At 52.2% G+C, this 57,671-nt stretch carries 52 protein-coding genes and 3 tRNA genes (1 of these 55 only partly in view); 15 read left to right on the top strand and 40 right to left on the bottom strand.

All coding sequences use genetic code 11. The features are described from left to right. Positions 1–594, bottom strand: partial view of an autotransporter assembly complex protein TamA gene (gene tamA / locus EH228_RS09240; protein WP_152321452.1) — the start only. It extends 1,122 nt beyond the left edge of the window; only the first 594 of its 1,716 coding nucleotides appear in the window; it begins with the start codon at positions 592–594; its stop codon lies beyond the left edge, outside the window. A 559-nt stretch (positions 595–1,153) separates the two neighbouring features. Between tamA and paeA the strand changes: the two genes are divergently transcribed. Next, on the top strand, positions 1,154–2,500 hold the full coding sequence (gene paeA, locus EH228_RS09245) for a polyamine export protein PaeA (protein ID WP_152321392.1): 1,347 nt from the start codon (positions 1,154–1,156) through the stop codon (positions 2,498–2,500). Positions 2,501–2,635: 135 nt separating this feature from the next. Here the strand turns inward: paeA and EH228_RS09250 are convergent, their stop codons facing one another. Next, positions 2,636–2,842: a DUF1107 domain-containing protein gene (locus tag EH228_RS09250; protein WP_152321393.1), complete on the bottom strand. Its 207-nt coding sequence runs from the start codon at positions 2,840–2,842 to the stop codon at positions 2,636–2,638. Positions 2,843–3,414: 572 nt separating this feature from the next. Next, positions 3,415–4,155: a 3'(2'),5'-bisphosphate nucleotidase CysQ gene (gene cysQ / locus EH228_RS09255; protein WP_152321394.1), complete on the bottom strand. Its 741-nt coding sequence runs from the start codon at positions 4,153–4,155 to the stop codon at positions 3,415–3,417. A gap of 386 nt (positions 4,156–4,541) precedes the next feature. On the opposite strand from cysQ, the gene EH228_RS09260 reads away from it, so the two are divergent. Beyond that, positions 4,542–6,482 carry a bifunctional 2',3'-cyclic-nucleotide 2'-phosphodiesterase/3'-nucleotidase gene (locus EH228_RS09260; RefSeq protein ID WP_152321395.1) on the top strand — a complete coding sequence of 647 codons (1,941 nt, stop codon included), beginning with the start codon at positions 4,542–4,544 and terminating at the stop codon, positions 6,480–6,482. 382 nt (positions 6,483–6,864) lie between these two features. Here the strand turns inward: EH228_RS09260 and EH228_RS09265 are convergent, their stop codons facing one another. After that, positions 6,865–7,164 (bottom strand): hypothetical protein, encoded by a 300-nt coding sequence (locus EH228_RS09265; protein ID WP_152321396.1) that lies wholly within the window; start codon positions 7,162–7,164, stop codon positions 6,865–6,867. Between the two features lie 320 nt (positions 7,165–7,484). Beyond that, positions 7,485–8,105: a BamJ family beta-barrel-assembly machinery protein gene (gene fklB / locus EH228_RS09270; protein WP_152321397.1), complete on the bottom strand. Its 621-nt coding sequence runs from the start codon at positions 8,103–8,105 to the stop codon at positions 7,485–7,487. A gap of 301 nt (positions 8,106–8,406) precedes the next feature. On the opposite strand from fklB, the gene EH228_RS09275 reads away from it, so the two are divergent. Next, positions 8,407–9,021: a LysM-like peptidoglycan-binding domain-containing protein gene (locus tag EH228_RS09275; protein ID WP_152321398.1), complete on the top strand. Its 615-nt coding sequence runs from the start codon at positions 8,407–8,409 to the stop codon at positions 9,019–9,021. 77 nt (positions 9,022–9,098) lie between these two features. Here the strand turns inward: EH228_RS09275 and rplI are convergent, their stop codons facing one another. The 4 genes from rplI to rpsF are packed head-to-tail and all read right to left on the bottom strand — an operon-like array spanning position 9,099 to position 10,543. Then, the gene (gene rplI, locus EH228_RS09280) at positions 9,099–9,551 is read right to left on the bottom strand and encodes a 50S ribosomal protein L9 (protein WP_152321399.1); all 453 of its coding nucleotides are present in this window, start codon (positions 9,549–9,551) and stop codon (positions 9,099–9,101) included. Positions 9,552–9,591: 40 nt separating this feature from the next. Beyond that, on the bottom strand, positions 9,592–9,819 hold the full coding sequence (gene rpsR, locus EH228_RS09285; RefSeq protein WP_152321400.1) for a 30S ribosomal protein S18: 228 nt from the start codon (positions 9,817–9,819) through the stop codon (positions 9,592–9,594). A 4-nt stretch (positions 9,820–9,823) separates the two neighbouring features. Further along, positions 9,824–10,141 (bottom strand): primosomal replication protein N, encoded by a 318-nt coding sequence (priB, locus tag EH228_RS09290; RefSeq protein WP_152321401.1) that lies wholly within the window; start codon positions 10,139–10,141, stop codon positions 9,824–9,826. Positions 10,142–10,147: 6 nt separating this feature from the next. Beyond that, positions 10,148–10,543, bottom strand: a complete 396-nt coding sequence (gene rpsF, locus EH228_RS09295; protein ID WP_152321402.1) for a 30S ribosomal protein S6 — start codon at positions 10,541–10,543, stop codon at positions 10,148–10,150. A 72-nt stretch (positions 10,544–10,615) separates the two neighbouring features. On the opposite strand from rpsF, the gene EH228_RS20195 reads away from it, so the two are divergent. After that, positions 10,616–10,777, top strand: coding sequence for a hypothetical protein (locus EH228_RS20195; protein ID WP_193323308.1), 162 nt, complete (start codon positions 10,616–10,618; stop codon positions 10,775–10,777). A 358-nt stretch (positions 10,778–11,135) separates the two neighbouring features. Continuing rightward, positions 11,136–11,462, top strand: a complete 327-nt coding sequence (gene bsmA / locus EH228_RS09300) for a biofilm peroxide resistance protein BsmA (RefSeq protein ID WP_152321453.1) — start codon at positions 11,136–11,138, stop codon at positions 11,460–11,462. A 158-nt stretch (positions 11,463–11,620) separates the two neighbouring features. Here the strand turns inward: bsmA and rlmB are convergent, their stop codons facing one another. From rlmB to orn, 23 genes are all read right to left on the bottom strand, one after another. Next, positions 11,621–12,355 (bottom strand): 23S rRNA (guanosine(2251)-2'-O)-methyltransferase RlmB, encoded by a 735-nt coding sequence (rlmB, locus tag EH228_RS09305; protein ID WP_152321403.1) that lies wholly within the window; start codon positions 12,353–12,355, stop codon positions 11,621–11,623. Positions 12,356–12,386: 31 nt separating this feature from the next. Continuing rightward, positions 12,387–14,834 (bottom strand): ribonuclease R, encoded by a 2,448-nt coding sequence (gene rnr / locus EH228_RS09310; protein ID WP_152321404.1) that lies wholly within the window; start codon positions 14,832–14,834, stop codon positions 12,387–12,389. 335 nt (positions 14,835–15,169) lie between these two features. Beyond that, entirely contained in the window at positions 15,170–16,468 is a 1,299-nt protein-coding gene (locus tag EH228_RS09315) for an adenylosuccinate synthase (protein ID WP_152321405.1), read from the bottom strand. Between the two features lie 132 nt (positions 16,469–16,600). Beyond that, complete coding sequence (locus EH228_RS09320) at positions 16,601–16,801, bottom strand: DUF2065 domain-containing protein (RefSeq protein WP_152321406.1); 201 nt, start codon at positions 16,799–16,801, stop codon at positions 16,601–16,603. Between the two features lie 93 nt (positions 16,802–16,894). After that, entirely contained in the window at positions 16,895–18,241 is a 1,347-nt protein-coding gene (locus EH228_RS09325; protein WP_193323309.1) for an alginate export family protein, read from the bottom strand. Further along, positions 18,241–20,517, bottom strand: a complete 2,277-nt coding sequence (locus EH228_RS09330) for a phosphotransferase family protein (RefSeq protein WP_152321408.1) — start codon at positions 20,515–20,517, stop codon at positions 18,241–18,243. Before EH228_RS09330 ends, EH228_RS09325 begins: the two co-directional genes overlap by 1 nt. Positions 20,518–20,531: 14 nt before the next feature. Next, entirely contained in the window at positions 20,532–22,355 is a 1,824-nt protein-coding gene (locus EH228_RS09335) for an ABC transporter ATP-binding protein (protein ID WP_152321409.1), read from the bottom strand. After that, the gene (locus tag EH228_RS09340) at positions 22,352–23,527 is read right to left on the bottom strand and encodes a glycosyltransferase family 4 protein (RefSeq protein ID WP_152321410.1); all 1,176 of its coding nucleotides are present in this window, start codon (positions 23,525–23,527) and stop codon (positions 22,352–22,354) included. Before EH228_RS09340 ends, EH228_RS09335 begins: the two co-directional genes overlap by 4 nt. Positions 23,528–23,560: 33 nt before the next feature. Beyond that, the gene (locus EH228_RS09345; protein ID WP_152321411.1) at positions 23,561–24,766 is read right to left on the bottom strand and encodes a glycosyltransferase family 4 protein; all 1,206 of its coding nucleotides are present in this window, start codon (positions 24,764–24,766) and stop codon (positions 23,561–23,563) included. Beyond that, positions 24,757–25,962, bottom strand: coding sequence for a glycosyltransferase family protein (locus EH228_RS09350; RefSeq protein ID WP_204902655.1), 1,206 nt, complete (start codon positions 25,960–25,962; stop codon positions 24,757–24,759). Before EH228_RS09350 ends, EH228_RS09345 begins: the two co-directional genes overlap by 10 nt. A gap of 338 nt (positions 25,963–26,300) precedes the next feature. Continuing rightward, entirely contained in the window at positions 26,301–27,311 is a 1,011-nt protein-coding gene (hflC, locus tag EH228_RS09355; RefSeq protein WP_152321412.1) for a protease modulator HflC, read from the bottom strand. A gap of 3 nt (positions 27,312–27,314) precedes the next feature. Next, positions 27,315–28,571 (bottom strand): FtsH protease activity modulator HflK, encoded by a 1,257-nt coding sequence (hflK, locus tag EH228_RS09360; RefSeq protein WP_152321413.1) that lies wholly within the window; start codon positions 28,569–28,571, stop codon positions 27,315–27,317. Between the two features lie 67 nt (positions 28,572–28,638). Beyond that, positions 28,639–29,919: a ribosome rescue GTPase HflX gene (hflX, locus tag EH228_RS09365; RefSeq protein ID WP_152321414.1), complete on the bottom strand. Its 1,281-nt coding sequence runs from the start codon at positions 29,917–29,919 to the stop codon at positions 28,639–28,641. Positions 29,920–30,116: 197 nt separating this feature from the next. Continuing rightward, the gene (gene hfq / locus EH228_RS09370) at positions 30,117–30,428 is read right to left on the bottom strand and encodes an RNA chaperone Hfq (protein WP_152321415.1); all 312 of its coding nucleotides are present in this window, start codon (positions 30,426–30,428) and stop codon (positions 30,117–30,119) included. A 101-nt stretch (positions 30,429–30,529) separates the two neighbouring features. After that, the gene (gene miaA / locus EH228_RS09375) at positions 30,530–31,480 is read right to left on the bottom strand and encodes a tRNA (adenosine(37)-N6)-dimethylallyltransferase MiaA (RefSeq protein ID WP_152321416.1); all 951 of its coding nucleotides are present in this window, start codon (positions 31,478–31,480) and stop codon (positions 30,530–30,532) included. Continuing rightward, positions 31,473–33,380 carry a DNA mismatch repair endonuclease MutL gene (mutL, locus tag EH228_RS09380; protein ID WP_152321417.1) on the bottom strand — a complete coding sequence of 636 codons (1,908 nt, stop codon included), beginning with the start codon at positions 33,378–33,380 and terminating at the stop codon, positions 31,473–31,475. Before mutL ends, miaA begins: the two co-directional genes overlap by 8 nt. A 116-nt stretch (positions 33,381–33,496) precedes the next feature. Next, positions 33,497–35,155: an N-acetylmuramoyl-L-alanine amidase AmiB gene (gene amiB / locus EH228_RS09385; RefSeq protein WP_152321418.1), complete on the bottom strand. Its 1,659-nt coding sequence runs from the start codon at positions 35,153–35,155 to the stop codon at positions 33,497–33,499. Next, positions 35,155–35,631, bottom strand: a complete 477-nt coding sequence (gene tsaE / locus EH228_RS09390; protein ID WP_152321419.1) for a tRNA (adenosine(37)-N6)-threonylcarbamoyltransferase complex ATPase subunit type 1 TsaE — start codon at positions 35,629–35,631, stop codon at positions 35,155–35,157. The genes amiB and tsaE overlap by 1 nt, the downstream gene beginning before the upstream one ends. Further along, positions 35,628–37,133, bottom strand: coding sequence for a bifunctional ADP-dependent NAD(P)H-hydrate dehydratase/NAD(P)H-hydrate epimerase (nnr, locus tag EH228_RS09395; RefSeq protein ID WP_152321420.1), 1,506 nt, complete (start codon positions 37,131–37,133; stop codon positions 35,628–35,630). The genes tsaE and nnr overlap by 4 nt, the downstream gene beginning before the upstream one ends. Before the next feature lie 648 nt (positions 37,134–37,781). Beyond that, a tRNA-Gly gene (locus tag EH228_RS09400) sits at positions 37,782–37,857 on the bottom strand. A 33-nt stretch (positions 37,858–37,890) separates the two neighbouring features. After that, positions 37,891–37,966: transfer RNA gene (locus EH228_RS09405), tRNA-Gly, on the bottom strand. A 33-nt stretch (positions 37,967–37,999) separates the two neighbouring features. After that, positions 38,000–38,075: transfer RNA gene (locus EH228_RS09410), tRNA-Gly, on the bottom strand. Between the two features lie 206 nt (positions 38,076–38,281). Next, complete coding sequence (gene orn / locus EH228_RS09415) at positions 38,282–38,827, bottom strand: oligoribonuclease (protein ID WP_152321421.1); 546 nt, start codon at positions 38,825–38,827, stop codon at positions 38,282–38,284. A gap of 96 nt (positions 38,828–38,923) precedes the next feature. On the opposite strand from orn, the gene rsgA reads away from it, so the two are divergent. The 3 genes from rsgA (at position 38,924) to mscM (ending at position 44,338) form a co-directional block, all read left to right on the top strand. After that, entirely contained in the window at positions 38,924–39,985 is a 1,062-nt protein-coding gene (rsgA, locus tag EH228_RS09420) for a small ribosomal subunit biogenesis GTPase RsgA (RefSeq protein ID WP_152321422.1), read from the top strand. Between the two features lie 108 nt (positions 39,986–40,093). After that, positions 40,094–40,993, top strand: a complete 900-nt coding sequence (gene asd / locus EH228_RS09425) for an archaetidylserine decarboxylase (protein ID WP_152321423.1) — start codon at positions 40,094–40,096, stop codon at positions 40,991–40,993. A gap of 9 nt (positions 40,994–41,002) precedes the next feature. Further along, positions 41,003–44,338 carry a miniconductance mechanosensitive channel MscM gene (gene mscM / locus EH228_RS09430; protein ID WP_152321424.1) on the top strand — a complete coding sequence of 1,112 codons (3,336 nt, stop codon included), beginning with the start codon at positions 41,003–41,005 and terminating at the stop codon, positions 44,336–44,338. Positions 44,339–44,385: 47 nt separating this feature from the next. On the opposite strand, the gene epmA is transcribed toward mscM, so the two are convergent. Then, complete coding sequence (gene epmA / locus EH228_RS09435) at positions 44,386–45,363, bottom strand: elongation factor P--(R)-beta-lysine ligase (protein WP_152321425.1); 978 nt, start codon at positions 45,361–45,363, stop codon at positions 44,386–44,388. Positions 45,364–45,619: 256 nt separating this feature from the next. Between epmA and frdA the strand changes: the two genes are divergently transcribed. From frdA to frdD, 4 genes are read left to right on the top strand one after another with little or no spacing between them, the layout of a single operon-like run. Further along, positions 45,620–47,404, top strand: coding sequence for a fumarate reductase (quinol) flavoprotein subunit (frdA, locus tag EH228_RS09440; RefSeq protein WP_152321426.1), 1,785 nt, complete (start codon positions 45,620–45,622; stop codon positions 47,402–47,404). Next, positions 47,397–48,131 (top strand): succinate dehydrogenase/fumarate reductase iron-sulfur subunit, encoded by a 735-nt coding sequence (locus tag EH228_RS09445; protein WP_152321427.1) that lies wholly within the window; start codon positions 47,397–47,399, stop codon positions 48,129–48,131. Before frdA ends, EH228_RS09445 begins: the two co-directional genes overlap by 8 nt. Positions 48,132–48,141: 10 nt before the next feature. After that, entirely contained in the window at positions 48,142–48,546 is a 405-nt protein-coding gene (gene frdC, locus EH228_RS09450) for a fumarate reductase subunit FrdC (RefSeq protein WP_152321428.1), read from the top strand. Next, on the top strand, positions 48,543–48,896 hold the full coding sequence (gene frdD, locus EH228_RS09455; RefSeq protein WP_152321429.1) for a fumarate reductase subunit FrdD: 354 nt from the start codon (positions 48,543–48,545) through the stop codon (positions 48,894–48,896). Before frdC ends, frdD begins: the two co-directional genes overlap by 4 nt. A gap of 135 nt (positions 48,897–49,031) precedes the next feature. Here frdD and EH228_RS09460 read toward each other — a convergent pair whose 3' ends face one another. The 3 genes from EH228_RS09460 to efp all read right to left on the bottom strand — a co-directional run bounded on the left by EH228_RS09460 (position 49,032) and on the right by efp (position 50,032). Further along, entirely contained in the window at positions 49,032–49,166 is a 135-nt protein-coding gene (locus EH228_RS09460; RefSeq protein WP_152321430.1) for an entericidin A/B family lipoprotein, read from the bottom strand. A gap of 108 nt (positions 49,167–49,274) precedes the next feature. Then, positions 49,275–49,406: an entericidin A/B family lipoprotein gene (locus tag EH228_RS09465; RefSeq protein WP_152321431.1), complete on the bottom strand. Its 132-nt coding sequence runs from the start codon at positions 49,404–49,406 to the stop codon at positions 49,275–49,277. A 59-nt stretch (positions 49,407–49,465) separates the two neighbouring features. Beyond that, positions 49,466–50,032, bottom strand: coding sequence for an elongation factor P (gene efp / locus EH228_RS09470; RefSeq protein WP_152321432.1), 567 nt, complete (start codon positions 50,030–50,032; stop codon positions 49,466–49,468). Positions 50,033–50,073: 41 nt separating this feature from the next. On the opposite strand from efp, the gene epmB reads away from it, so the two are divergent. Next, positions 50,074–51,102 (top strand): EF-P beta-lysylation protein EpmB, encoded by a 1,029-nt coding sequence (gene epmB, locus EH228_RS09475; RefSeq protein WP_152321433.1) that lies wholly within the window; start codon positions 50,074–50,076, stop codon positions 51,100–51,102. An 88-nt stretch (positions 51,103–51,190) separates the two neighbouring features. Here epmB and EH228_RS09480 read toward each other — a convergent pair whose 3' ends face one another. The 4 genes from EH228_RS09480 to EH228_RS09495 form a co-directional block, all read right to left on the bottom strand. Then, complete coding sequence (locus tag EH228_RS09480) at positions 51,191–51,541, bottom strand: DUF4156 domain-containing protein (RefSeq protein ID WP_152321434.1); 351 nt, start codon at positions 51,539–51,541, stop codon at positions 51,191–51,193. Positions 51,542–51,737: 196 nt separating this feature from the next. Continuing rightward, positions 51,738–53,384, bottom strand: coding sequence for a chaperonin GroEL (gene groL / locus EH228_RS09485; protein WP_152321435.1), 1,647 nt, complete (start codon positions 53,382–53,384; stop codon positions 51,738–51,740). Positions 53,385–53,430: 46 nt separating this feature from the next. After that, on the bottom strand, positions 53,431–53,724 hold the full coding sequence (locus tag EH228_RS09490) for a co-chaperone GroES (protein ID WP_152321436.1): 294 nt from the start codon (positions 53,722–53,724) through the stop codon (positions 53,431–53,433). A gap of 212 nt (positions 53,725–53,936) precedes the next feature. After that, complete coding sequence (locus EH228_RS09495; RefSeq protein WP_240116263.1) at positions 53,937–54,401, bottom strand: FxsA family protein; 465 nt, start codon at positions 54,399–54,401, stop codon at positions 53,937–53,939. Between the two features lie 370 nt (positions 54,402–54,771). On the opposite strand from EH228_RS09495, the gene aspA reads away from it, so the two are divergent. Further along, a complete protein-coding gene (aspA, locus tag EH228_RS09500; RefSeq protein ID WP_152321438.1) occupies positions 54,772–56,205 on the top strand; it encodes an aspartate ammonia-lyase in 1,434 nt (477 codons plus the stop codon). 115 nt (positions 56,206–56,320) lie between these two features. Beyond that, the gene (locus EH228_RS09505; protein WP_152321439.1) at positions 56,321–57,616 is read left to right on the top strand and encodes an anaerobic C4-dicarboxylate transporter; all 1,296 of its coding nucleotides are present in this window, start codon (positions 56,321–56,323) and stop codon (positions 57,614–57,616) included. The last annotated feature ends 55 nt before the right edge of the window (positions 57,617–57,671 follow it).

A 57,671-nucleotide genomic window follows, 5' to 3' on the forward strand; every position in this document is an offset into this window, starting at 1 on the left:
TTCTTCGCGGATCTGCGAGCCTTCAAAACTGACCTCGCCAAAGCGGTAGCGATCACCACTGTTGTAGTCAATATCCCAGAAAGCTTCCCGCCGGGGGACGGAAACCCCCAGTTGGCTTTTGGTGAAGTCAGCATCGAAATAACCTTTCCGCAGCGCCATATTGTTCAGCGAGCTTTTAAAGCTATCGTAGTCGCCATGATTCAGCACGTTGCCAATTTTATCCCGGCCTGCGCGCCGTAGTGCCAGATAATCCGCATCTTTACTGGCTCCACCACGGAAAACCACGGTTTCACCGACCAGCTTGACAGGTTCCCCCGGCGTGACTTTCGCCAGCAGAACCGGGCGCTTTCCCCCCTCAGGGGGGGGCCGTAGCTCAAAAGTGATCGTCGGTTCGTAATAGCCCAACGCTTTCAGGCCTTCTTTAATCGCCTCACGCACTCGCGCCCGGAACCGACCATCCGCAGAAACCTCATCGCTGGAAATAGTGGAAAGCCGGGCACGAACATTACTTTGTAATTCCCCAGATAAACCTGTCACCTGTAAACGCACTGTCGCGGCCTGGACGACAGGTACGACGGCGATCAGACACAACATGCAATACACATGAATTCGTGGCACGCTAACTCCTGATTTTGTGGCCGGCCCTGATTCCAAATGGGCACAACGTCTTCTGTTATTTTCTCAAAGAAACCGGGCCAGATCTGGCCAGGATTTCGCTGACTTGACGTTTTTTTACTGCTAAAGCCAAATTTTTGACATATTGTGTGCAAAGAACGGACACGATACAACATAGGATCGTTATCGGATGCGATGCTAAAGCCACAGTTTTCTCACTGTCAGATGAATCTTATGCAGTCAGGCAGCATTCCGATAACGAAATGACCCATACGCAAGCGCTGTAATTGTAAGCGATCGCCACCGCAGCTATAATCCACTACTCAGACAAGCCGCCTACTGGCTTGTTGGTATTCTGCCCCGGCTACTCAGCCGGACTGACGCAGACATTTTTGGCACGGATAGCCCAGCCTCACTGAACGGGACATGATTACGCAGATCCTTACACGCTGCCCAGGCCAAAAATGACAGGTGATTAACCCAGGGCCACGGCGTTTTTACCCAAAAGCGACTGAGTGAGCCATTTTATGGATGTTTTATGTTAGACAGTTTGCTTGTCATCTTATTGCTGATCGCGATCAGCGCATTTTTTTCACTTTCAGAAATCTCTCTGGCGGCTGCACGCAAAATCAAGCTCAAGTTACTGGCGGACGAAGGAAATATTAATGCTCAGCGCGTACTGGATATGCAGGAATCCCCGGGCATGTTTTTCACCGTGGTACAAATTGGCCTCAACGCGGTAGCTATCCTCGGCGGTATTGTAGGTGATTCCGCTTTTTCACCGATTTTTCAAGAATTATTCACCGGTAGAGTCAGCGCAGAATTGGTAGAAAAACTGAGCTTTATTTGTTCATTCACCCTGGTGACCAGTCTGTTTATTCTGTTCGCGGATCTCTTTCCGAAGCGTCTGGGGATGATCGCCCCGGAGAACGTCGCGCTGAAAACCATCAATCCAATGCGATTCTGCCTGACGATTTTCCGTCCGTTGGTCTGGTTCTTTAACGGCGGCGCCAATATCATGTTCCGCCTGTTGAAAATCCCGCTAGTACGCAAGGATGATATCACTTCCGATGATATTTATGCGGTATTTGAAGCCGGTGCATTGGCTGGCGTGCTGCGTAAACAGGAACATGAACTGATTGAAAATGTGTTCGAGCTGGAATCGCGTACCGTGCCTTCTTCCATGACCTCACGTGAGAACGTGGTGTGGTTTGATCTGCATGAAGACGAGGCCAGCCTGAAAGAAAAAATTGCCAACCACCCGCACTCCAAATTCCTGGTCTGTAACGCGGATATTGACCATATTGTTGGCTATGTCGATTCCAAAGAGCTGTTGCTGCGGGTACTGGGGCATCAGAGTATGGCGCTGAACAGTGGCGTGCAGATCCGGGCAGCGTTGATAGTCCCTGATACGCTAACGCTGTCAGAGGCATTAGAAAGTTTCAAAACCGCCGGTGAAGACTTTGCGGTGATCATGAACGAATACGCCCTGGTGGTAGGCATCATTACCCTCAACGACGTCATGACCACCTTGATGGGAGATTTGGTCGGTCAGGGTATGGAAGAGCAGATCGTCGCGCGTGACGAAAACTCATGGCTGGTAGAAGGCGGTACGCCAATTGATGACGTGATGCGCGTACTGCATATCGACGAGTTCCCGCAGTCCGACAATTACGAAACCATCGGCGGTTTTATGATGTTCATGCTGCGTAAAATCCCCAAACGTACCGATTTCGTTAAGTTCCATGGCTACAAGTTCGAGGTAGTGGATATTGACAGCTATCGTATCGATCAATTGCTGGTCACCCGTATTGATGCCCGCCCGACAACAGCGGGGACAGTACCGGCCCGGGCAGAGGAAGACGCCGAGAAAGAGCATTCTTAAGCACTGTCAGCCCCCGTCACTCACACCATGAACGGGGGTGTAACTCAGCGGTTATGGGAAGGCGTCCTGATGAGCCGCTGACGCTCCCCGAACAAACATTAGCAAAAAGGCGCGGTATCCCGCGCCTTCGTTTTATCAGTTAAATTCACTCTGTAGACGCAACACCTGGCGGTTGACTTCTGACATCACGCTATAGTGCTGTTTATCTTTAACACGCGGGGTCAGGATCTTACCCTGATCAAATTCGAATGCGCCTACATCCTTGATATATATCCTACCGCGAAACAGGGTTTTCACGTATTTGGCTACCTGAAAGGGGTTGTATCGCTGGAATATTTTCATTCTGTTTCTACTCCTGAAAAATGATACGCGCTACGCCGTGTCCAAGCTCGGTACGGATCTTTGCAGCGCAAAGTGCATTTACTATAAACCAATATCGAATTCACAACGTCTGGAATTGAATTTTTTTACTGTTTTTACAGATCATGACAGTACGCTCTATCAGCTTAAGATGGTTTAACAGTATAAACCTTCATGATTTAAAAAATTGTGCCGTTTGTTGCAAATGTGTTACCCGTGAAGCAACAGTGAGATCATCAGTGATAATGATGACAGGAATATGACCAACCGGTCCTTTACCGTTTGAAGGAGGCGACAAGCCGGGCGTGCATTTTTTATCCTGTTACCACCGCTGACTACCGCTACACATAAGTTTGTGGCGGACTGCGGGTTCCAACCGTGGAAATCGATGGCAGGGGGAACGACTTTGACAACAGGAACAGAACGGGAGCAATAGGCAGGGACTGCAACAGGCAGGCGACATCGCTATTCATACCTCAGCGTAATGATGCCGCCTTTACCGACGAAGTGAACCGGATGTCAGAAAGACGAATGTATTCGCCTACAAGGGGTGGTCAGAAAATGGAAACGCGAAAACCAGGATTAAGGAAAGATTCGCGTGGCGCATAGTCCAGCGTCTTTCCCTGCCAGTCATGAACATGTGCGCCTGCCGCAATGGCCACCGCATGGCCCGCGCCCGTATCCCAAATATTGGTCGGTCCAAAACGTGGATAAAGCTGCGCTTTGCCCTCCGCGACCAGGCAGAACTTCAGTGAGGAGCCAATTGCTGTAGTCTGGTGCTCACCCAGTTGGCTGAGATAATCCTCCAGCTCGCTATCCGCATGCGAACGGCTGACGACCACTAACGGAGGTCGGGCCTCGCGCACTCGAATTAGTTCTTTATGCCCGCCCTCTTCTTTCCAGGCTTTACCATCCGCAGCGGAATACATCACACCCAGCACCGGGGCATATACCACCCCCAGCACCGGCTTGCCATTGTCGATCAACGCAATGTTAACGGTGAACTCGCCGTTACGCTTGATAAACTCTTTGGTGCCATCCAGCGGGTCAACTAACCAGTAACGTCGCCAGTGCCGACGGACCTCCCAGGCTGGCGGATCTTCTTCCGACAACACCGGGATATCTGGATCAAGTGCAGACAGCCCCTGCACAATCACCTTGTGCGCGGCAATATCCGCCGCGGTCACGGGTGAATCATCTGCTTTATGCGAGACATCAAGCGGTGCCTGTCCATCATACACTTTCATGATGGCATCGCCCGCTTCCCGTGCCAGCTGGCAAATTTTATCTAGCATTTTTCACCTCTTGATTCGCATTTTTATCCGGATACCGCCGTTCAGGCAAGCGGGCTTAGCCAGTTGGTTCCGCCCGGCAAAAACCATTATTGGTAATAGTAGCTGATCGCGACAAGTCTTCCTCAAACAGGCAGCCTGATGTTTCAGAGTAAAAACTAACAGTTAACCTTAATTATCAATAGCATAATACATTCCCTGGCTCCAAGTCTGCTTTTTTTGACACGCTATCGCTGAATAGTACGCATGGCGGACTGGCTGAACCTCCGAAAGTCGTTATAAGTGGTGAATGTTTGTATCAGATCACATATATGTGAGACATAAGGTAACAGCCTCATCAATATCTGAGATGTTATGGATCTTTGGCTGCTGATTTTATGGAGAAAATGATGATTAAGCCTTTTGTAACACTGACAGCTCTGCTGATCGGTCCCGCGTTGCACGCCGCTACCGTTGATTTCCGTTTGCTGGAAACCAGCGATCTGCACAGTAATATGATGGACTTTGACTATTACAAAGATACCCCGGTCGAGAAATTCGGTCTGGTGCGTACTGCCACCCTGATTGCAGCCGCCCGTAAAGAAGCCAGCAACAGCGTATTAGTGGATAACGGTGATATTATTCAGGGTAGTCCATTAGGCGATTACATCGCGGCAAAAGGCCTTCAGCACGGCGAGGTGCATCCGGTCTACAAAGCGATGAATACGCTGGATTATACCGTGGGTAACCTCGGTAATCATGAATTCAACTACGGGCTGGACTATCTGCATAAAGCCATCAATGGCGCTCGTTTCCCCTACATCAATGCCAATATCATCGACCGTAAAACAGGCCGACCAATGTTTACGCCTTACCTGATTAAAGCCATCCAGGTCACTGACCGTGAAGGGAAAATACATCGCTTAAACGTTGGCTATATCGGTTTCGTTCCCCCACAGATTATGCTATGGGATAAAAAGAACCTCAGCGGAAAAATCACCGTTGATGACATCACCGCAACCGCCCGTAAATGGGTACCGGAAATGCGCAAACAGGGTGCCGATCTGGTCGTTGCCATTCCGCACTCCGGCCTGTCAGGCGATCCTTATCGCGCAATGGCCGAGAACTCGGTGTATTACCTCAGCCAGGTTCCCGGTATTGATGCCATTCTCTTTGGTCACGCTCATGCGGTTTTCCCCAGTAATGATTTTTCCGCCATCAACGGCGCTGATATCGCCAAAGGGACGCTGAATGGCATTCCTGCAGTGATGCCCGGCATGTGGGGCGACCATCTCGGCGTGGTCGATCTGGTGCTGAATAATGATAGCGGTCGCTGGCAAGTCAGCCGTGCGAAAGCTGAAGCCCGCCCGATTTATGACACGGCGACAAAAAAATCACGCGCGGCTGAAGATCCCGCGCTGATGAAAGTGCTAAAAGACGATCACCTGGCCACCCGTGAATTTGTCAGTCAACCGATCGGTAAATCAGCCGATGTTATGTACAGCTACCTGTCGCTGGTACAGGACGACCCTACCGTACAGATCGTCAATAATGCGCAACGTGATTATGTCGAGCGCTTTATCCAGGGTGACCCGGATCTGGCCAATCTGCCAGTGCTGTCTGCCGCTGCACCTTTCAAAGCCGGGGGACGCAAAAACGATCCGGCCAGCTATGTCGAAGTGGAAAAAGGGCCACTCACGTTTCGTAATGCTGCGGATTTATACCTTTACCCCAACACGCTGGTGGCGATGAAAGTGACGGGCAGAGAGGTAAAGGAATGGCTGGAGTGCTCGGCCGGACAATTCAACCAGATAGACCCGACCAGCAGCAAACCGCAGGCGCTGATTAACTGGAACTTCCGCACCTATAACTTTGATGTCATTGACGGGGTGCAATACCGTATTGATGTGACCCAACCCGCACGCTACGACACTGAATGCCAGTTGATTAATGATCAAGCCTCACGGATCCGCGAGCTGACCTTTAAAGGAAAACCGCTGGATCCTGATGCCACTTTCCTGGTCGCCACCAACAACTACCGCGCTTATGGCGGGAAATTTGCTGGCACAGGAGACAGCCATGTGGCCTTCGCTGCGCCAGATGAGAACCGCTCCATCGTTGCCGCTTATATTGCCGCGCAGACTAAAATACATGGCGAGGTAAAACCGCAACGTGATAATAACTGGATGCTGGCACCAATAGACAGCAAGACACCACTGGATATCCGCTTTGAAACCGCCCCCAGTGCGAAAGCGGCTGCATTTATCCAACAGTACGCCAGTTATCCTGTGCATAAAGTGGGGACTGATGAGACCGGATTCGCCATTTATCACATCAAGCTGACCCCGTGAGAGAGGAAGACGCTGTCTTTAATTGACTCAATAAAAAAGTCAGCCAGAAATAACGGGTTGGCTTTTTTATAAACGCAGGAAAATGCAGTCGGCATATCGGCAATGATCTGCCAATACCCGTCTGAATGCAGGAAAAGGCATTTCCGAAGTCTGATGAAATTCCCGAAGCAATCCCTGATGTGATGATTACGTCTGAACTGGCGAAATCAATCGTCAGACGAAAGATCCATACTGAAAATGCACGCACCATAAACCAGCCCCTTGAACATAAATTCGCAAAGCTGGTTTTAATCAAAATGAGCCTGTTGTGTAGTTAAGAAACCAAAAGAGAATTATATTCTTTACTCTTTACCTGATAAATAAAATAACAGGCTTATTTTTCTTATGAAAGCAACGATGCAACACCATCAATTATGCCAGAAATACCACTCTGGATATTAGAGGCTCCTTTAATCAGATTGCCCTGAAAAAACACCTGACTCAGTCCCAGACCAATAGTGGCAGTAGCATCAGAGAAATTGGTAGTCGTGCCAAAAATAGAGGACAGCGCAGTATCGGCAAGACCACCGATAGCGCTGCCAATACCAGAGTAAATGCCATTAATGATACTGCCAGAGGTGATATCAGTAATGATACCAGCACCTGACACTGAAGAAACTTCCGTCATATTTAATTCACGCATAGTATTTTCCTTAATAATTAATAAATATTCGCCAGAGATTTTTCTTTGCGAGATAGAACTTATTCGAAAAAACAATGAGAGTCAACCCATTGAAAGACGGGATGTGAGGAAACTTAAAATTATAAAAAAGAAAAAATTAATAATAAGAATTATATGACAAAAATAAGCTATTTAAATCAATAAAAAACAATAGTTGTAATTTAAAAAGCAGAAAAAAACATCCGTGTTACCAATAAAAAAATAGCGATGATATATATCCGGTTATTATTTATATCCTAATATCAGCCCATATCAATACAATGGGCTGACATTATCCGTTTTTACAGAATATCCAACAACTCAACTTCAAAGATCAATGTGCTGAACGGTGGGATAGAAGCGCCCGCGCCACGCTCACCGTAAGCAAGATTCTGAGGGATCACCAGTTCCCATTTCGATCCCACCGGCATCAGCGTCAACGCCTCAATCCAACCAGGGATAACCCCGCTGACCGGGAACTCCGCTGGTTGACCACGCTGTACGGAACTGTCAAACACGGTGCCATCGATCAGCTTGCCCGTGTAATGAACACGTACGCGATCCTGACGAGATGGAATGGTGCCATCACCTTGAGAAATCACGCTGAACTGCAGACCTGATTCAGTACAACTCACGCCTTCACGCTTGCGGTTCTCTTCCAGGTATTTCTGACCGTCAGCAGCCATTTCCTGCTGGCGCTCACGACGGACTGCATCAGCACGCTCATGAACTTCACGCAGCGCACGGTGTACCACATCAACAGGTACTGCCGGGGCATTCCCTTCCAGCGCATCGCGCAGGCCCTCCAGCAATGCTTCTGGCTGCAACCCTTGCAACCCAGACTCCAGCAATTGCTGGCCAACCTGTAAACCGATACCGTAACTTGCTTGCGCTTCCACGCTGTCAAAAGAAGGGGATGTCATGGTTTTTCCTTTCATCATTAATAAAACCGAAGACGGAGCATAACAGTGCAGGCTGCGGGCGTAAAATGCCATCTTCTTTAGGTGACTTTTCGCCAGCAAAAGGGAACAATAGCTTATTCTATTGACGCAATAAACTCTGCACGGACAATGCGTTATCAGCTATATTGTAGTCAAAGTCAGAATGGGCCATCTTGCCCACAGGCGATGGAAAAGCCAACCGCTTTCACTAAACGGTTCGTTATAACGGTTAGCTAAAAGCTCACTATTCGCGCGAGGTTCGCGTCAGGAGGAGGAGGACACTATGCCCAAAGCGCCTTCAGCAGCACGAGTACCGCAATTGCTCAGCCAAATCTGGCATCTGCCAGATACCGTGCACTGGATGGATCCTCTTCCCCCTTTCCATCGTCGCGGCATCATTCTCGCTATCGTCATAATCCTGATGGCCTTTCTCTGGCCGTCTTCGATGTCTCAACAGACCTCAACATCAATACCGACCAGCAATCCAGCAGGAGCCAACATTCCCATCCAGGCCGAACTCAATAATCAGCAATCGGTTACTGCGCCGGCAAGGCAGTCCGTTCAGCCCCATGGGCCGGTGGATTCAGCAGGGCAATGGCGCGGCTATCAAATCGCTTCTGGCCAGACGCTGGCGCAGCTGTTTCGTGATAATAACCTGCCGGTCAATGATGTCTTTGCAATGGCTCAGGTAGAAGGAGATGACAAGCCTCTCAGTCATCTGCAAACCGGACAGGCAGTAAAAATCCGGCAAAATGCTCAGGGAGTCGTGACGGGGCTCACCATCGACAGTGACAACGGACAAGTGTTGTTTACCCGCCAGCCGGACGGCTCTTTTCTGCGAGTCCACCAGGCAAATCTGCCTTACGGCACACCATTGCTTGATGACAAAGGTAAATAATCCCCTGCCGAGGAAAAAAAGGTGTAACAAAAACGCCAGCACAAGGCTGGCGTTTGTTTTACTCGTCACTAAAACGATTAGGCTTCAGGAACGATGCTGACGATCAGTTTAGCGAAGACTTCGCTGTGAACCTGGAAGCTCACTTCATGCTCGCCAGTAGTGCGCAGAACACCGTTTGGCAAACGAACTTCGCTTTTCGCCACTTCAACACCCGCCGCGTTAACAGCGTCAGCGATATCGCGAGTCCCGATAGAACCAAACAGTTTACCTTCGTCGCCTGCTTTAGACACGATGGTCACGGTACCCAGCGCATTGATTTTCTCAGCACGCGCATTAGCCGCAGACAGAACGTCAGCCAGTTTGGCTTCCAGCTCTGCACGACGTGCTTCGAAGAATTCAACGTTTTTCTTGGTAGCAGGAACAGCTTTACCCTGTGGAACCAGGAAGTTACGAGCGTAGCCCGCTTTAACGTTAACCTGATCACCCAGGCTGCCCAGGTTTGCTACTTTATCAAGCAGAATAACTTGCATTACCTTATCCTCTTAAAGTCGTTATATAGACAGCGGCCGATTACTGATGACGATCAGTATATGGCAGCAGGGACAGGTAGCGAGCGCGCTTGATGCTGCGAGCCAGCTGACGCTGGTATTTTGCCCGAGTACCGGTAATACGGCTCGGAACAATTTTACCGCTTTCGGTAATGTAGTTTTTCAACGTTGCGATATCTTTGTAATCAATCTCAACAACGCCTTCCGCGGTGAAACGGCAGAACTTGCGACGACGGAAATAACGTGCCATTAGGCTAGTCTCCAGAATCTATCAATTCAATCTGCTCGGCATGCAATACCATTTTATTCAGTCCATTGCGCCCTTGATGGCTGCTAATAAATCCTGAAACAGTAAGAATCATACCGACCGTTATACTTTGAGTAATGGCCTGATGGGCTTTGCCGCTGATAATTACCGGCATCCGACACCAGGCTTGCCGGGAAAAACCGGCTTCCACCTGTTCTGAACGGTGTTCAAGCACCAACTGACAGTGTGGAATACCTGACGGGCTCACTTTATGCATCGGCGTCTTACACACAGTGCCAGACAACGTCAGCCAATTAGCCGTCACGGTCAATTACTCTTCAGAATCCCCAACATCTACATCATCAGAGGTTTCGCCAGAAAAATCTTCACGACGATCACGTCGCTCGTCTTTCGCTTTAACCATCGGAGATGCTTCAGTTACCGCGTGCTTAACACGCATAACCATGCTGCGGATAACGGCGTCGTTGAAGCGGAAGTTTGTTTCCAGCTCATCGATCGCTTCCTGCGGAGCTTCAACGTTCAGCAGAACGTAGTGAGCTTTGTGCAGTTTGTTGATCGGGTAAGCTAACTGACGGCGGCCCCAGTCTTCCAGGCGGTGGATCGTACCGTTTGCACCAGTGATGGTGGCAGTGTAACGCTCGATCATGCCAGGAACCTGTTCGCTTTGGTCAGGATGAACCATAAATACGATTTCGTAATGACGCATCGAATTTGCTCCTTACGGATTATTCAGCCTCCTGTCAGGGTCAGCCGCGGCCCATGGAAGCAAGGAACGTGTATGTTTGTACGGCTGAAAAAATTGACGCGTAATCATACTGGCGACGGCGGGATAACTCAAGTCAAAGTCGCGGTGCGCGGCACATTATTTGCCCGTTCCGGCAACATTCAACGAAGCCTGGCGCGCAACGTGCAACAAATCATCCGTTCAGGCACGTTATGAGGAAACATCTCGCCGCCAAAATAAACAAGAATGACGAATACCTTTTAGCGGGAAGAGGACTAAATTAGAGGGGGTGCTTATGCCACGACGCTGACGTTCACGTCAGTTCCATTCCCTGATTGGGAGTTGAATCATGAAAACCCTCGCCATCGCCCTTCTACTCGGGATCGAACGTTCCACATCCGCCCTTGCCTGTATCGTTGGCTGCCAGCAAACGTATCGGTGGTGATTACAATCATTCATTGTGCCTCCCTGATTACCTGCTTTAGCACGCTATGGGGCGGGTATTGACCGTAAAAGCTTAACAATATCTCGGGATAGCTTACACTCTCGCTATCCCACTGATGAGACCACCATGATGCGTCGGTTACGACTCTGTTTCTTCACCTTGCTGCTGCTCAGTTGCAGCCAGTTTAATGTCACGCCGAAGGCGCCGCCGCCTGCCGGGCCAAAAGCGCAGGAAATTAATCGGGCGCAAACGCTGAACCTGCGACGTTTAGGGACCATCAGCGTCACCGTGCGCGGCTCGCCCGACGATGCCGAACGCGCCATCGCCGCTAAAGCCACCACAGCCGGAGCCACCTGGTATCGGATCCAACTGGTCAGCGAAACGGTGATGCCAGGCTACTGGTATTCAACCGCCATCCTTTACGGCCCACCCGTTCCTCCCCCAGGCGAGAAGTAACGGACGCTCACCGTTCTGATTCACTGGAGGCGCGGCTGATTACAGTCCTTGTGAGTTTTCTCCCTGGCAAATTCAGGGTAAGCAAGGGCACGTGGAGTTACGTAAGAAATGGGGATCAGGGATAACAGACTGGCCCCAGAACAGGGCCAGCCAGCCAATCAGGCTTTGCGCTGACGCACCGCCTCAAACAGACAGATTCCGGTCGCCACGGAGACATTCAGCGAGGAGACACTGCCCGCCATCGGAATACTGATCAGCTCATCACAATGTTCGCGGGTCAGACGGCGCATACCTTCACCTTCCGCTCCCATCACCAGCGCTATTGGCCCGGTTAATTTGCTCTGGTAAACATCGTGGTCGGCTTCACCCGCCGTGCCCACAATCCAGATGTTCGCGTCCTGTAACAGTCGCATGGTACGCGCCAGATTGGTCACCCGGATCAGCGGGACATGCTCAGCGGCACCGCTGGCCACTTTTTTTGCCGTCGCATTCAGTGGCGCGGAGCGATCTCGCGGAACAATCACCGCGTGGACACCTGCCGCATCGGCACTTCGCAGGCAGGCGCCCAGATTATGTGGATCGGTAACGCCGTCAAGGATCAGCAGAAACGGTGCCGTCAGGTCTGCCAACAGATCAGGCAGATCATTCTCCTGATACTGCCGCCCAGCCTTCACTTTCGCCACAATCCCTTGATGCACACCGCCTTCGACCTGGCTGTCCAGCCACTGGCGGCTGGCAAGCTGGATAACCACGCCCTGGGCTTCCAACGCCTTCACCAACGGCTGTAAACGGCGATCATCGCGGCCTTTGAGGATGAATACTTCCTGAAAGCGTTGCGGGTCACGATCGAGCAACGCCTGCACGGCATGGAGCCCAAAAACAATCTCACTCATTAATCAGTTACTCAGTTGGTCATTTTATACGTTATGCCGGGCTGTCAGATTTCTTTTTCGCCGCTCGTCTGGAACGGGCTGCGCCAGCGACTTTACGGGTTTTATCTGACGGCTTTTTCGGTTTTTTATCTTTTTTCACGCGGGTATCCTGTTGCTCTTTACCCGCGCGGAACACGCTATCTGGCTCGAAGTTAGCCTTTTTGCTCTGATCACGACGACGTTTGCCAGGTTGTTGCGATGCGCTCTTTTTCGCCCGATCACGTTCAGTTTTACCTTCACCACGCGGTTTACGCTGGCTGGAGATCAGTGCGAAATCGATTTTACGTTCGTCCATATGCACCGCTTCAACCCGCACTTCAACCGTATCGCCCAGGCGGTAGGTTTTCCCGCTGGATTCACCAATCAGACGCTGCCCCACCGCATCGAAACGATAGTAGTCGTTATCCAGCGTCGAGACATGTACCAGACCATCGATAAACAGATCGGTCAGGCGAACAAAGAAGCCAAAACCAGTAACGCTGGAGATAACGCCAGTAAAGGTCTCACCGACCTGATCCTGCATAAAGTCACACTTCAGCCAATCGGCGACATCACGTGTGGCTTCATCGGCCCGCCGCTCAGTCATCGAACAGTGCTGACCTAACTGGAGCATCTGTTGCAGGTCGTAGTGGAAACCGCCTGTTGGCGTCGTGTTCCCTTTCAGCACACCATTTTCTTTCGCCAGCAGATATTTAATAGCGCGGTGCAACAGCAGATCTGGGTAGCGTCGAATTGGCGACGTAAAGTGCGCGTACGAGGCCAGCGCCAGGCCGAAGTGCCCCCGGTTTTCCGGGTCATACACCGCCTGTTTCATGGAACGCAACAACATGGTTTGCAACATCTCCGCGTCAGGACGGCTGGAGATTTGGTGCAACAGCTCGGCATAATCCAGCGGATGTGGTTTGTTGCCGCCCCCCAACGTGAGCCCCAGCTCATTCAGCACCGAACGGAAGCTCTTAATGTTTTCTTCGCTGGGGCGATCGTGATCGCGAAACAGTGCGGGCTCGTTGTGTTTTTCAACATATCGCGCCGATGCAATGTTAGCGAGGATCATGCACTCTTCGATCAACTTATGCGCATCATTGCGGGACACCTGTTCCACGCGCTCGATGCGACGATCAGCGTTAAAAATGAACTTCGCTTCATCTGTTTCAAACGAAATGCCGCCGCGTCGCTCGCGAGATTTTTCCAGTACCAGATACATCCGGTGCAGTTCTTCCAGATCTTTCACCAGCGGCTGGTATTGCTCACGCAGCGCCTGGTCGCCTTGCAAAATGCTCCAGACCTTGTTGTAGGTGAGACGCGCCCAAGAATTCATCACCGCTTCGTAGTGCTTATAACCCGTTAGCTTACCGGTGGCGGAAATAGTCATCTCACAAACCATACACAGGCGATCCACCTGCGGATTCAGCGAACACAGACCATTAGACAGCACCTCCGGCAGCATCGGAATCACCTGTGAGGGAAAATAGACCGAGGTTCCCCGATTGACCGCTTCATCGTCCAGCGGCGTACCAGGACGGACATAATAACTGACGTCGGCGATAGCCACCCACAAACGCCAGCCGCCGCCACGTTTTCTTTCACAGAATACCGCATCGTCAAAATCGCGGGCGTCTTCACCATCAATAGTGACCAACGGCAGATCACGCAGATCCACCCGCCCCACTTTCGCCTCTTCCGGCACTTCCTCTTTCAATTGAGCAATCTGGCGCTCAAGCGCCTCTGGCCAGCTGTGGGGAATATCATGGGTACGCAGCGCCATTTCGACCGCCATCGTGGTACCCATATTATCACCCAAGACTTCAACCACTTTACCCACCGCTTTACTGCGGCGAGTAGGACGCTGCACCAACTCCACCACTACCACAAAACCCATTCGGGCGCTCATCAGATCTTCTGGCGGGATCAGGATATCGAAACTCAGGCGACTGTCATCCGGCACGACAAAACCGATACCCGCTTCAGTAAAGTAGCGACCGACAATCTGGTTATTACGCGGCTCCAGTACGCGAACAACCCGTGCTTCACGGCGACCTTTACGATCAGCGCCCATGGCCTGGGCCAGGATCACATCGCCGTGCATACACATTTTCATCTGCTCGGCAGAAAGATAGAGATCATCTTTACTGCCTTCAACGCGTAAAAAACCGAAGCCGTCACGATGGCCAATGACTTTGCCGCGCAGCAGATCCAGACGTTCCGGCAGCGCATAGCACTGGCGACGGGTGAAGACTAACTGCCCGTCCCGCTCCATCGCGCGCAAACGGCGACGCAGGGCTTCGGTCTGCTCTTCGCCGGAAATAGACAGTTCAGTCGCCAGTTCTTCACGGCTGGCTGGTTTTTCGCGTTTATCGAGATGAGCGAGAATAAATTCGCGACTGGGAATGGGATTTTCGTATTTTTCAGCTTCCCGTTCCTGAAAAGGATCTTTTGACATAGCGGTTCCTCCGTTGTCATCAGTTGCCGATTGAACAACATTCAATCAGCAATAATTGGTAGAGTGGATGGGGGTCAGCAACCAGCCAATCGCTCACGGTGTCCTCATCCAGCACGGCCTGCAGACTTTGCACTGCATCGCCTGATACCTCTAACAGCCTGAGCAGTGCCAGAAACAGCACTAATCCGCCCAAAAATGAGTGTGTTATAAATGATGATAAACCAGCCTTCACATTCGGGGGCATTTTATTTCAGCAAACGATGAGAAAGAGAAAGCAGACTGGAAAACGTGGAGAAATGAGTAAGGCCGGGCAAAGCCCGGCCTCAAAAACCGCATTATGCGTCAAAGGGATCTCGCAGAATCATCGTCTCGCTGCGATCCGGGCCGGTAGAAATAATATCTATCGGCACCCCCGTCACTTCTTCAACACGCTTGATGTAATCACGTGCTGCCTGTGGCAGACCATCAAGCGTCTTCACGCCAAAGGTGCTTTCGCTCCAGCCTGGCAGTGTTTCATAAATGGGTTCAATGCCTTCCCAACCTTCTGCCGCCAATGGCGTGGTGGTCACTTCACGTCCATCTGGCATCTTATAAGCCACGCAGATTTTTACTTCTTTCAGGCCATCCAACACATCCAGTTTAGTCATACAAAAACCGGAAAGGGAGTTGATCTGCACCGCACGACGCACCGCAACCGCATCCAGCCAACCGGTACGGCGACGACGGCCCGTGGTGGCGCCAAACTCATTGCCTTTCGCGCACAGATACTCGCCTGTTTCATCAAACAACTCGGTAGGGAATGGACCGGCGCCCACACGCGTAGAGTACGCCTTAACGATCCCCAGCACGTAATCCACATAGCGTGGACCGATGCCTGAGCCGGTTGCCACACCACCCGCCGTGGTGTTAGACGAGGTCACATACGGATAAGTGCCGTGGTCGATATCCAGCAACGTCCCCTGCGCGCCCTCGAACATAATCAGATCGCCACGCTGACGCGCGTTATCCAGCAGTTCGGCCACATCAACCACCATGCCAGTCAGAACATCGGCGACGGCCAGCATATCGTTGAGTACTTTGTGGTAATCAACCGCTTCTTCCTGATAGTAGTTCACTAATTGGAAGTTATGATATTCCATCACTTCTTTCAGCTTGGCGGCGAAGGTGTCCTTGTCAAACAGGTCTCCAACACGCAAACCGCGGCGAGCAACTTTGTCTTCGTAAGCCGGGCCAATACCGCGACCCGTGGTACCGATCGCTTTCGCCCCACGCGCTTTCTCACGTGCCACATCCAGCGCCACATGGTATTCCAGAATCAGCGGACAAGCTTCGGAGATAACCAGACGTTCGCGTACCGGGAAACCGCGATCTTCCAAACCTTTCATCTCTTTCATCAGCGCAGCAGGAGACAGCACCACACCGTTGCCGATGATGCTGGTCACATTTTCACGCAGGATGCCAGAGGGAATTAAGTGGAGGACGGTTTTTTCACCGTTGATGACTAGCGTATGGCCAGCGTTATGGCCCCCTTGATAACGTACAACATACTTTGCACGTTCGGTCAGGAGGTCAACAATCTTTCCTTTACCTTCGTCACCCCATTGGGTGCCCAGTACGACGACATTCTTACCCATTTATCAAAATCACCGATTGCTTAAAAAAGGATTCTACCATCGTAAAACACGTCTTTCAGCTCTTTTAACCTACCATTGACTGGTTTTTTGTCACAGGTCACGCAACACACAGAACATCTTATTTTTGTCCTTTCAACCACCGCTACGGATGCTGACCATATAGTAAATAACCGCTCCTGCCACCACCAGTCCACCGCCAAAACGACGCAGTAGCGTATCCGGCAACTGCACCATTGACAAAATCATCCGCCGCCATATGCGTGGCGACAGTAAAGGGCCCAACCCTTCCAATATCAACACTAAAGCCAGAGCCATCCAAATAGTTGCATTCATAACACGATAAGAATCAAGTAAAAGAGCCGTAGTATGCCACGGCTCTTCCTGAGATTCGCCCCGTGAATGTGAAAGATTTTTTCTCAGCGCCAGTTAAAAGCGAATCTCTGCTTTCATCCACCACGAACTGGCGCTACTTGACCGCGCACTACGATGGCTTGAACCAGAATGAAAACGCGATGAAGGGGCAAACCAGCCCGCTCTGGCTTCCAGCCGAACTTGTGAATACGGCCGCCAGCCAATCACCACATCCAACGCCGATCCCAATTTTTTCGTGGTCATACGATCATACTTTGCTGTCAGTTCCGTGGTGTCTTCAACCAGTGCAGCCAGATGATCCTGACGATAATAGTGATAAATAAGATCGAGGGATACTTCTTTCCCCACATTGATCCCGGCGCCAGCCGTCAGGATATGGATATTGGTCAGCTCGGGATCCAGCGCGGCGCCATAGATGTTGTACTTCGCCAGTCCACCCAGCGTGGCCTCATTACCCTGTAACCCCGTCTGACGATAACGTTTAGAAACACCATCGTCATCGTCGCTATCACCACTTCCCCACGCATAGCCAAGCGTGAAACGAGGCTGCAACGGCACCTTGAGCAGTCGGAATGTCGCTCCGCCATCCACGGCATATCCCCGCAAAGATTGGTCGTCCTGCCGCCCTCTGACGGTTCCCACCTCCAGCCAATGGCTGAGCGCGCCACGCTGAGACGACCAGGAACGTACCCCCAGATTCAACTGCCGGTCATTTTTCGCCGCGGAGCGATCATGCTGCCAGACCACATAACCGCCTAATCGCCCGCGCTTACTGACTTCATATTGAGAAAGTAAGGTCATCAGGTTGTTATTATCGCCGCGCGTACTGCTATCCAGCAGGTTACGCTGCCAGTAATTGACCCGTCCGGCCCCCACTTCGGTCAGCCACTTATCGCCGAAGCGGGCGTAGACGCCATCAATATCCTCATCAAACAACCACCGGCGTTCATCACGCAGCAGCCAACGACCTAAACGCACGGTACTGCCTGGTATCACCAATCCATTCAATTGCAAACCACCCTGATTAAAATTCAGGGTGTCCGTGTTATTGGTTGAACCTCCCGTCTGGCGTTTTTTCTTCTGGATAAACTCCATTTCGCCAAAAAAAGAGAGCGGTTTACCCTGAAAAACCGTCATATCCAGCCGTAGAGTGGGTTCAATTTCAATCTTGTTCGTTCTTTTCTCACCGTATCTGAGCTTCGTGTTTTTGATCTCTTCCGCTTCAAAGATCGCCCGCAGATGAATATTAACAGGCGTTTGCGACGCGTCCTCAACAACCACATTCCCGGACTGTTTGAGCTGCCGAAGACGAAGTTTTTCTGGCGAAACCTCGGGTTTCGCTGCGGATTCAAACGGAAAAAACAACACACACAGGGCAATAAGGACACCATAGCGGCGCATCACGGATCCTCCCTGACACCCAGCAACGCCTGAATCCTGCCCTCGCATATCGTCAGCAATCGCTCCGTGATCCTCTGCCTCTCGGGGAACTGCAGGCTGATACCAATATGACGAGCCAACGCCAAAGCGGTATATATCGCGATATTCCCGTCTTCCTGCCGCCCGGACGCCGCCTGCCAACCGGCAATAAAAGCCTGCTCATACCCTGAAAACCCAGTTTCATCTCCTGTCTCACGCAGCGCCTGCTCTTGCAAGTGAGCCAGATAATTCCCCACGTCCAGTGCGGCGGGCCCGGTAGTGGCAAGGTCAAAATCGAGAATGACAATTTGTTGCGGCGCATCATCCGGCACTAACAGTTGAGCCGGATAAAAATCCCGATGAATAAAAACATCCACAGAAGGGAGCAATAACTGCGCCAGTTGCTCACATGACCGGGCCACAGCATTAATCCTTCCGGACCATTCAGGACGCGCTGTTTCTGCGGCGGCAAGACGCTGGCGCAACACCGCGAGTTCATCCGTCATTGTCCACTTTTTTCCCGCCACGGCTTGCTGTGCGGCGGTACTGCCGTGCAATGTTGCCAGCGCTTTGCCTGTGCGGTAACCCAACTCATCGGGCGACTGGTGGGCGACATTGAGCAAATCAGTCATCCGCGTCCCGGTCACTTTCTGCTGTAACCAAAGATGGAGATCGGGTAACGTCGCGAGCGGCTGTGGCACGATAACCTCCGCGTTCCCGCTGAATCCGCCATGCCATAACGCCCGTTGCACCGCATATCCCAGAGGTTCGAACCCTTTATGTCGATATTTACCAATGACAGAAAATAACCGTTCGCTCAGTGGAGAGTGCCAGTGATATTCCAGCACAGCCCGACGACCTGGTTTACTGGTGACCGTCTCCGCCGCAATCAGTGTGTTATCCGCGGATAACCCCAGCGCCTTGCGCAAGGTTCCAGCCAGTGCCGACCGGTCCAGCAGCGGCTGTAAAGACGCGTCACCAGACCCGGTCAGTTGTTGTGCCCTGTGCATCAGCGCGGCAATATGCCGGGGCCAGCCCGCAGAACGCTTGCGAAACGGTTCCACCGCCAGTTGCAGAAGCGCCAGTGCGACATGGTCATTGAGATTCGGCGGCAGCACGCCGTTGCGCTGACAATAACCATCATGGAAGGCGGCGATAGTCTGGCGCGCCACATCCTGACTAACCGTCTGCTCAATAACTTGCAATTCGATCCGGGCCTGGAACGAGGCTAAATCGATGGCCGGATTACCCAGCCGCGCACGATCCCAGTCAATGAGTTGTAACTGACCATCGGCATGACGTCTGACCACCTGATCGACAGAGAAGTCGCCATGGATGACCACCGGGCTGAAAGAAGACGGGCGTATTCTGTCGCTGAGGGCGGTTAGCAACGACATAAATACCGCTTCCTGTTCTGGCAACACCACGCGTAACGTATTTAAAACCCGCCAGGCATCGCTAATGTCATCATGAAGAACCGGTGGTCGTGTGGTGCGGGAAAACTCACGACAGTGCATACCCGCCAGTTGACTCCCCATGGCGTAAGCCTCCCCTTTGGGCAATTGCCCCCCCTGCTCAGGACATAGCGTTTCGCCTTCAATCCATTCCGTTATCAACAGGTGGTAATCGCAGGGGGCGGAAAGCAGCCTGATCTCACCTGCGGCGTTTCCCAGTTTGTTCCCCGCCAGCATCGCTTCATAGCATCCGGCACTGGCAAAACGCAGCACCGCATAGGGTTGTCTGTTACTGCTCAGCAACGCCAGTAATCTGCGTTCTGGTTTATAACGTAAAATTTTTAACGTAAGCTCCGCGCTGGCAGATAGTCCTGGCAACCAACGGTGAAAAAGAGCATCACGATCTGGCGTTGCAGTGAGCAACCGGAGCGCGGGCAAGCCGCGATCATACTGGGGATACGTCAGGATGATCGCCCGTTCGGGCAGCGCCACTGGCGCCAACGGAACCCGCTTTGCTACCAGAGCCTGTCTTTTTGGATGATGCCAGGAGGAGAGAAAACGCTCCGGAGTCAATGCTTTGGCGAACAGATAGTGTTGCTGACCATCAGCAAACTGCAGTCGCAGACTAACCGCACAACTGTTGGCTGGTTTATAGCGCACATAATCTATCGTCAATGCCTGAAGCGTGGCGAACTGCGGTAACGCACGCAATGTATCCAACAGCAGATCAGCATCCAATAATGTGGCCAACCCCGGCACTCCCGGGTCACGGCTGACAATTTCAGCGTCTTTCTCCTGTAACATTCATCCTTTCCTTGTTAAATAACTGCCATCCGTGATGTGTCGGACTGTTGCATAGCCCACAGTTCGGCATAACGTCCCCGATTTGCCAGTAGCTGTTCATGCGTCCCTTGTTCTCTGACTTGCCCCTCCTCAAGCAGCAGAATGCGCTGAGCGCAGGCGGCAAAAGAGAGGTTATGGGTCACGATCAGCGTACTCCTGCCAGTCATCAGTTGGCGCAATGCGTCCATCAGATGGTACTCACTCTCGCTATCCAGCCCCGTACCTGGCTCATCAAGCAACAGGATAGGGCTGGACCTGATCGCCGCACGGGCTACGGAAATCCGCTGGCGTTGCCCGCCAGAAAGAGAGTTGCCGCGTTCACTCAATACTGTGTCGTAGCCATCCGGTAGTCGCAGGATAAAATCGTGTGCTCTGGCCAGACGGGCGGCGGCGTAGATCTGTTCATCCGTCACCGCCTCCGTCGCGGCCAGCGCGATGTTTTCACGTACCGTCAAACCAAACAGCAGGTTGTCCTGTGGAACATAACTGATATTTTGCCGGACGCTTTTCACCGTACAGTCGCGGAGATCCTGGCCATCAATCGTAATCCGCCCCTCAAGCGGGTCATATAAACGCAGTAGCAAGCTGAACAGCGTAGATTTACCGGTACCGGAAGGCCCGACGATCGCCAGCGATTCCCCGGCATTCAGCGTAAAACTGACCTGCTGCAAAATATTTTTTCCTGTCCCCCTTGCCGATGAATAGCCAAAACTGACCCGGTCAAAGCAGATCTCCCCACGGACGCCAGACAAGGCTTTCGCGTCGTGTCGATCCACAATTTCAGGCTTCATATCCAGCAAGGTTGTCACCCGTTCACCGGCTGCTAACGCCTTTGACAGGCGACCGGCATATTTGGCGTACTCGCGTACCGGGCGAAAGGAGTTTTTCAGGTAAGAAACAAATATCAGCAAATCACCTGCCGACATCCAACCTTTGAGCACATTATTAGCGCCGTAAAACAACACCAGGGCGGTGGCCACTGCAATCAGTAAGTCGACCTTACGCTCCAGTCCCGCCAGCAGACGGCGTGACTTCACGTTTTGCTGCAGGCTTTTGCCATCATCACTGGCAAAGCTCCTGGCGGCCACATTTTCCAGAGACAATGCCTGTACCACCGCGATAGCCCCCAGGAATTCTGCCGAACTGGCGGCCAGCGCCCCTTCTCGTTTGCGCTGATCGCGGCTAACCTTATGCACTTTGCTACTGGTTTTTCGGGTGATCCAGAGCAGCACGGGCATTAACAGCAATGAAAGCAACGTCATTTCCCAGTTGATGTACAACATCATGCTGAACATACCGATCAGAATCAGGATATTTGCTAATAGCGGCACCAGAGCCGTGATGATCGCTTCCCTCAGCATGCCGATATCATTAATTAATCGGGTGGTCAGGTCGCCGGTTTTTGCCCGCTGGTGGAACCCCAGCGACAGGCTTTGCAGATGGTTGAACAGTTCCCGGCGCGCGGAACTGATTATCCGACTCCCGGCAACCGCCAGACCAATGGTGCTCAAATAGCTCAGGCCCGCTTTGATCGCTGCAATCAAAATGACGCTACCAGAGCAAATCAACAGCAGATTTACCAGGCTCAAATTAGGCAACATAGCATCCAGCTTACTGGGGATTCTGTTGCCATGTTGACGCAGCAAATCGTCAATGATAAACGCCAGCGGCCAGGGCTCCAGCAGGCGCATACAGGTCGCCAACAGCAGCGCAATAAGCGCCCGAATGACTAACCAGCGTTGCTGATGGAGCCAGGGAGAAAAACGGGACGCCACCCGTAACCAGGGATGGGACTTCATGTTGCTCTTCCACTAAACTCAACACCGGCGACCTGCAGTATTTCTTCAACCACCACCTGCCAGCTGTGATGTTGGATAACATGCTCTCTGGCCGCCGTTCCCAGTTGGTTGCGCAAAGCAGCATCATCCACCAACCGCTTCAGCGCGGCGCAAAGCGCGGCAGGTTGACCCGGCTCCACCAGTAATCCGGTCTTGCCGTCACTGATCACCTGATCAAGATGACCAACCCGCGAGGTGACAACGGGCAAGTTTGCTGCCATATATTCGTAGATTTTCAGCGGTGAAAAGTAGAATCCCGCCATTTCGGGATAAGGCGCCACGGCGATATCCATGACTGACAACCACTGCGGGACAGCGGCTGGATCAACAGCACCGGTAAAAACGACATTAGCAATCAAACCACTGTGCGTTACTTCATTCATCAGGCTGGCCTTTTCCGGCCCATCGCCCACAATAAGTAACCAACTCTCGGGTCGCTGTGCCTGTAGTCGCGCGAACCCTTGTAACAACGTATCCAGGCCATGCCACGGTTTCAACGTCCCCAGAAAACCAATGACTACCGCGCCTGAAGGCACTTGTGCGAGTGTCTGCCGCGAGGTACACGCAAATCGCAGTGGGTTAACCCCATTGGCTATTACATGAATATGCTGCGTAGTCGCGGCAAAAGAGACGAGATAATCTTTCACGCCGGGGGATACTGCAATAACCGCCGTCGCACTGGTCAGTAAACGGCGTAATGTGTCGACTGCCCGGTCTTCAGCAACCAATTGTCGGTAGTTACGCTGCTCTTCAATCAATGGCGCGTTCACTTCCAACACGGTCTTCCAACCCTGGCTATGGGCATATTCCAGTCCGGCGTAGCTCCACAGTGAATAACGCTCATAAACCAGGTCAAAGGGTCCCTGCTCGCTCAGTGCCTGTACCAACGGCTGATTGCTTTCCAACGCGGCATGGGCACGAACCAGAGCCTCCCCTGCCGGGATCTCTGGCAAACGAACCAGTTGAACACCCGCTAAATCAGCTGGAGGGGAACCACCGATCCGACTGGCGAAAAGTACAATATGGGCTCCCTTTTTCAACAAGGCGCGAAGCACCTCCTGGACATGAACCGAAGCGCCTTTACAACCAAAAACAGGAATACCGACATCGGCACAGATGTAAGCTATACGCATAATAAAAATCCTTTTCAGTGCTCACTGTCGGGCTTATCCCTGACCCAAATGAAAAATAGTTCTCAGTTTTGCCGTATTGCGATCCACATCGTATTCCCGAGCGATCATTTCCCTGGCCTGGCGAGACAGTTTTTCCCGGGTGTCAGCCTCTTGCAGCAGACGAGCCATCGCCAGTGCCAATTCCCCGGGATTATCAGGCTCAACACACAGCCCTGTTTCTTGATCCACGACCAGTTCAGGGATCCCCACCACCCGGGTTGAGATAACCGGTGTTCCCAGGGCCATAGCCTCTACCAGGATCGTCGGTAAACCATCCCGATCGCCATCCTCGCTGATAGTACAAGGGGCCACCACCATGGCGGCCTGCTGTATTGCCTCTGCCACCCGGTCACGCGGTAATGGTCCCGTCAACGTCACTCGCTCTTCCAGCCCTGCGTTCTGGATGCCAGCGTCCAACTGCTCCCGCAACGGCCCGTCACCAATCAAGGTACAGTGGAACGATAATCCCATCGCTTGCAGTCGCGCGAGGGAGTCAATCAACAACAAAAACCCTTTTTTAGCCACCAGACGGCCAGCCGCAACGATTTCAGGCGGACGTTGGTAAGGTGAACACCAGGGAAACTGCCGAAGATCCAGACCGTTATAAATACGACTGGTTTTTTGCTTATTGGCGGCATACTGCTCACAAAGCCAGCGAAGGTTGTAGTCCGAGACCGTGACAACATGGCTGGCATCCTGCAACTTACGAGGCAGTTGAATATCCTGCTCATAATGGAAATAGATATCTTTCGCATGCGCGGTTAAAGACCAGCTCACGCCACTGAATTTTGCCGCCAAACGGGCAACGGTAGCGGCCTGCGTAGCAAAATGCGCATGCAGATGCTGGATGTTCCGCTGCCTGATCAGCAACGCCATCTTGATCCCCTGCGCCAGTTCGTGAACACTGTGCGCTTTCTCCTCTGCCAATCTTTCGGCAAAGCCCGGCAGAACATCCAGCGCCTCACTGACCAGCCCCCAGAAACTTTCTACATTGCGCTGTTTATCGCTCAGGCGAATGACAGGAGCCTGCACCTTGCCAATATCCGGCTGGAAATGGCTTTCCATGACCGGCCCGAGGGCAAAAATATCCACCCTCATACCCGCCCGTTCGTGGGCCAGAATTTCATTCACCACGAAAGTTTCAGAAAAACGAGGGTAACGCTTGAGGACATAGCCTACGTGCAACGTTTCTACTGCCATGACAGGCTCTCCTTACAGATGACCCGCCCTTTCATCATGACCTGAACACTTTCCGCCACTTGCTCAAGTCCAGAAAAATTGAGTACATCACGTGGCGAGACAAAATTGTGTGGCTCCGCCAACCACTCATTTAAAAACTCAACGGTCAGTTTGTCGGGGTGAATACAATCCATCACCCCCAGTTGGGCCAGTCGTTCGGCCCGGATCCACTGTTCCTGACGGGGAGAAACACGCGGCACAATCAACGCCGCCTTACCGAAGGTGAGAATTTCCATCACCGTGTTATATCCCCCCATCGCCACGACCGAGCTGGCATGACGGAGTAGCTTCAGCGGTTCTGCGACAAACTCAACGATGCGTTTTTCTGGGTGGTCAGCAATCAGTTGGTTCAGCGTCAGACGCTGCGCTTCAGGCATCATTGAACCGGTCACCAAAATCCCTTGCATCCCCTCAGGTAAAACCGCGCAAGCAAAAGTCCGCGCCAGATGGAAACCATCCTGGCCGCCCCCCACCACACAGAGCACATAAGGCTGCTGCGGGGGAAGAATGCCGTCACGAGGACTTTCTGTTTGCGTACGACAAGCCGCATCCAGATACCCGGTAAAGGTTATTTTCCGTTGAATGGATGAGTTTAAATAATATTCCTTACGCATGTCATAGAGTTTGTCATCACCATAAACCCAGATCGATGAGTAAAAATTCTCAATGGCTTCATTATTCTCTTGTTTATCCCACTGATATTTTACCGATTGCGGATCGTCAATAATATCGCGCAATCCCAACACCATATGCGTATTATTGCTTGAAAGTAATGGGAAGCTCAGATCCAATTCACGCATGGCGCCACGCGGCACGTTATCCACTACCATAATATCGGGCAAAAATACATTAAGGGCTGCGTAAATAACTTGCGCACGCAACTTGACCAGAGATTTAATTTTTTTCCCCAATGAACGTGGGAGGTATTTCCCTTCGGGAGTTTTAATATAAGAAGGAAGAATAAGACTGTCAGCACCGGGTGGAAGCGTAAATCGTCCCGCTTCACGTACCCCAGAGATCAGCAAGACTTCCGCATCAGGGCAGGCTTTCAATACCGCCTGACTGAGCAGCATATTACGCCGAATATGGCCAAAGCCCATAGTATCATGCGAATAAAATACACAGCGTAGCGGCCGTGATTTTTTGGAAGAGTCCATTTCCTGTCATCCTTTTTCTGATGCAGCATTCCATGTTTCACCACATAAACAGAGGAATGTTGACCATTTAAATTAAAATCTTTCCATAATGTTATTTTTTATAATTAAAAATAAACCATTCCCACTCTAAAAATAATCGAGAAGAGAGATTACACAATGCCCCAGACAGCGTCAATGTTAAACATTCCTAAAGAGAAATGAATAATTATTAAAACGATTTGGCATCCTATTTGATTTATTTTATTAAAATAATACCAAATATATAAGTAATTAACGAAATACAAGCAATAAAAAGCCGGGAATATTACGATTCCCGGCAGTTATTTCAACAAATACTGTTAGTGGCTGGTGGTACTACTGGAAGGCGATTTCATAAAGCGGAAAAAATCACTGTCCGGGCTAAGCACCATTACATCCTGTGTACTTTTGAAGCTACTCTCATAAGCACGCAGACTACGGATAAAGGCGTAGAAGTCCGGATCCTGGCTAAACGCATCAGCAAACAGTTTAGCGGCCTCGGCATCACCTTCACCACGCGTGATCAGCGCAGAACGCTGGGCTTCGGCCAGAGTACGAGTAACTTCATAGTCTGCCGCTGCACGCAATTTTTCAGCCTCTTCCTGACCTTGTGAACGCTGACTACGGGCAACCGCTTCACGCTCAGCACGCATACGGTTATAGATGGCATCAGAGACCTCAGTCGGCAGATTAATCTGCTTGATGCGTACGTCCACGACCTGAATCCCCAGCGCCGCCATACTGTTCGGGTTAATAGCCGGTTCTTTGCCACTGGTTTCACGTTCCACACGAGCCGCAACAGAAGCAATGGCATCATCCGCCGCCGGCGTGGCGATTTCGTCATCCTGCCCCGCGCTCCCCATGTTCAATGCATCACGGACATCGGTGGTCAGACGACCACGGGAATCGGTAACGATATCCTTCACATCCAGACGACCAATTTCAGAACGCAACCGGTCACTGAATTTGCGCTTCAACAACACCTCAGCCTGAGAAACATCGCCGCCTCCCGTCGCAAGGTAATAACGACTGAAGTCACTGATCCGCCACTTGATATAGGAATCGACGATCAGATCTTTTTTCTCTTTGGTCACAAAGCGATCGGCCTGGTTATCCATGGTCTGGATACGCGCATCCAGTGATTTCACTGACTCCAGGAAAGGGATCTTGAAGTGCATACCGGGTTGGTACACCAGTGGTTTGTTCTCCCGGTCACGCAGCACTTTACCAAAACGCATCACAATCCCACGCTGGCCTTCCTGCACAACAAACAGTGACGCGTACAGCACCACCAGTACAACAGCCAGTACTATAATGAATGACTTACGCATCGTTTACTCTCCCCCTACGCGCTGGGTGTCGTTGCGCTGCGCATTTGCCCGGCGCTGATCCATGAAACTTCCCGAACTGTTGTTCGATATGCCGCTATTATTATTGCTGCTGGCATCATCGTTACTGGTCGGCGGAGGCAGACGTAACAGATTACTGCTGCTGTCTGGCACAGCACTGGCTTTAGCGCTGCTCTGACCACGCATCAACTGATCCAGCGGCAGAACCATCAGATTATTACCCTTATCGTTCACCAGAACTTTACGGGTATGACTGAGGACGCGTTCCATGGTTTCAATATACAGACGTTCACGGGTTATCTGCGGAGCCGCTTTATATTCCGGCAGGAGCCGAGAAAAGCGATCCACTTCCCCCTGGGCTTCCAAAACAGTACGGGTTTTGTATGCGCGAGCTTCTTCCAGAATTCGCTGAGCCTGACCGTTTGCCCGCGGCTGCACTTCATTCGCGTAAGCCTCTGCTTCACGCACATATTGCTCACGGTTTTCACGCGCGGCAATAGCATCATCAAACGACGCTTTCACCTCTTCCGGTGGGCGCGCAGCCTGGAAGTTGACATCCAGCAGAGTGATCCCCATGTCATACGGACGAATAGTTTCTTCCAGCTCACGCTGAGTATCACTACGCACCACGGTACGGCCTTCCGTTAAAATACGATCCATCGTGGAACGACCAATGACTCCGCGTAACGCGCTATCGGTAGCCTGTCGCAGACTGTCATCAGCATTGGTCACCGCGAACAGATAGCGCTCCGGATTTGTCACGCGGTACTGCACGTTCATTTCCACGCGCACCACGTTTTCATCAGCAGTCAGCATCGTACCGGAGGCCGCCAACTCGCGCACGGCTTCAACGTTAACCGCGCGAACCTGATCGATAAAAGTTGGCTTCCAGTTTAAACCTGGTTCGACCAGATGGCTGAATTTACCAAAGCGCGTCACCACACCTCGTTCTGCTTCTTTGATAGTGTAGAAGCCGCTGCCCACCCAAATAACGACAGCGGCGACCACGACAATACCGACTGCACGCCCCCCAAAACCAGAGGCTTTCTGTCCGCCATTGTTGCCGTTTTTCCCACCGCCAAAATCGCCAAGCTTTTTGCTCAACTTACGAAAAATATCGTCTAAATCAGGAGGCCCCTTATCGCGTCCTCCCTTATTTCCCCCAGAGTTGCCGCCTTGATTATTGCTGCTTCCCCACGGGTCGCGGTCCTGTCCGTTATTCCCGGGCTGATTCCACGCCATGTTTATACTCCATTAATAGTGTGTGCGGTGTTATCCCAAGGCCGGGATAGATATCATGCAAAATCGTTCAAACAATGTAATCCACCAGCCCCGGCTCCTGTTTGCACAGACGGCGCCAGTCAACAATTGGCATGCGTACGGCTAAACCCACGCTGCCGTCATCTTCATTCCACTCTTTTTCGATTGCCTGTAACTGATAAAAACGGCTGCGTAGCCGCCCTGCTTCGGGTGGCAAACGTAAAGCGTACTCGGCAATTTCGCCTGCCAGCCGTTCGCTCAGCGCCTGAAACAATAGCGGAATGCCCTCGCCCGTTTGTGCTGACAACCAGACGCGAACAGGCAGATTTTCTTCATTACGATCAATCCTGGGAACAAAATTCTCCAGCATGTCAATCTTATTCATTACCTGCAGGGTGGGAATGTCATCAGATTCAATCTCTGCCAATACCTCTTCCACCGCAGCGATATTCTCATTCACCCGCAAGTCTGCTGCGTCAATCACATGTAACAACAGCGTGGCCTGCCGGGTTTCCTGCAGCGTCGCTTTAAACGCAGCGACCAGATCGTGCGGCAGGTGGCGGATAAAACCAACCGTATCGGCCAATACCACCTCACCCACATCGGCCACATCCACCCGACGCAACGTTGGGTCCAGTGTGGCAAATAACTGATCAGCAGCATACACCTTCGCAGCTGTCAGAAAGTTAAACAAAGTGGATTTACCGGCGTTGGTATAACCCACCAGCGAGACGGTGGGCACATCGGCTTTACTACGGGCCTGCCTGCCCTGCTCGCGCTGCTTTTCTACGCGCTCTAGCCGGGAAAGGATCAACGTAATACGGTTGCGCAGTAAACGACGGTCAGTTTCCAACTGGGTTTCGCCCGGACCCCGCAAACCAATACCGCCTTTCTGGCGTTCAAGGTGGGTCCAGCCACGAACCAGGCGCGTGGCAAGATGGCGAAGCTGAGCCAGTTCCACCTGCAGTTTACCTTCATGGGTACGTGCGCGCTGGGCAAAGATATCTAAAATCAATCCAGTACGGTCAATAACGCGGCATTCACACAGCGCTTCCAGATTACGTTCCTGTGCCGGACTCAGGGCGTGATCGAACAGCACTACCGTAGCACCGCTGGCTTTCACTGCGTCAGCAATTTCGGTTGCCTTCCCTTCACCGACAAAATATTTAGGATGAGGCGCTTTACGGCTGCCTGTTACGACACACAGAGCTTCAACACCAGCAGAAGACACCAGAGTTTCAAACTCCTGAAGATCTTCCACATCTCTGTCTTGGGAGAAATAAATGTGCACCAGTACAGCCTGCTCACCGGCATCATAACGGTCAAACAAACCAGAAACCTCTCAGAACCTTGTTAAACCTGCTACGCGGTGGCCATACTGCGTCAAAATCAGATTCAAAATGAGCGTTAAAACGGCATATTCAGGACATAATCTCACCCATGTCACCGAAATGGGCCAGACCAGATAAAAAGAAGATTATCAGGACGGGACCTGAACCTCAGCGAAACCCGTCCTGAAAAACGTGATTATTCTGCGTCTTCACCGTCTTGCTGAGGCTGGGATGAAGCCCCCTGATTACTGCCACCGTGATGATAGTTGCTGCTTCCGCCGGTCGTATTATTACTGTGATGGGAAACCGGACGGGACGGAACCACGGTAGAGATGGCGTGCTTGTACACCATCTGACTCACCGTGTTTTTCAATAAAATAACAAATTGATCAAACGACTCGATTTGCCCCTGCAGTTTGATACCGTTCACCAAATAAATTGAAACTGGAACACGTTCACGACGCAGTGCGTTCAAGAACGGATCTTGCAATGATTGCCCCTTAGCCATTCTATCTTTTCCTTATATGCTTGTTGTTTACTACTTTAAGGGCCCAAGCCCTGAAATACTGCGTAAAAATTTGCGCACGATAACGCACCAATTGTACACAATCACCCACGCTTCGCACTAAGAACCTGAAGTATCGTCGCCAGCGCACGCTCAGGCTGTTCAGTATCCAGCCAGTGAACTCCTGCCCAACCACGAAGCCAGGTCATCTGACGCTTAGCCAACTGCCGGGTCGCGCAAATTCCTCGATAAACCATATCATCGTAGTTGATCTCGCCAGCCAAATATGACCACATCTGGCGATATCCCACACAACGAATGGAAGGCATCTCCGTATGCAAATCACCTCGAGCAAACAACGCCCGAGCCTCCGCTTCAAATCCCAACGTTAACATCTGCTGAAAACGCAATTCAATACGTTTATGGAGGAGTTCACGCTGCTGAGGAGCAATCGCGAACTGGGCAACATCGTACGGCAATATTTCGCCCGCCGTTTTAGTCAGTTCCGTTAAAGTTTTACCCGAAATAAAAAAAACTTCCAGTGCTCGCGAAAGTCTCTGGGGATCATTCGGATGAATACGATTTCCAGCAATGGGATCTATTTCACATAATTGACGGTGAAGGGCACCCCAACCTTCTTCACTCGCTCTTTGCTCAATACGTTGGCGCACGACCGGATCCGCCGGGGGCAACGGCGATAATCCTTCCAGTAACGCCTTGTAATAGAGCATGGTGCCACCAACAAGCAACGGAATCCGCCCACTTTGGCTAATTTTCGCCATTTCTGCCAACGCATCGCGACAAAACTCTGCAGCCGAATACGTTTCGGAGGGGTCGCGGATATCCAGCAAACGATGAGGCGCCAGCCGCTGTTCTTCCACTGACGGCTTAGCCGTCCCAATATCCATTCCCCGATAAATCAGGGCGGAGTCTACACTGATCAACTCAACGGGAAGCTGCTGGCGCAACGCAATGGCCAGTGCGGTTTTACCGGAAGCCGTCGGTCCCATCAAAAAAATAGCCTTTGGCCGGCCAGCCCTGGATGTTTCACTCATACTTCAAGGCGTTCATCGCCGGTTCGATATCGATGTCCTGCATTAATCCAGAAGGGGGCGATTTCACCCACTGTGGGCAGAGCCTTTCAACTTCAGTCAACAGCGCGATAGACTGCGAGTGATTCCAGTGCGGATGCTCGGTTACGGTATGACGCGCTAACCATTGCGCCGTTTGTGTCGCCGACACATCTTGTTGCTGTCGGGCAAGATAGCCTAACAGTTCTGGAATCAAGTTTTGTAAATTTTGTTGGCGTAATGGTAAAGGAACCGCGCGGAGCGTCACATGATGACCGTCAACCAACAGTTCAATCCCCATCTGCATCAATAACGTTGAATGCCGCCCGATCACCTCGCGTTCCGGTTTATCCATTTTTATGCGGAGTGGGATCAACAAGGGCTGTGGTTTCAGCCCCTCATCGCCTGGCAGCAGTTGCACCTGTTTCAGCCAACGCTCCGCCACCGGTAATGCGATCAGCATCAAACGATCGCCAGACTCCAACAACGCATAATTTTCGCGTATCACTGCCAGCACCCGGCCAAAGCCCTGACTGTGACCGCTCAGCGGAGATTCCTGAACACCTTCAGCCACAGCAGTAGAGGCGTGATTAATCCGTTCAGTAACCGGCGTCGATTCCTGAACACGAGACACCGCTGGCGTTTTCAATAGCTGTTGATAAACCGCCCCCTCTTTCTTCCGATACTGAGGGGGTTGCCGCTGCCAGCCAGCCTGAGCTGCACCGGAAGTTGCCGTCTGATAGTCGTCAGACGGCGAAGTGCCGCCTGTGGTCGTATTTCCTGTCGCGGCAGGAGAAGAGAAGTGATTACCACCCGCGGCCTGGCGGTTCTCAGGCTGCCAACGCTCTACCGGGGCATCCTCTTCGCCAGTCGGTAACGTTTCCACGCCGGTTTCCTGCAGGACGCTGATCACACCCTGATAGATAAAATCATGCACCAGACGCGACTGATGGAAACGCACTTCATGCTTGGCCGGATGCACGTTGACATCAACCTGATGCGGATCAATCTCCAGATACAAGACATAGGCCGGTTGATTATTGTCACCCAACTTATCCTGGTAGGCCTGACGAATGGCATGATTGATCAAGCGGTCACGCATCATCCGGCCATTAACGTAGCAATATTGCAGATCGGTTATAGCACGGGAACCCGCAGGGTCGGCAACCCAGCCGCGTAAACTCAGGTCGCCATGTTGCCATTCAATCGCCAGCGCATGACTGAGGAAGGCCGTACCGCAGATAGAGCCAAGGCGACGTTCACGCTGGCTATTGTCTGAAACGCCGCGATACTGCCGCATCAGTTTGCCGTTATGACTAAGCGAGAAAGCCACATCAAAACGTGCCAGCGCAATACGTCGAATGATTTCATCAATGTGCGTGAATTCGGTTTTTTCGGTACGCATAAACTTACGCCGCGCCGGGGTATTGTAAAACAGATCCAACACTTCCAGCGTGGTACCCACAGGATGAGCAGCCGGTTTAACCGTCACCGCCATGTCTCGCCCTTCTGCATACGCTTGCCATGCTTCATTTTGCGCTGCCGTACGGGAGGTCAGCGTCAGGCGCGATACCGAACTAATACTGGCCAACGCTTCTCCACGAAAACCCAGACTGCTGATCGCCTCCAGATCATCCAGCGTCATGATTTTACTGGTGGCATGGCGAGCCAGGGCCAGGGCCAGCTCATCTTTACCGATACCGCAACCGTTATCGCGGATGCGGATCAGCTTTGCGCCACCTTTATCAATTTCGATATCAATCCGTGTCGCCCCGGCGTCCAGACTGTTCTCTACCAGTTCCTTCACTACCGATGCGGGACGCTCCACCACTTCCCCCGCCGCAATCTGATTAGCGAGCTGGGGAGGTAACACCTGTATCGGCATGGTTAACACCCTTCCTGATGATAGAGAGATAAATTCCGTCACTACAGTATTCGCCTAAACCTGCAGTGGAGAAGAATTCATGAGTTCCGCGTAAGTTTATACCACCCGCTGTAGCGTCACGATGTCGGGATGATTAAGGTCTGGCCCAGCATCACATTCGGCGACTTCATATTGTTCGCTTGCTGAATCGCCTTTGGGCTCACGCCGTAGTGGGCGGCTATCGCCGTCAATGAATCGCCACGCACCACCTTATGACGGACCGGCTTTTTCGGTTTTGCCTCACTGACAGCCTGTCTGCTGTTGCCTGCTGGCACTTTCAGACGCTGACCGACCCACACCAGATCTTTTTTCAGCGCATTCATCGAACGCAATGTTTCCATGCTCACACCATAGTGGGCGGCTATGCCTGACAGGGTCTCCCCTCTTTTTACCACATGACGCGTCACTGCCCCGGAATATTGAGTATTGGCTGGCGCTGGATTAGGTTCTACGTTAACCGTCGATGCGGGCTGCAACGGTCGGTTTTCCTCCTTTGGGATGGATTGTAGCGGGTGCGCCAGGAAGTAATTGCGGAGCCCTTTATAAATGGCCTCGGCAATCTTCTGCTGGTATGCGCTACTGCCAAGCAGTCGCTCCTCCGAAGGATTACTAATAAAACCGGTTTCCACCAATAAGGAAGGAATATCCGGCGAACGCAACACCCCCAGACTGGCGTGTTCCGGGAGACGTTTATGCAACGAACCCACACGTTGCAGTTGGGAAATCACTTTTACCGCCACATCATAGCCAACCCGCTGAGAATGGCCGAACTGCAAATCGAGCACCGCCTGACTGAGATAAGGGTCAGCCTGGCTGTTAGCCAGTAAATCTCCCGCACCTCCCAGTAGTTCCGACTGTTTCTCGTGTTGCTCCAGCCAACCCGCCATTTCACTGTTGGCGCGTCGATTGGAAAGCACCCACACCGAAGCACCAGACGCACTACGGTTTGGCGCGGCATCCGCATGGATGGAAACCAGCAGATTAGCGTCTTGCTTACGCGCCACATCAGAGCGCCCCATCACTGAAATAAAATAGTCGCCGTCGCGGGTCATCACCCCTTTGAACATCGGATCATCATTCAGCAATGCTTTCAGCTTGCGAGCAATAGCGATAGTGACATTTTTCTCTTTCAGACCACCGGCCCCGATCGCCCCCGGATCCTGTCCGCCGTGACCGGCGTCAATAGCCACAATCACCGCCTCATTAGTTGTGCGTGAAGTACGCCGCGACGCGGCCACTTTAGTCCCCCCGCTGACTGCGGTAACGGTATTCCCTTTGAAAGGATTGCTCCCCAGGGAAGATGGCTCAGAGCGCGCAACCGAACGGGTCTGGGACGAGGAGGTCGCCTGACGCGCACCGTTAATGGTGAACACCACATTATAATTATCGCCATTGCGCCGCGTCACCGCCCGGGTTTTCCCTGGCTGTGTCAGTTCAAACACCAGACGAAGACTCTGACTGTCTTTCGGCTTACTGCTACGAATGCGCTTAACGATATTCTCGCCGCTGAACGTCAGGGGCAATCCCTTAATCGCCCCGCTCTGGCGGATATCCAGCACCACCCGGTCAGGATTGTTCAACGGAAAAAAACCATAAATCGGCTGACCGGTAAAGCTCAGCGTTACGGTGGCTTTATCCGATCCGTTTGAAACGTTAATATCCGACAAACTGGCCGCCAGACAAGAATGTATCGTCAGTAATAGTGCCAGTATCAAACCAAGCTTAATGCGCCGCATTATTTACAACCCTTTTCCGTGGCAACCCACTGAACTATCGCCTCACCAACCGCTGAACAAGCTTTTAATTCAGCCTGACGAGCCTGGCCCTGATAGCTGAGATGCAATTCAATATCGGGGGTCGGCAGGACCCCCACACCCTGCTGCGGCCATTCAACCAGGCAAAGGCTGTCTTCGGTAAAATAATCGCGAATGCCCATGAATTCCAGTTCTTCCGCATCGGCAAGGCGATAGAGATCAAAATGATAGATCCGCCGATCCGACAAAACATAAGATTCCACCAACGTATATGTCGGGCTTTTAACCGTGCCCTGGTGCCCGAGCGCCTGCAAAAATCCGCGACTGAAGGTGGTTTTACCCGCACCGAGGTCGCCATACAGATAGATCGTTACCGCGCTATGACTGGCGCGAGCCAAACTGGCGCCTAACGCAAGGCTCGCAACCTCATCAGGCAATGCAATTACACAGGTCTTCATTCTTTTGTATTCAACATCTCAGGATTGACAAACAGATAGAGCTCGGAAAAAAGGTCAGTAGCCAACATTCCTCGTGTACCGACGCGTTTCGACACAGCATCAGCCGCTGCCCCATGCGCGACACATCCTGCGCAAGCCGCATCATACAGCGAAAGCTTCTGCCCGGTCAGACTGCCAATAATACCGGAGAGCACATCCCCCATCCCGCCGGTTGCCATGCCGGCATTCCCCACATCGGCAACGGCCAGCAACCCGTCTTCACTGGCAATCAGCGTACCGGCGCCTTTTAGTACCACCACCCCGCCATAACGTTTCGCCAGGCGTTTAACTGAATGTAAGCGGTCACTCTCAATTTCGCTGATTTTGACGTTCAACAGCCGTGCCGCTTCACCTGGATGGGGGGTAATAATGCGATTTTGACGTTTATTGGGATTGATTGCCAGCAGGTTCAGCGCATCCGCATCCCAAAGCATCGGTTTATGAGAATTTTCTACCTGCTGTAGCGCTTTTTTTCCCCATTCCTCCTGTCCCAACCCCGGACCAATGATAATGACATCCGCCCATTCCAGCGCATCATCAAGCGCCTGGCGGCTCAGTTCCTGTACCATCAGCTCTGGTCTGGCTGCGAGCAGAGGCGAAATGTTATCTTTGTGAGTGAGCACTCGCACCAATCCAGCCCCAGCGCGTAAAGCAGCCTCTCCGGTCATACGAATCGCTCCGGCGGTCCCATGATCGCCGCCGATAATCGCCAGCTTGCCATGGTCACCTTTATGCGACGTTGGCTTACGTGGCGTTAACCAGTGGGTAAGATAAGCAGCATCGTAACGGGCAAAAGGCGCCCTCTGCGCAGCCAGCCAATCATCGAGGCCCAGGGAGTGATAATGCAATTGACCAACATAATCGCGCGCTTTGCCGGTCAGCAGACCCGGTTTCAGGGCGATAAATGTCAGGGTGTGTTCGGCAGAAATTACCGCGCCAGGTGCCGTGCCGTCAGCGGCGACCAACCCGGAAGGAATATCCACGGCAAACACCGCAGCACGATGAGCATTCGCATGCTCAATCAATCGCTGATAAGGTTCTTTCGGGGCCCGATTCAGTCCGGTTCCCAACAACGCATCGACAATGATGTCCACCTGCTCAGGCCAGTGAATGGACGGGGCATGAATAACGCCGCCAACCGCCAACCAGGCTTCACGTGCCTGCCGCGCTTCTTCAGGCAACGGCCTGGTGCCTTCACAGGCGATCACCGTAACCGCCAGCCCTGCGGATTGCGCCAGGCGCGCCACGATAAATCCATCGCCGCCGTTATTACCCTGCCCACAAAGGATCAACCAGTGTTGTTTCTCCGGCCAGAGTGCCCGAATGTGGTTGAACACCGCCTCACCGGCACGTTGCATCAGCTCAAAAAGGGTAATGCCAAGTGCGTCAGCGCCGTCGCGCTCAAGGTGGGCCATCGCCTCTACCGGCCAGACAGCATAGGGTAAGCTTGTCGGATTATTCATATCCCATCCTCACGATCTCTATCAACTTGCTCTGGATAGTCCACAAGGGATATATCGATTCTGTGCTGATACTGGAAGCATCCACTATCCGTCGTATTGATCATTTGAGCTGATGGCGGAGTATCGCAATGGCTCAGGAGCATGTTTCGTGCTCAGCAAAAATCGCTGGCATGCTGACGACCTGGCTAAGCAAAGATAAATGTTGAATGAGTATATCCAATGAGCGCCAGCCTGTTAGCAACAGAACCATGAAAAAAATGCGCTTACGGTACAGAGCGAACAGCAGAAACAACTGGTACGAACGATATAAAAAGGGTTATCCCATGATGCATAAGTAAATCGCCAGAGATAATCCAGGTGGCTTAACAGTTTTCCACACGCTGTGCATAAAAATAAAAAGTTGTTGTCATTCAATTAGCACAGAAAGCACAACCGATCCAGATAACAATTTTAAATATCATTAAATATATAAAAACCAATGAGTTATAAAATAAACTCAACAATCCATACTCTCAGAACATTCCCCCACGGGCAAAGATAGCTGTGGATAACTCTGTTAAAGAATTTTTTAAAATATGCTGAAAAGCGAAACGGGGCTGAGTTATCGCTGTGGATAAATCACCTGACAGGGAGGAGAAAATTTTTATCTGGAGCGGGAAACGAGACTCGAACTCGCGACCCCGACCTTGGCAAGGTCGTGCTCTACCAACTGAGCTATTCCCGCTTGGGTATCTGGTGCAATACAACAACATTATTTTGGAGCGGGAAACGAGACTCGAACTCGCGACCCCGACCTTGGCAAGGTCGTGCTCTACCAACTGAGCTATTCCCGCCTGGGTATCTGGTGCAATACAGCAACATCATTTTGGAGCGGGAAACGAGACTCGAACTCGCGACCCCGACCTTGGCAAGGTCGTGCTCTACCAACTGAGCTATTCCCGCTCTGCGTAACACAATAAAAACTGTTGTGGTACGGGGTGCGCATTATACGAGAAAAGAAACCTGCCGCAAGACTGTTACTGCAAAATTTTTCCGTTTCTTGCTCAACTGCTGATTAAATCGGCAAACGAATATTTTATATCGGCGACATACATGCGCTAAGTATCATTCAGCCACCCTGTCGCCGGCAAACCGTCACTATCTTCCCATTAATGCTGAATAAAATGCTGGCGGTAGTAAGCCAGTTCCGCGACAGATTCACGAATATCGTCCAGGGCTTGATGGGTCCCCTGCTTTTTGAAACCGGGCAAGATTTCCGGCTTCCAACGACGGGCCAGTTCTTTCAGCGTGCTGACGTCCAGATAGCGATAATGGAAATACGCTTCCAACTCTGGCATATACTTAAACAGAAAGCGGCGATCCTGACCGATACTGTTACCACAGATAGGCGAACTGTTGGCGGGAACCCACTGCTTCAGGAACTCAAGGGTCGCCACCTCAGCGGCGCGCTCGTCATACTGACTTTCCTTCACCCGCGCCACAAGACCGCTGTTAGTGTGAGTTTTCACATTCCAGTCATCCATCAGCGCCAACTGAGCATCCGACTGGCGCACGGCGAAAACGGGTCCTTCCGCCAGAATATTCAAATCAGCATCCGTCACCAGGGTGGCAATCTCAATAATGCGATCCTGTTCTGGATCCAGCCCAGTCATTTCAAGGTCAATCCAAATCAGATTATTGGCATTTGCAGTCATAGGGTTTCTCGCCGTGGCTTATATCATCACACATTAGGGTGTATCATAAACGTTTTGCCCTGTCAGGGCGATGTCTGCCAATTCCTGTGAGGAAGAGTGAGTAAAAACAAACTGTCCAAAGGCCAGCAACGCCGCGTCAGCGCCAACCATGATCGCCGCCTGAAACAGCGAGCCGATAAGCCAGAACCTGACGATAGCCTGTTTGGTGAAGCGCGGAATGGCGTGGTGATCAGTCGTTTTGGCATGCATGCCGATGTGGAAGATGCGGACAGTTCAATACATCGCTGTAATATCCGTCGCACTATCCGTTCACTGGTTACAGGAGACCGCGTGTTGTGGCGTCCTGGCCTGCAAGACGGGGCAACCGTCAAAGGTATCGTGGAAGCCGTTCATGAGCGCACCTCGGTCCTTACCCGACCCGATTTTTACGATGGCGTGAAGCCAATTGCGGCAAACATCAACCAGATTGTTATCGTCTCTGCGATTTTGCCCGAACTGTCGCTGAATATGATTGACCGCTACCTGATCGCCTGTGAAACACTGGATATCGAACCGTTGTTAGTCCTGAACAAAACTGACCTGCTGGATGCTGAAGGCCGCCAGTTTGTCGATCAACAAATGGCGATTTACCGCCACATTGGTTATCGTGTACTGATGGTATCCAGTCAGCAAAAAAAAGGTCTGGCTGAACTGGAAACCGCGCTGACTGGCCGCATCAGCATTTTCGCCGGTCAGTCTGGCGTGGGTAAATCCAGTCTGCTGAATGCCCTGCTGGGACTGGAACTGGGAACGAATGAAATCCTCACCAATGACGTTTCCGACGTCTCAGGGCTGGGGCAACACACCACAACGGCTTCACGACTGTACCACTTCCCTCACGGCGGCGACGTCATCGACTCTCCTGGCGTCAGGGAATTCGGACTATGGCATCTTGAGCCGGAACAAATCACCCGTGGATTTGTCGAATTCCGTGAGTTTTTAGGTCACTGCAAATTTCGCGACTGCAAACACAATAATGACCCGGGCTGTGCCATCCGCGAAGCGGTAGAGCGGGGAGATATCGATGAATCGCGTTTTGCAAACTACCACCGCATTCTGGACAGCATGTCAGATATGCAGTTGAAAACGCGCCGCAGTTTTTCAGAAAATGGTGACTAAACCCGGCCCTGTCGTTTGACCGGGCAGGCAGCCATAGCCTGAATGACAGAGCACTGTTACAATCCGCACCCTTCTATCTCTGCTATCTGATCAAGCCAGGAGGCTACTGTGTTGGATCGTCTGAAACTCGGCCTGAATGCCATTTTGCCTAAAAAGGGTCTTACTGAATTAGCCGGTTGGGGCGCAGGCAAGCGCGGCGGGTGGCTGACCAAAGCCGTTATCGATATTTTTGTCTGGTACTACAAAGTCGATATGACTGAAGCACAAAAACCGTATACCGGCAGTTATCGTACTTTTAATGACTTCTTTACCCGTCCGCTGCGTGATGACATCCGCCCTGTTGAGACTGATCCTCATCTGTTGGTGTTGCCAGCCGACGGCGCCGTCAGCCAGGCTGGACACATCGAGAATGACCAAATTTTCCAGGCAAAAGGCCATACTTATTCGCTGGAAGCGCTGCTGGCGGGTAATACCGCCATGGTCGACATGTTCCGCGACGGTGAATTCGTTACCACCTACCTCTCGCCGCGTGACTATCATCGCGTACACATGCCATGCAACGGTATCCTGCGCGAGATGATCTACGTACCCGGCGACCTTTATTCTGTTAACCCGCTGACCGCACAGAATATCCCTAACCTGTTTGCCCGTAACGAGCGCGTCATCTGCCTGTTCGATACTGAATTTGGCCCCATGGCGCAGATCCTGGTGGGCGCGACGATTGTAGGCAGTATTGAAACCGTCTGGGCCGGAACGGTTACCCCGCCACGAGAAGGCGTGATTAAACGCTGGAGCTGGCCCGGTGCCAATGAAGAAGGCGCCATAGCACTGCTGAAAGGCCAGGAAATGGGGCGTTTTAAGCTGGGATCAACCGTCATTAATCTGTTCGCTCCGGGCCAGATTAAACTGGCCGAAAGCCTGACACCAGACACCAGGACTCGTCTTGGCCAAACGTTGGCTATCGCACTGCAAGCAACCAGTGCGCAAGCCGTGTCACACCATTCATAACGGACACGCATGTTACGCCTGATTTTTACTATTCTGTTAGGCTGGAGCCTTATTCAGCCCACCTGGGCCGCCAGTGTACCTGACGCTGCCCAAATCAAGCTGTCGCTTGAAGAAGCGAAGTCTGACAAAATGACACCCAATCAGGCAGACACTGTGGATGCGTTGCAGTCTGCACTGAACTGGCTGGATGAACAGCGAAAGTCGCTGGCTAACACGAACGATAACCAGCTGATTATCGACGATTTCCCCAAACTTGCGCGCGATCTTCGTCAGCAAATAGCCTCGCTGGCTAATCCCCCTAACACGGTACATAGCACAATGTCCGCGGCAGAGTTGGATCAGGAAATCCTGCAAATCAGCAGCCAATTGTTAGAAGAAGTCCGACTGGCACAGCAGGAACAGGATCGCAGCAGGGAAGTCAGCGATTCACTGGCTCAGTTACCGCAGCAGCAAACCGAAGCCAGACGCGCGCTGAATGAGATTGAGCGTCGTCTGCAGGGGCAACCCGTAGCGGCAACACCGCTGGCACAGGCTCAACTGACCGCCCGTCAGGCCGAATCTGCCGCACAGAAAGCGCGAGTAGATGAACTGGAACTGGTTCAGCTTTCAGCCAGCAACCGCCAGGAGTTAGCGCGTTTACGCAGTGAACTCCACCAGCGCAAGGCTAAGCTGCTCGACGCCAGGCTGCAGGAACTGCGCAACCAGCTCAACAGCCTCCGGCAGCGTGAAGCCGAACAGGCGCTGGAAAAAACTGAACAGATGGCAGAAAACAGCGGCGATCTGCCAAAGAACATCACAGAACAATTCCATGTCAATCGCGAACTGTCCGCAGCGCTAAACCAGCAAGCGCAACGGATGGATCTGGTCGCTTCACAGCAACGTACCGCGATTAAGCAGACTATTCAGGTACGACAGGCGCTGAGCACCATTCGTGAACAGTCGCAGTGGCTGGGGGTCTCCAACGTCCTGGGTGAAGCGCTACGGGCGCAGGTTGCCCGCCTGCCGGAAATGCCCAAATCGCAGCAACTGGATAATGAACTGGGCCAGTTGCGGGTTCAACGACTGCACTATGAAGAACTGATTGAGCGTCAACAGCAGCTCAGACAACTCAGGCAGGATGACGGTAGCCCCCTGACGGCGGACCAACGCAAAATCCTTGATGCCCAGTTGAAAACTCAACGCGAACTCATTAGTTCACTGCTGTCCGGCAGCGATAATCTGATCCTTGAAGTGACTAAGCTGAAAGTGGTCAATGGCCAGTTAGAAGACGCGCTAAGAGAGGTACAGGAAGCCACTCATCGCTACCTGTTCTGGACGGCGGATGTCAGCGCCGTGGGGCTGAGTTTCCCGCTCGATCTGATGCGTGACCTGAAAAGCCTGTTGTCACTGGACACCCTCGGCCAGCTCGGCGGCGCGCTGGTGATGATGGTCACCAGTCAGGAAACCGTGCTCCCCGTTATCGGCGCCTTACTGCTGGTTGGGTTCAGCCTCAGTTCACGCCGTCACTATAGCGACTTCCTCAATCGTTCCGCCAACAAGGTGGGCAAAGTCACTCAGGATCGCTTTGGTCTGACAATGCGCACTGTATTCTGGTCAATACTGGTGGCGCTACCGCTACCGGTGCTATGGATGGCCCTGGGATACGGCCTGCAGCACGCCTGGCCCTACCCCATTGCGGTGGCCATTGGCGATGGTGTAACCGCTACAGTACCGCTGTTGTGGGTGTTTATGATTAGCGCGGCTTTCGCCCGCCCCAAAGGACTGTTCATTGTTCATTTCGGCTGGCAACAACACCGGGTAGCCCGGGCGATGCGTTTTTACAGTTTGTGCGTCGGCTTCGTCGTACCGCTGATCATGTTGCTGATTAGCTTTGATAATCTGGAAGACCGCCAGTTCTCCGCCACGCTGGGAAGACTCTGTTTCATCCTGATTTGCGGCGCGCTCAGCCTGGTGACGGTCAGCCTGAAGCGGGCTGGGATTCCGCTATACCTCGATAAAGAGGGTAACGGTGAAAACGTTATCAACAACATCCTGTGGAACCTGCTGATCGGTATTCCGCTGATTGCCGTACTGGCATCCTGTATTGGTTACCTGGCGACAGCACAAGCGCTGCTGGCCAGGCTGGAAACCTCAGTAGCCATCTGGTTCCTGTTGCTGGTCATTTACCACATTATCCGGCGTTGGATGCTTATCCAGCGACGCCGCATCGCCTTTGACCGCGCTCGGCATCGTCGTGCTGAAATCCTCGCCCAGCGAGCAAAAGGTGAAGATGATCTCCCTTCAACGCAGAATAATTCTGACGTGCCGGAAGTGGATGAACCCATTATTGACCTGGATGTAATCAGCGCCCAGTCTCTGCGGCTGGTGCGCTCAATCCTGACCCTGATTGCGCTGGTTTCAGTGATTGTGCTGTGGTCAGAAATTCACTCAGCCTTTGGCTTCCTGGAGAACATCAGGTTGTGGGATGCCAGTACCACCATCCAGGGCGTGGAGAGCCTGCAACCGATAACACTAGGCTCGGTGCTGATAGCCGTTCTGGTACTGATTATCACCACCCAGTTGGTGAGAAACATGCCAGCCCTGCTTGAGCTGGCTTTGTTGCAACACCTCAACCTGACACCCGGTACCGGCTATGCCATCACCACTCTGACGAAATACCTGCTGATCCTGATCGGGAGCCTGATGGGCTTCTCGATGATTGGTATCGACTGGTCTAAGTTGCAATGGCTGGTCGCAGCGTTAGGCGTCGGATTGGGGTTCGGTCTGCAGGAAATCTTTGCCAACTTTATCTCCGGCTTAATTATTCTGTTTGAAAAACCAATCCGCATCGGCGATACCGTCACCATCCGTGATCTAACCGGCAGCATTACCCGGATTAATACCCGCGCCACGACCATCACCGACTGGGATCGCAAAGAGATCATCGTTCCGAACAAAGCCTTTATCACCGAGCAATTTGTTAACTGGTCCCTGTCAGACTCGGTCACACGTGTGGTACTGACGATCCCCGCCACTGCGGAAGCGAACAGCGAGGAAGTCACTAACGTGCTACTGACCGCCGCCCAGCGTTGCCAGTATGTGCTGGAAACACCCCCGCCGGAAGCCTGGCTGGTCGATTTACAGCAGGGTATTCAGCTATTTGAACTGCGTATCCATGCGGCGGAGATGGGGCATCGTATGCCGTTGCGCCATGAACTGCATCAATTGATCTTGCAAGGTTACCAGGAGCACGGTCTGGAGATGCCATTCCCACCGTTCCAGGTGCGGATGGAAACCGCCTGGCGCAAAACATCGGCTGGCAATAACCGGCCAAACGCGAAAACGTATAAGTCAGGCGGGTTATAAGCGAGGTTGCTCAGGGACTGATTTATCAGCCCCTGAGCAGACATGCCTCAGCAGCGGTCTACCGCGAAAGCGATCACTTCACTCAGTTGGGAAGCCTGTAGCGCCAGCATCACCAGACGATCGACACCCAACGCCACCCCCGAACACTCTGGCATTCCGTGCGCCAACGCATCCAGCAAGTTGGTATCAATCGGTTGTGGCGGCAAACTCCGGGCGACGCGCTTACGGTTGTCCTGTTCAAAACGCTGACGCTGCTCACGGCTGTCGGTCAGTTCGCGGAAACCATTAGCCAGCTCAATTCCTTTGAAATACACCTCAAAACGTTCTGCCACTCGGTGATCTTCCGTACTGATCTCTGCCAGAGCAGCCTGACTGGCGGGGAAATGATAAACGAAAACCGGTTTATCTTTACCAATTTGCGGTTCAACACCCGTCACAAACAGCAGCTGCAACAACGTATCGCGGTCTTCCTCGCGGTTAGCCAAATCCCCTACTCCCAGCTTATCGGCCACTTCACGCAACTGCGTTTTGTCAGCGGAAAGCGGGTCGATTTCCAGATGGCGGATAAAGACCTGCTGATAAGAGAGCGTTTCAGCCGGGGCGCTTTCCAGTATCTGTTGCAGCAGATCATCCACTTCATTCATCAGACGATACATATCGTAATGTGGGCGGTACCACTCCAGCATGGTGAACTCAGGATTGTGATGACGCCCCGCTTCTTCGTTACGAAAACTGCGGCACAGTTGGAAGATCGGCCCGCTGCCCGCTGCCAGCAGGCGTTTCATATGGTATTCCGGACTGGTCATCAGGTAGAGGTCCAGCCCTTGCGCCGCTCCCGGCCCGACAAAGCGCGTCTGAAAAGGAAACAGATTAATATCAGTCACGGTAGCCTGGCTCATCGCCGGAGTTTCCACTTCCAGAACCCCACGATCGGCAAAAAAACGCCGAATTTCAGCCACAATCGCCGCCCGTTTTAATAAATTGGCAATGGGGGCGCTCGGCAGCCAACTGGCCGTATCGCTCATATTTTCTACTCCTCTGTCAACAGGTGAAGCAGTCTACCCGAGCCGCTCCAGACAAACAAATCCTCACGGATAAATCCAGGCCCGCCGTTACGCCCTGTGACCGTCGAAAAACACCATGGCGATCTCGTTTTTATCGTTTATTTCTTGCCCAAATGCCTGAGCACATCAAGTTTGTCTCTGATAGCCAGTTTTATACTGTTCTCCCGGGAAAACAGAGGGACTTTCCCTCATCCTCCATTCTGACAGGGAGAACATCGTGCAAACCTTTACTGCAGATTTGGTGATTGTCGGCGCTGGTGGAGCTGGTCTCCGCGCCGCCATTGCTGCCGCTGAAGCATCCCCCACCCTTTCTATCGCGCTGGTCTCAAAAGTCTATCCCATGCGGAGCCACACCGTGGCCGCAGAAGGCGGCTCTGCGGCCGTCACTCAGTCTCATGATAGCTTCGATCTGCACTTCCAGGACACGGTCTCTGGCGGCGACTGGCTGTGTGAACAGGACGTGGTGGATTACTTTGTTGAGCACTGCCCGCGTGAGATGGCCCAGATGGAAATCTGGGGTTGCCCATGGAGCCGCCGGAAGGATGGCTCAGTTAATGTGCGCCGCTTCGGTGGGATGAAAATTGAGCGGACCTGGTTCGCGGCCGATAAGACCGGCTTTCATATGCTGCACACGTTGTTCCAGACCTCGCTGAAATATCCGCAAATTACCCGTTTCGATGAGCACTTTGTCCTCGATCTGCTGGTTGACGACGGGGAAGCCCGCGGGCTGGTCGCCATGAATATGATGGAAGGTACGCTGATCCAGATTCATGCAGGCGCCGTGATACTGGCGACCGGCGGAGCTGGCCGGGTTTATCGCTACAACACCAATGGCGGCATCGTCACCGGAGACGGTATGGGAATGGCCCTGCGCCATGGCGTACCACTGCGAGATATGGAGTTTGTGCAATACCATCCAACCGGTCTGCCAGGTTCAGGCATTCTGATAACAGAAGGTTGTCGCGGTGAAGGCGGCATCATGGTGAACAAAGACGGCTATCGCTACCTGCAGGATTACGGCATGGGGCCGGAAACACCTCTTGGCCAGCCTAAAAATAAATATATGGAGCTGGGGCCACGGGACAAAGTCTCTCAGGCTTTCTGGCACGAATCCCAGAAAGGGCGCACCATCCACACGCCGCGTGGCGAAGTGGTCCATCTGGATCTGCGCCATCTTGGCGAGAAAAAACTGCATGAACGCCTACCGTTTATTTGTGAACTGAGCAAAGCCTATATCGGTATCGATCCCGTCACCAGCCCGATCCCCATCCGTCCTACCGCGCACTACACGATGGGCGGCATTGAAACCAATTCCCGCTGTGAAAGCCGTATTCGCGGGCTGTTTGCCGTCGGTGAGTGTTCATCGGTAGGTCTGCATGGCGCAAATCGGCTGGGTTCTAATTCACTGGCGGAACTGGTCGTTTTTGGTCGCATGGCGGGAGAAGCTGCGGCTGAACGCGCACTGGAAAGTCAGAAAACCGCCACAGCAGGTCTGGAAGCCCAGACCAGAGATTGCGAGCAACGTCTGAAAAAACTGGCGAATCAGCAAGGTAAGGAAAGCTGGTCCACGCTGCGGGATGAAATGGGTAAGTCGATGGAAGACGGCTGCGGTATCTATCGCACACCGGAACTGATGCAAAATACCATCAACAAACTGGCGGAGCTGAAAGAGCGCTTCAGTCGGGTACACATCAGCGATACCTCCAGCGTATTTAATACTCAGTTATTGTACAGTATCGAGCTGGCTCACAGCCTGGACGTCGCCGAGTGCATGGCTCATGCCGCTTTTCAACGCAAAGAATCACGTGGAGCGCACCAGCGGCTTGACGAAGGCTGCACCACCCGCGATGACGACAACTTCCTCAAGCATTCGCTCAGTTTCTTTAATCCGCAAGGCGCACCGAGCATCGACTGGGATCAGGTAAAAATTACCCGACTTCCTCCGGCGAAGCGCGTTTATGGCGCGGAATCAGAAAGTAAGGAGGCATCCCAGCATGACTGAATTACCGCGCTGCAAAATTGAAATCCAACGCTACAATCCAGAAGTGGACAAGGAGCCGCACAGCGAATTTTTTGATGTTCCGTGGGATGAGCAGACCTCTCTGCTGGATGCACTGGGATACATCAAAGATAACCTCGCTTACGATCTCTCTTATCGCTGGTCCTGTCGGATGGCGATTTGCGGCTCCTGCGGCATGATGGTCGACAAGGTGCCCAAACTGGCCTGTAAGACGTTTTTGCGCCATTACCCGCAGGGGATGCGTGTTGAACCGCTGGCGAATTTCCCGATTGAGCGCGATCTGATCGTCGACATGAGCCGCTTTATCGAAAGCCTGGAAGCGATCAAACCCTACATTATCGGCAACAGCCACCCGGTCCAGGAGGGACCCGGCAAACAGACGCCCGCGCAGATGGCCCGGTATCACCAGTTCTCGGGCTGTATCAACTGTGGACTGTGCTATGCCGCCTGTCCGCAGTTTGGCCTGAACCCAGAGTTTATCGGCCCTGCGGCTATCACCCTGGCACACCGTTACAACCTCGACAATCGTGATAACGGCAAGCAGCAGCGGATGCCGCTATTGAACAGCGATAACGGCGTCTGGCCTTGTACATTTGTTGGCTACTGTTCCGAAGTCTGTCCGAAGCATGTTGACCCGGCGGCAGCTATCCAGCAAAGCAAAGTGGAAAGCGCCAAAGACTTTCTGATTGCCACGCTCAGACCGCAATAAGGAGTGCCCCATGACCTCAAAACGTAATGCTTATCATCGTCCGGTAACGGCCAGTTGGTGGCTGAAGTCGGGTTTCTACCGCTTTTATATGCTGCGCGAAGGCACCGCCATTCCGGCGCTATGGTTCAGCCTTGAGCTCATCTTTGGCCTGTTCGCCCTGAAGCATGGCGAGCAGAATTGGGCGGCGTTTGTCAGTTTTCTGCAGCATCCGCTGGTGATAGCACTGAACCTGCTGGCGCTGGCTGCCGCGCTGTTGCACAGCAAAACCTGGTTTGAGCTGGCACCGAAAGCCTCCGTGATCGTCATCGGCGACAAAAAACTCTCCTCCGCACCCATTATCAGAGGGCTGTGGAGCCTGATGATCGCCATCAGCATTATTGTGCTGGCGACCACCTTTGTTGCGGAGAAACTATGAAAACACCACCCAATCGTTCTGATGAGCCCCTGTTCTGGGGACTATTCGGCGCTGGAGGCATGTGGGCCGCCCTCGTCTCGCCAGTATTAGTGCTGCTGATCGGTGTGTTATTGCCGGCAGGATCTGGACTACACGCCCTGAGTTACGAGCGCATCCTTGGATTTGCCCAAAGCTGGCTGGGTCGTGGGCTGATCTTTCTCGCCATTGTGTTACCGATATGGTGTGCCCTGCACCGTTTGCATCACGGCATGCATGATATGAAAATCCACGTCCCCGCGGGGAAATGGGTCTTCTACGGTCTGGCTACGATCCTTTCCGTGGTCACCGCTATCGGCGTTATCACCCTGTAAATCTCAGGCGGCTCCCTGGCCGCCTGTATAACGCTGTCGAGACTTAAGCAGATAAAAATAGCGCCGGTTTCCGATCAAAAAATAGCTATCGCAGGCGGTTCATTTCATTGACCAGGCATCAACAGGTGAATGATATTACTGAGCGCTACGCTGAATAGCCCGCCCGCCTGCTGATATATCTTCCCCCACACCACGCGTGGTATTACATGCGGTGAGCAGCGAAGAAAGTAGCAAAGCGGAGAAGAGCGCAACAATATTTTTCTTTAACATGACAATTTCCTTGTTACCAGACGTTAAAGTACAGCGTATTAAGCATAGCCGTATTTCTGCCTGACACGCCTGAAACGCGTAACAAAAGGAAATCTTCAGCCCCGAAGATCAGCTGGCCGCGTGGGAAATAGCACCACCGAGATGCTGAACATCCTCGCCAAATCCGTGAAAGGTGTTGCAGGCGCTCAATGCGCTGGTCATCAACAATGCAACAGTAATGAATTTAATCCAGTTCATCATTTACTCAGACTCACATCGTTCAAGGACTGGGCCTGAAACCAGGCCCCTGACCGTTGGGCTTATTTTACGCGGGCGACGTATTCACCAGAACGCGTATCAACTTTGATAACTTCACCAATCTGTACAAACAATGGTACTTTCACCACCGCGCCAGTAGACAAGGTTGCTGGCTTACCGCCAGTACCCGCGGTATCGCCTTTCAGACCGGGATCGGTATCCACTATTTCCAGTTCCACAAAGTTTGGCGGTAACACCTGAATAGGCTTGCCGTTCCACAGAGTCACAATGCACTCCGCATTGTCCAGTAACCATTTCGCCGCATCCCCGACGGTTTTCGCTTCAACAGGGTGTTGTTCAAACGTTTCCGGGTGCATGAAATGGTAGAACTCACCGTCGTTATACAGGTAGTTCAGATTGGTATCCATCACGTCTGCACCTTCGGCAGAGTCGGTAGATTTAAAGGTTTTCTCAACGCGGCTACCGGTCAGCAGACGACGCATTTTCACACGAGCGAAAGCCTGACCTTTGCCGGGTTTAACGAACTCGCTGGATTCAATAGCGTAAGGTTCGCCTTCGAACATGATTTTAAGACCGGGACGGAAATCGTTGCTAGAATAAGTTGCCATAAAGGCCCTCTACAATTTAATACTGGTACTTAGCCAAAAAAATGGCACACATTGTAACCCTAAATACCCCTTCGCGAGAAGAATGGTTGCATCAACTTGCAGATGTAATCACCGATCCCGATGAATTACTGCGCCTTTTAGGCCTTGATGCGCACCCGGTTCTGGCCGCAGGCAGTGATGCTCGTCGTCTTTTCGCCTTGCGCGTACCCAGAAACTTTGTCGCCAGAATGCAAAAAGGCGATCCACAAGACCCTCTTCTGCTGCAGGTGCTCACCGCCAGCCAGGAATTTATTGACGCGCCAGGTTACAGCACCGACCCGCTCGATGAGCAGAACAGCGTGGTGCCTGGTCTGTTACATAAATATCATAATCGTGCGCTATTGCTGGTCAAAGGCGGTTGTGCCGTTAATTGCCGCTATTGCTTCCGTCGCCATTTTCCTTACGCTGATAATCAAGGCAACAAACGCAACTGGCAACAAGCCCTGGAGTATATCCGAGAGCAACCAGAACTGGATGAGATTATTTTCTCCGGCGGCGATCCGTTAATGGCAAAGGATACGGAACTGGATTGGCTGATTAGCCAACTGGAGCAAATCCCACAGATTAAAAGATTGCGTATCCACAGTCGGTTGCCAGTGGTCATCCCCTGCCGGGTCACATCTTCATTGTGCGAACGGCTGGCGGAATCTCGTTTGCAAACCCTGCTGGTCACCCACATCAACCACGCTCAGGAAATTAATGATGAGCTGCGACAGGCATTACTGCAATTAAAACGCGCCGGGGTCACGCTACTGAACCAAAGCGTCCTGTTACGCGGTATCAATGACAATGCAGCTACGTTGGCGACGCTGAGTCAGACGCTATTTGATGCCGGAGTGTTGCCCTACTATCTGCACGTGCTTGATAAAGTACAGGGCGCAGCACATTTTTATGTATCAGATGAGGAAGCACGGGCGATTATGCGCGAATTGCTGGCTTTGGTTTCCGGCTATATGGTACCCAAACTGGCGAGAGAGATTGGTGGCGAGCCAAGCAAAACACCTCTCGATTTGCAACTACGTCAGGTTTAAACCTGCTCAAAAATTTCCCCGGCACATAAAGCAACAGGGATGGTTCAACACGCCATCCCTGCCTTACATCACTGAAGACGATGCCGGATTATGGGCACTTATAAACCTGGCCGCTCATTTTACTGTCCATCGGCACAAAGCTTGACCAGATATTTTGGGTTGGGCTGGTCGCGCCATAAATGACATTGCCGCCCATTTCTGCCGCCCGGTTACGCAGATCGTTTGCCGCACCACGCAACGAGCTCATTTCCCCACCACCTGCGCCACTCAACCAGTTACTCTGTGAACCGGTCAGGGTACCGAGCAGTTGGCAATCGCTTGCTGGCTGTTTATCGGTAAAGGTGACCCGCTCCCCTCCAGCACTCAGTGTTTTAGAACTGCTACAACCCGCCAGCAGCATGGCCGCCACAGAAAGTCCCAGCAAGACGTTAATCCGCATTTTAATCCCCATTATTATCATCAGAGTCATTCCTGATCGTACCGGACACCCGGGTCTTGATATAAGCATCCGTTGCCCAATTTGTGATAAATCGTTGTTCAGGTCGCTTCTTGCGCCCTTACTTATACTATTTCCCCCCAAAAAGAAAAACCCCCTGTCAGGGACAGAGGGTTTCTTTTTAACACAGTGGGGAGGATTACATCATACCACCCATACCACCCATGCCACCCATGCCGCCGCCAGCACCTAAGTCTGGCGCATCACCTTTCGGCAGATCAGTCACCATACATTCGGTGGTGATCATCAGGCCAGCCACAGAAGCCGCATACTGCAGCGCAGAACGGGTCACTTTGGTTGGATCCAGAATACCGAAGTCGATCATGTCGCCGTACTCTTCGGTCTGGGCGTTGTAGCCGTAGTTGCCTTCACCGGCTTTCACCATGTTGGTCACCACGGAAGGCTCTTCACCCGCGTTAGAGACTATCTGACGCAGTGGCGATTCCATCGCGCGCAGCGCGACTTTGATTCCCACGTTCTGATCTTCGTTCTGCCCACGCAGGTCACCCAGTTTAGAAGCAACACGCACCAGCGCAACACCACCACCAGCGACCACGCCTTCTTCAACCGCGGCACGAGTCGCATGCAGGGCATCTTCAACACGGGCTTTCTTCTCTTTCATTTCAACTTCAGTTGCCGCGCCAACTTTCAGAACGGCTACGCCGCCTGCCAGTTTAGCCACGCGCTCCTGCAGTTTTTCACGATCATAATCAGAGGTGGCTTCTTCGATCTGCTGACGAATCTGAGTGACACGACCAGAAATAGCGGACTCTTCACCCACGCCATCAATGATGGTCGTAGTATCTTTGGTGATCGCCACACGTTTCGCCTGACCCAGGTCTTCCAGCGTCGCTTTTTCCAGCTCCATACCGATCTCTTCAGAGATAACGGTACCGCCAGTCAGCACAGCGATATCCTGCAACATCGCTTTACGACGGTCACCGAAGCCTGGGGCTTTAACCGCAGCGACTTTAACGATACCGCGCATGGTGTTCACCACCAGAGTTGCCAACGCTTCACCTTCAACATCTTCAGCGATGATCAACAGAGGCTTGCCGGCTTTTGCCACGGCTTCCAGTACTGGCAGCAATTCGCGAATGTTGGAGATTTTTTTGTCAGCCAGCAGGATGAACGGGCTTTCCAGCTCAATAGCGCCGGTTTCTGGTTTGTTGATGAAGTACGGCGACAGATAGCCACGGTCGAACTGCATCCCTTCAACCACATCCAGCTCATCTTGCAGGCCGCTGCCTTCTTCAACGGTAATAACACCTTCTTTACCGACTTTTTCCATCGCCTGAGCAATCAGTGTCCCCACGCTCTCGTCAGAGTTCGCAGAAATAGTCCCTACCTGAGCAATGGCTTTAGAATCAGAACAAGGAACGGAGAGTTTTTTCAGTTCTTCAACAGCCTGGATAACCGCTTTATCAATACCGCGTTTCAGATCCATCGGGTTCATACCCGCAGCAACGGCTTTCAGACCTTCATTAACGATAGACTGAGCCAACACGGTTGCAGTAGTGGTACCGTCACCTGCCGCGTCATTCGCTTTAGAGGCCACTTCTTTCACCATCTGTGCGCCCATATTTTCGAACTTGTCTTCCAGTTCGATTTCACGCGCGACAGACACGCCATCTTTAGTGATGTTCGGTGCGCCGAAAGATTTATCCAGCACCACATTACGGCCTTTTGGCCCCAGAGTCACTTTTACTGCATCTGCCAGTACATTCACGCCACGTAGCATTTTTACGCGTGCGTCATTACCGAATTTTACGTCTTTAGCTGCCATTTTTAATATCCCTTAAATTCGTTTCGTTCAGTGAGTTACACGTAAATTAAGCTTCAACAATTGCCAAAATGTCGCTCTCAGAAATGATCAGCACTTCCTCATTATCGATTTTCTCAGTTTTCGCGCCATAGCCTTCACTGAAAATGACCACATCACCGACTTTCACGTCTAATGGTTTCACTTCGCCACTTTCGAGGATACGGCCATTGCCAACAGCCAGCACTTCGCCACGGGTAGACTTGCCTGCTGCAGAGCCGGTCAGAACAATGCCTCCAGCTGATTTAGATTCCACTTCTTTACGCTTGACGATAACACGGTCGTGCAATGGACGAATTTTCATTGATAACTCTCCTTTGAGAAGTCCAATCAGTTTTTTTGGGATGAACACCGGGCTTCACTGGCACCGGCATTGTGACGGAAGAGATAAGGACGAACAGAGAACCTTTCAAGGGCAAAAAAATAAAAATTTTTCTTCTGCGTCACAACTGCACAAATAACGATCAAAAGCGGCCTTTGAAAAACAAACGGGCGGAATCTCCGCCCTGCTGTACCTTACCGCTCATCACCACCATCATTATGTTCAATCCGTTTTACATCCTTGCGTTCATACTCGCCATCCACAGTAAAACCCCCGCTATCCGGCGTTGCGCCAGAACCGCGCCATACACGCAGATGCGGCATCAGTTTCAGCGTCAAATGCTTCTGCACTGGCGGCAGCAGTAACAGCAGCCCCAGACAATCGGTAAAAAAACCCGGCAACAACAGTAAAAAACCCGCCAGAATCAACGAGACACTTTTTACCATCTCGGCCGCCGGACTCTCCCCCGCCGCCAGCTTCTGCTGCATTAACATAAAATTCTTTATCCCCTGGTTTCTCACCAGCGAGATACCAATACACGAACTGAACACCACCAACAGCATGGTTAGCAGAACACCCAGCACATGCGCGACCTGAATAAAGAGGCTTATCTCAATCCACGCGAGAACAAATAGCACTAAAAACGGTAACCAGCGCACCGCAATCTCCTGTTGCCCGGAGCTATCCCGCACAAGACGTGACAGCAAAAAAGGAAGGTCATTATGACCGTATTTTTTCAGAGATGGACACCCTACCCGCATTTTTCAACCATAGAGGTGAAAATTCATATTCTTCATCAAAATATGTCTATGATCACAGAATGTCGAAGGCGCTTGAAAAAGAAGGTAATTTTAGTGTTCAGCAGCCAGACTTTTGGCCGCTAACAGCATATAATCGCGTCCCATCAGCCGTAAACAGATCAAATATCGCCGCCAGCCATTCATGCCCCACAATGACGTTGTTTGTGATAACTCATATACCCGATAGTGACTGAAAAGATAATGGGTATTAACAACAAGAAGGTTGCTCATGACTACTAACATTCGTATCGAAGAAGACCTGTTAGGTATACGTGAAGTCCCGGCAGACGCTTACTACGGAGTTCATACTCTGCGCGCGATTGAAAACTTCGCTATCAGTAGTAGCAAAATCAGCGATATTCCTGAATTTGTCCGCGGCATGGTCATGGTCAAAAAAGCGGCGGCCATGGCTAATAAAGAACTACAGACCATTCCACACCACCTCGCCGATATCATTATTCAGGCCTGTGATGAGGTCCTGAACAACGGTAAATGCATGGATCAGTTTCCGGTTGATGTCTATCAAGGCGGCGCGGGCACCTCGGTGAACATGAATACCAATGAAGTACTGGCAAATATTGGCCTGGAACTGATGGGCCACCACAAAGGGGAATACCAGTACCTCAATCCAAACGACCACATCAACAAGTGCCAGTCCACTAACGATGCCTACCCAACAGGTTTCCGCATCGCGGTTTACTCTTCAATTCTGAAGCTACTGGATGCCATCAGACAACTGAGCGAAGGTTTCCGGCACAAGGGCATTGAGTTTAACACGATCCTGAAAATGGGACGTACTCAGTTGCAAGATGCGGTGCCGATGACTTTGGGCCAGGAATTTCACGCCTTTAGCGTCCTGCTGAATGAAGAAATCAAAAACATCTTACGCACCGCTGAACTGCTGCTGGAGGTTAACCTCGGCGCCACCGCAATCGGTACCCGCCTCAACACGCCGGATGGCTACCAGCCGTTAGCGGTTAAAAAACTGGCCGAAGTCAGTAATCTGCCATGCGTACCGGCGGAAGATTTGATTGAAGCAACATCTGACTGCGGTGCTTACGTCATGGTGCACAGCGCGCTGAAGCGCCTGGCCGTGAAGCTGTCGAAGATCTGCAACGATCTCCGTCTGCTCTCGTCCGGTCCACGTGCAGGTCTGAATGAAATCAATCTGCCGGAACTGCAGGCGGGTTCCTCTATCATGCCAGCCAAGGTGAATCCTGTGGTACCAGAGGTGGTGAATCAAGTGTGCTTCAAGGTGATCGGCAATGATGTCACCGTGACGATGGCCGCCGAAGCGGGTCAGCTACAGCTCAACGTAATGGAGCCCGTGATCAGCCAGGCAATGTTTGAGTCAGTGCATATTCTCACCAACGCTTGCACGAATCTCCTGGAAAAATGTGTGAAGGGGATAACCGCTAACAAAGCGGTATGTGAAGCCTACGTGTTCAACTCTATCGGTATCGTGACTTACCTGAACCCTTATATTGGCCACCACAATGGCGATATTGTCGGAAAAATTTGTGCCGAAACGGGCAAAAGTGTGCGTGAAGTGGTGCTGGAACGCGGTTTGCTGAGCGAAACACAGTTGGATGACATTTTCTCGCCCCAAAACCTGATGTTTCCGGCCTATAAAGCTAAACGCTATACAGATGAAAATGAGTGATATATCCGGCTGAACCAGACCAGCCATGGTCGTTCTGTGAACACCGTGCCTTTTTTAACGATGCCGCCTACCTATTATTAACGGTTGATGAGCAAAAAACGCAGGAAGAGTAAGTATGATTATATCGGAGTTGATCATCGTACTGGCGGCGATCTATCTGGGAGCGCGGTTGGGCGGCATCGGCATCGGCTTTGCTGGTGGCGTCGGGATGCTGATCCTCACCACAGGCTTTCAGATTAAGCCCGGCGTGATTCCCTTCGATGTAATTGAAATCATCATGGGGGTTATCGTGGCCATCGCGGCAATGCAAGTTGCGGGCGGCATGGATTATCTGGTTAGCCGTGCCGAGCGCTTACTGCGTAAACATCCACGCTACATTACGTTTCTGGCTCCGTTAGTAACCTATGTAATGACTCTGCTGGCGGGTACCGGTCACACGGCATTTTCAACGCTGCCAGTGATTGCTGAGGTGGCGAAGGAACAGGGTATTCGCCCTTCCCGCCCACTGTCCATTGCCGTTGTCGCGTCACAAATAGCTATCACGGCTTCCCCCATTTCGGCGGCCGTGGTGTTTTTTTCCGGCATTTTAGAAGCGAAAGGCATCAGTTATCTGGGTCTGCTTTCGGTGGCTATTCCCTCTACCATGGTCGCCATTTTCCTCGCGGCAATCATCACGAATTTCCTGGGCAAAGAACTGAAAGACGATCCGGTGTATCAGGAACGGCTGGCAAAAGGCGAAATCGTGCTACGTGGAACACGCGTGTTCAACGTCCAGCCCGGAGCAAAACGTTCGGTGCTACTGTTCCTGCTGGGTATTGTCGCCGTGGTGCTGTACGCCGCCGCACTCAGTGTTGGACTCATCACGCATCCGGTACTGTCGCGTAATGAAGCCATTGTGGTGTTTATGCTGACTGTCGCGGCCTTGATCTGTATGACCTGCAAGGTAGAGTGTGACAGGATCCTCTCTGCCAGTACTTTCAAATCCGGTATGAGCGCCTGTATCTGTGTGATGGGGGTGGCCTGGCTGGGCGACACGTTTGTGCAAGCACACATCGGTGAAATTCAACGAGTGGCTGACGCCTGGCTCAGTGACTATCCATGGATGCTGGCCGTGGTTTTATTCTTTACGGCAACCCTGCTCTATTCTCAAGCCGCCACCACGAAAGCCCTGATGCCTGCTGCGCTCTTACTGGGCGTATCGCCGGTGACCGCGGTGGCTTCTTTTGCCGCCGTCTCGGCCCTGTTTGTGCTGCCGACCTATCCGACGCTGCTGGCCGCAGTGGAAATGGATGAGACCGGCTCCACTCGCATCGGCAAATTCGTTTTCAACCACTCCTTCATTGTACCTGGAACGCTGGCCATCATGTTCTCAGTCGCCCTGGGGTTCCTGTTCGGCCATCTGTTCCTGTGAGCCTGACGTGAATTCAGGTCATGTTACATCCTGATAAGCCTCTGTCGGCTCAGCA

It is taken from the genome of Erwinia endophytica (genome assembly GCF_009295515.1).
Taxonomy (GTDB): Bacteria; Pseudomonadota; Gammaproteobacteria; order Enterobacterales; family Enterobacteriaceae; genus Erwinia; species Erwinia endophytica.

Bases quoted from the DNA above. Each gene is read 5' to 3' on its own strand.
- paeA (WP_152321392.1), top strand. From the start codon at position 1,154: ATGTTAGACAGTTTGCTTGTCATCTTATTGCTGATCGCGATCAGCGCA.
- EH228_RS09250 (WP_152321393.1), bottom strand. From the start codon at position 2,842: ATGAAAATATTCCAGCGATACAACCCCTTTCAGGTAGCCAAATACGTG.
- cysQ (WP_152321394.1), bottom strand. From the start codon at position 4,155: ATGCTAGATAAAATTTGCCAGCTGGCACGGGAAGCGGGCGATGCCATC.
- EH228_RS09260 (WP_152321395.1), top strand. From the start codon at position 4,542: ATGATTAAGCCTTTTGTAACACTGACAGCTCTGCTGATCGGTCCCGCG.
- EH228_RS09265 (WP_152321396.1), bottom strand. From the start codon at position 7,164: ATGCGTGAATTAAATATGACGGAAGTTTCTTCAGTGTCAGGTGCTGGT.
- fklB (WP_152321397.1), bottom strand. From the start codon at position 8,105: ATGACATCCCCTTCTTTTGACAGCGTGGAAGCGCAAGCAAGTTACGGT.
- EH228_RS09275 (WP_152321398.1), top strand. From the start codon at position 8,407: ATGCCCAAAGCGCCTTCAGCAGCACGAGTACCGCAATTGCTCAGCCAA.
- rplI (WP_152321399.1), bottom strand. From the start codon at position 9,551: ATGCAAGTTATTCTGCTTGATAAAGTAGCAAACCTGGGCAGCCTGGGT.
- rpsR (WP_152321400.1), bottom strand. From the start codon at position 9,819: ATGGCACGTTATTTCCGTCGTCGCAAGTTCTGCCGTTTCACCGCGGAA.
- rpsF (WP_152321402.1), bottom strand. From the start codon at position 10,543: ATGCGTCATTACGAAATCGTATTTATGGTTCATCCTGACCAAAGCGAA.
- EH228_RS20195 (WP_193323308.1), top strand. From the start codon at position 10,616: ATGTTTGTACGGCTGAAAAAATTGACGCGTAATCATACTGGCGACGGC.
- bsmA (WP_152321453.1), top strand. From the start codon at position 11,136: ATGCGTCGGTTACGACTCTGTTTCTTCACCTTGCTGCTGCTCAGTTGC.
- rlmB (WP_152321403.1), bottom strand. From the start codon at position 12,355: ATGAGTGAGATTGTTTTTGGGCTCCATGCCGTGCAGGCGTTGCTCGAT.
- rnr (WP_152321404.1), bottom strand. From the start codon at position 14,834: ATGTCAAAAGATCCTTTTCAGGAACGGGAAGCTGAAAAATACGAAAAT.
- EH228_RS09315 (WP_152321405.1), bottom strand. From the start codon at position 16,468: ATGGGTAAGAATGTCGTCGTACTGGGCACCCAATGGGGTGACGAAGGT.
- EH228_RS09320 (WP_152321406.1), bottom strand. From the start codon at position 16,801: ATGAATGCAACTATTTGGATGGCTCTGGCTTTAGTGTTGATATTGGAA.
- EH228_RS09325 (WP_193323309.1), bottom strand. From the start codon at position 18,241: ATGCGCCGCTATGGTGTCCTTATTGCCCTGTGTGTGTTGTTTTTTCCG.
- EH228_RS09330 (WP_152321408.1), bottom strand. From the start codon at position 20,517: ATGTTACAGGAGAAAGACGCTGAAATTGTCAGCCGTGACCCGGGAGTG.
- EH228_RS09335 (WP_152321409.1), bottom strand. From the start codon at position 22,355: ATGAAGTCCCATCCCTGGTTACGGGTGGCGTCCCGTTTTTCTCCCTGG.
- EH228_RS09340 (WP_152321410.1), bottom strand. From the start codon at position 23,527: ATGCGTATAGCTTACATCTGTGCCGATGTCGGTATTCCTGTTTTTGGT.
- EH228_RS09345 (WP_152321411.1), bottom strand. From the start codon at position 24,766: ATGGCAGTAGAAACGTTGCACGTAGGCTATGTCCTCAAGCGTTACCCT.
- EH228_RS09350 (WP_204902655.1), bottom strand. From the start codon at position 25,962: ATGGACTCTTCCAAAAAATCACGGCCGCTACGCTGTGTATTTTATTCG.
- hflC (WP_152321412.1), bottom strand. From the start codon at position 27,311: ATGCGTAAGTCATTCATTATAGTACTGGCTGTTGTACTGGTGGTGCTG.
- hflK (WP_152321413.1), bottom strand. From the start codon at position 28,571: ATGGCGTGGAATCAGCCCGGGAATAACGGACAGGACCGCGACCCGTGG.
- hfq (WP_152321415.1), bottom strand. From the start codon at position 30,428: ATGGCTAAGGGGCAATCATTGCAAGATCCGTTCTTGAACGCACTGCGT.
- miaA (WP_152321416.1), bottom strand. From the start codon at position 31,480: ATGAGTGAAACATCCAGGGCTGGCCGGCCAAAGGCTATTTTTTTGATG.
- mutL (WP_152321417.1), bottom strand. From the start codon at position 33,380: ATGCCGATACAGGTGTTACCTCCCCAGCTCGCTAATCAGATTGCGGCG.
- amiB (WP_152321418.1), bottom strand. From the start codon at position 35,155: ATGCGGCGCATTAAGCTTGGTTTGATACTGGCACTATTACTGACGATA.
- tsaE (WP_152321419.1), bottom strand. From the start codon at position 35,631: ATGAAGACCTGTGTAATTGCATTGCCTGATGAGGTTGCGAGCCTTGCG.
- nnr (WP_152321420.1), bottom strand. From the start codon at position 37,133: ATGAATAATCCGACAAGCTTACCCTATGCTGTCTGGCCGGTAGAGGCG.
- orn (WP_152321421.1), bottom strand. From the start codon at position 38,827: ATGACTGCAAATGCCAATAATCTGATTTGGATTGACCTTGAAATGACT.
- mscM (WP_152321424.1), top strand. From the start codon at position 41,003: ATGTTACGCCTGATTTTTACTATTCTGTTAGGCTGGAGCCTTATTCAG.
- epmA (WP_152321425.1), bottom strand. From the start codon at position 45,363: ATGAGCGATACGGCCAGTTGGCTGCCGAGCGCCCCCATTGCCAATTTA.
- EH228_RS09445 (WP_152321427.1), top strand. From the start codon at position 47,397: ATGACTGAATTACCGCGCTGCAAAATTGAAATCCAACGCTACAATCCA.
- frdC (WP_152321428.1), top strand. From the start codon at position 48,142: ATGACCTCAAAACGTAATGCTTATCATCGTCCGGTAACGGCCAGTTGG.
- frdD (WP_152321429.1), top strand. From the start codon at position 48,543: ATGAAAACACCACCCAATCGTTCTGATGAGCCCCTGTTCTGGGGACTA.
- EH228_RS09460 (WP_152321430.1), bottom strand. From the start codon at position 49,166: ATGTTAAAGAAAAATATTGTTGCGCTCTTCTCCGCTTTGCTACTTTCT.
- EH228_RS09465 (WP_152321431.1), bottom strand. From the start codon at position 49,406: ATGATGAACTGGATTAAATTCATTACTGTTGCATTGTTGATGACCAGC.
- efp (WP_152321432.1), bottom strand. From the start codon at position 50,032: ATGGCAACTTATTCTAGCAACGATTTCCGTCCCGGTCTTAAAATCATG.
- epmB (WP_152321433.1), top strand. From the start codon at position 50,074: ATGGCACACATTGTAACCCTAAATACCCCTTCGCGAGAAGAATGGTTG.
- EH228_RS09480 (WP_152321434.1), bottom strand. From the start codon at position 51,541: ATGCGGATTAACGTCTTGCTGGGACTTTCTGTGGCGGCCATGCTGCTG.
- groL (WP_152321435.1), bottom strand. From the start codon at position 53,384: ATGGCAGCTAAAGACGTAAAATTCGGTAATGACGCACGCGTAAAAATG.
- EH228_RS09490 (WP_152321436.1), bottom strand. From the start codon at position 53,724: ATGAAAATTCGTCCATTGCACGACCGTGTTATCGTCAAGCGTAAAGAA.
- aspA (WP_152321438.1), top strand. From the start codon at position 54,772: ATGACTACTAACATTCGTATCGAAGAAGACCTGTTAGGTATACGTGAA.
- EH228_RS09505 (WP_152321439.1), top strand. From the start codon at position 56,321: ATGATTATATCGGAGTTGATCATCGTACTGGCGGCGATCTATCTGGGA.